This window comes from Terriglobia bacterium (genome assembly GCA_020072565.1).
Classification (GTDB): Bacteria; Acidobacteriota; UBA6911; order UBA6911; family UBA6911; genus JAFNAG01.
In genome coordinates this window covers 1-57671 of sequence record JAIQGI010000040.1, presented here as the reverse complement: position 1 = coordinate 57671, position 57671 = coordinate 1, and the positions used below count along the sequence as shown (strand labels likewise).

Here is a 57671-nt window from a genome sequence, read left to right as displayed (position 1 = left end):
CTCCGATTCGAGGCGGCCGAGCAGGCTGCCCAAAATCAGGCAAATCGGCACGCACTCCTTGCCGGAGGTGTAACGCCGGCCGAGTTTCAGCATGGCGGCATCCGGTGCAGGCAAGACTTCGGCATGCAGACCAAGCCCGCGAAATGCGGCCGCAGCGACCTCGGAGCCTCGGCCGAGCCCTGCCACCAGCAGGCATTCATCCGGACGAACCTCCATCAGGCCCATTGGCTCGAGTTGGAGCCGCGAAAAATCGTTGGCCGGCTTGTGCCCGTCCAACCGCTTGAGATCCTCGGCGACACAATACAGAAAGGCCTCGATCCTGGTTTTGGTGCCGGCGTCGCCGGAGTGGCCATCGGTTTCGATAATGGCGAAAGGCTTCCCTTCCATGATGTACGCACAGAAGTGCAGATTGAAACTGTCGGGTCCGCAGGAATAGTTGCTGCAGTAGACACCATAGACTTCTCGAGAGCGCCGGACCTGATGGGCAGCGCGCAGGATCCTTTGACCGTATCCCCAATACATGCCATCGAACGCAGGCACATCCCCGCTGACCGGATAGCAATCCAGGGGGATAGCCAGCACCCCCTGCTCGCGCAAAACCACCGGCACATTCGAGTTCAGGACCTTGTTATAGATTGTGTACGGTCGCCCCAGAACAATGATGGCGGGTAGTCTGCGCTCGGCGCAGAAAGACAACGCTCTCTGTCCGATCTCCAGGCAGCCTTCATCAAACCGTTGCTGGACGGCCAGCGCAACCTCATGCGCCGCACGCCACCGGTCGTTGTCCGCGCCCAGATCCCGGGCGAGGTGCTCGCAGCTCGTAAGGAACTCGCGGGAGCGAAGATTGCCGTGCCCCATGTTGATTACGGGCGTGACGATTTTGCCGGCATACTTATGTTTGAGATTCCACTGCAGAATGTCGCTGCTGCCTTGAACGATCGGGCACGTGTTCGCGTCTCTATCGCCGTTATTCCGCGGGAGGCCGCGAAGCATGGGCAGGAAAATAAAATCGCCGCCCTCGTCGGACATTTGGCCCGCAATGCCGTGATAGAGCTGCATCGGCGCGCAGAAGGAAACGTTGGCCTCCTGGATACCTCGCTTGAGCGCGGCTTGATCTGCGCCTGTGCTCAACACCGGATCGAATCCCAACTCATGCAGGAAAGCGACGAAGAAAGGCAGCAGCCCCCGGAGTATGAACTCATTGGTGATCGACACCGTTTTGAATCCGCGGCGTTCGATGAACGGCTGTATCAGGTCACGCACCAGGTCTTCACGCTCCCGGAATGGATCCGGCGACAGGTCGGGCAGCTTCTTCTTCCTTGTCCCTTTGTCGTAGAGCGAGCAAGCCCCTCCCCATGAAAAGCGCTGCTGTGTGCCGGCGACCACGGTGCGGATGGAATCGATCTTGCAGAGGTTCCCCGCGCCACCGCAGCCACGGGTCGATTTGCAGACGAAGGTCTCCTTCCCCTGAATCTGCGCTTCCAGGAAGCGGGTCGGATTCGACGGCGTGTTTTCGCGCCCGCGCAGGGCCCGCTGCGTCAGGAGGGCGATGCCAAGGGCTCCTACCGTACCGGGGTTGGGAGGCACGATCACTTCGCTGCCGGTTTGGCGCGCCACCGCTGCTGCCAGGGCGTCGGCTGAAAAGGGCATGCCCTGGCAGAATATGACTTTTCCCGTCGAACGGTTGCCCTTCACCCTGTGGAGGTAGTTCTGGATAATCGAATCGTACAGGCCGGCGATGATCGAGTTTTGATGCACGCCGGCCGCGACCGCTTCATCGATGATCTCGGCCATGAACACGGAGCAGTGTTGCCCCAGCGAGACCCCGTGGTCGGCGGCGACCGCTTCCCGGCCGAGTTGGGCGACGTCGCGGTAACCCGAGAACCTCTGTCCTTGTTCCTCGATGAATGAACCCGTGCCGGCGCTGCACGCTTCATTCATGGCGCTGTCGACGATCCGGCCCTCTTCCAGGCGGATGTATTTGGCGTCCTGGCCGCCGATTTCAAAGATCGTATCCACACGCGGATCGTAGTGCATGGCCCCCTCCGCATGGGCCGCAATCTCGTTCAGGATGAAAACGCAACCTTCTCCGTAGCAGGAGATCAGGAGCGAGCCCACGATCTCACGCCCGCTTCCGGTGACGCCAAAACCCACGATCCGGTCCTCGTCCCCATGCTGGTCGAGGAAGTGTCCCAGCAGCGCCTGCGCCGCTCCGACCGGATCGCCGCTCGTCTTCCGGTAGCCTTCCCAGGCAGTCTGGGAACTGGAGACATCCAAAGCGACAAGTTTGGAACCCGTCGAGCCGATATCGAAGCCGAGGATCAGATCCAGCGGATTACCGTTGCGCTGCACCATCGGGACAGACTTGCGCCTCCTGACAAGTCGCAAAGAGTCGGCCAACGTGGGAAGTTTTTCCAGTGTTTCCTCGGCCGGCTCGGCAATCAACTGAGATAGAGCAGAAACTCCCCGACCCGTCGTTGAGGCCGCTACAGCTGCACCGATGGCTTCGAGGAACAGCGCCTCGTCCGGAGGAAGCGATCGCAGCCTCATTCCATTCCCCTCAAGAAACTCCGCAAAGACTCTCTGCACGCGTCGTGACCGGCTCACCCCGCCGATCAGCGTGACATCGGGGGGAGTGGTCCCCGGTTTAATCAGTGTGAAGACGTTCTGGCAGACAGCGTCAAACAGACCCGCCAGGATCCTGGCCCTCTGTTCGCCTTTGTTGGCCAGGTGTGTCATGTCCGTCTTCAGGATAACGGGACAGCGGCCCGAGAGCGGTGCCGGGTCGTTTACGTCGGCACAGAGTTCGGAAGCCTCCTCGATGGAGAGAGCGAACCGTTCCACGAGCTGCCTGAGGAAATTGCCCGTACCCTGGGCGCAACGGCTGTTCTCCCTGAGCACTTCCAGCCCGCTGGCACGCAGTTCCAGGACGGCAAAGCCGTGGTTGCCAAGTGAGACAATTGTTCCCGGTTGGTCATCGACAAGGAAACGATAGCCATAGGTCATGGCTCGCTTGGTGGGCACGCGCGGGAGATTCACATGGCGGCTGAGCCGTCCGCTGACTGCCGCACCTTGAACCTTGTTCCAGTCCCATTCATCGAGAATACGCAGAAGAGCAGGCCCCGGATTCTTCGCATGTTCTATGAGCGTGCGCCGCATCAACCGCAACGATCCGTCATGGCGCACCAGTTCTACAGCCTTGAGCGTTTCCGCCCCGATGTCAATGCCGACAAACCGCTGAGGCGAGGTTTGGACGGCATCAGCGTTGGAGTTTTCAAGCGCTGCGCAACACTTCCCCTCGATTTTTTCCGGGGAGTCATCCATGACCGCAACCCGACCTGACAGATAATCCATTCATTATAGCCCAGGTGACTGCGAGAGTAACAGAAACCCGACACCTGGCGCTGCCTGCAGTCCGGCCAGAATTTGGATGCCTGCCCGTAACAACAGACAACACCCAGTTGTCTCGTTTCATGTCCGTCCCTGATCCGACGGCGATCCCATACCCGATATTGAACAAAGCGTCGTTTGCAGGTGAGATCTTACAGGAATTAAGGAAATCTTCAACGATCCAGTCGGCAGCACGATTGCCTCTGAACTCTCCGAGCCCCCGCTTCGCTGCGCGCGCCGGCGTTTATCCTTTGCTTTTCCTCAGAATCTTTGAGACAGCGGCTTATGCAAAAAGATATGCTCCTGCCCAGGGAATTGACTTATCATGCGGAAGCCGATGCTGTCAGGCCGCCCGGCCTTTGCGGTCTTGGTTCACCCTGCCTTGGTTGAAAAGGAGCGTGCCCATGAAATCCTGCCCAAGAGTCATCAAGGTAGTCCTGGCTCTCGTTTTTCTGACTTTCTTTTTCTCCCTCGGAGTCCCGCAGGAGCGCACTGCCGGGTCTTCTGCGGATCTGGTCATCAGGAATGCCAAGATTGTCACGATCGACAATGATCATCCCCGCGCGGAGGCGATTGCGGTTAAGGGGGACAAAATCGTCGCGGTGACCACGAATCAGGCGATCGGGAAATATATCCAAGCGGGGGCAACTCAGGTCATCGATGCGAAGGGGCGCCTCGTGATCCCGGGATTCAATGACGCCCACGCTCACTTCGGCCCGCTGGATCCCGACTATGTCGATCTGCGCTACGTCACCGATCCCAAAGTCATCACGGAACGCGTGGCTGAAAAGGTCCGGGGGGCGAAGCCGGGCGAAATGATCCGCGGCGGCCACTGGGAGCACGAGATGTTCTATAACCGGCAATGGCCCACCAAGGAATTGCTGGACAAGGTTGCTCCCGACAATCCGGTGGCTCTGGACAGGGCGGACGGCCACTCGGTTCTGGTCAACAGCTTTGTGATTAAGAACTCCGGCATTACCAAAGGGACGCCCGATCCGCCCGGCGGCGAAATCCAGCGCGATCCGGCCACGGGCGAGCCGACGGGTATCTTCAAGGAATCGGCCAGGGCGCTCTTGAAATACGGCGCCGTACGCGTCCAGAGGACTCCCGCTGAAGAGGAGGCGCGAACGATGAAGGGGTTGCAGGATGCCCTCGCCATGGCCGCGCGGCTCGGCGTGACCTCGATCCAACTGCCGCCCGGCGGCAACTTTGACAGGTACCAGAAATTCCTCGCAGACGGGAAGCTGACGGCTCGCGTCTATATCGGCGGATCGCTTACCGATAACGCCCAACAACTCGCGCGTTACGATGAGCTGAGGAAGAAATATCCTGCGGACGGGGATTGGATCCGTTTTGGATATCTCAAAGGATACATCGATGGGACTCTCGGATCGGGAACTGCCTTGTTGTTTCAGCCCTTTGCCGATGAGCCCGGCAAGACGGGCCTGCCGCAGATGTCCTACGAAGAGCTGGAACGCCGGATCGTCGCTGCCGACGCCAAAGGCTTCCAGATCGGCATCCATGCGATCGGGGACAAGGCCAACAACTGGATCCTCAATGCCTACCAGAAGGCGCAGCAGGTCAACGGCGAGAGAGACAGCCGCCACCGGAGCGAACACGCACAGATCCTGATTGCAGCGGACATCCCGCGGTTTGCCCAGCTGGGTGTCATTGCTTCAATGCAGCCCACCCACTGCATCACCGACAAGCGGTTCGCCGAGAAACGCCTCGGACCGGAGCGCTGCAAGACAGGCGCATACGTATGGCGCAAACTGCTCGATGCCGGGGCTCATGTCGCCTTCGGCACCGACTATTCGGTCGAGCCGCTCGACCCCCTGGAAGGGCTCTACGCCGCGGTGACGCGCAAAGACCGCAAGGGCGAGCCGGGCCCCGGCTGGTTTCCGGATCAGATCCTCACTATGGAGAAGGCGATCGAGCTCTACACCCTGCAATCGGCATACGCCGAGTTCATGGAAAACCGCAAAGGGATGCTCAAAGCGGGATATCTTGCCGACATGGTGATCTTCGAAAAGGACCTCATGACCATGCCGAAAGAACAGATCATGAAAAACCGGGTCGATTTTACCGTGGTCGGAGGTAAGTTGGTCTACAAGCGGGACGGTGCCCAGTATTAATCATGAATCCGAGGTGAACCACAAAATCGACGGTGCGGAATATCCGCGACCCAAAGCCTCAACGCAGAGGCCGCAGAGGATCTTCGCTTCTGCATGACTTTTTTCCGCGACCTCTGCGACCTCTGCGTTGCTCTCTCGCTTTTCTTGCCTGATTGTAGAACATCAATCCCTGAGGCCAATCTACGGAGCCGTCGTCGGTTCCGTGAAGGATCAGGAAGGGTGTCTTGATCCTGGGGGCGTCATAGATCGCCGCCTGGCTCTCTAAGAGCGCATGGTTCTCCCACGGATTAATGCCGATCCGGACCTGCCCCAGTTCGGTGATGCCCTGCTGCACCGTTCCCGTGCTCTTGTGGAGTTCATCATTCGAACGAAGCCGGCAGCGCGAAGCCGCAGTATTGCAGCGATCAGGGAAGAAAAAATGGAACCAATCGAGTGCTGTGCGTGAAATACTAACTGAAGCGAGCCCGGGGAATTTCGAGAAGCCGGCAAATGGCATTTGAAGACGCGAGCGACATCCAACTGTATCAACTGGCATCGGCCGGAGAAGAAGCTGCGTTTGTGGCTCTTTACCGGCGCTGGCAGGGAAGCATCTACCGTTTTTCCCTGCGCATCGGCAGTTCGGCATCGATGGCGGAGGATGTCACACAGGAGGTTTTTCTCGCGCTGATGAACGGCGCGTCGGGCTTCGATCCCGCGCTTGGTTCGTTTTCATCCTATGTGTACGGCATTGCACGCAATCACGTCCTGAGGCGGGTGACCCGGGAACCGGTCTTCGCGACGATCGATCAGGATGCCGAAGCGGATCAGAGGGATCTGCACAAAGCGCGGAGCATACCCTCGGATCCTCTCGGTGAGCTGACCCGTCGGGAGATGATCGAAGCGCTGAACCGTGCTGTAGCGACACTCCCGCTTCGCTATCGTGAAGTTGTCGTTCTGTGCGAGCTTCAGGAACTTAGCTATGCCGAAGCAGCGCGCGTGGTTGGTTGCCCCGAGGGGACAATTCGCTCGCGGCTGCACCGGGCACGCATCCTGTTGGTGGAAAAGCTTCGTGAGAAAACAAAAGAGGATTCCCGCGCATCCGGGATAGAACCCGCGAGGTGCTTGCTATGAACTGTCAGCGCTTTGAATATTTGATAACGGATCTGGCCCGCGAGTGTGTGCTGGAAGAGTCCATACGCTCGCAAGCGCTGGCGCATGCTGAGTCCTGTCCCGGTTGCTCAGCACGCCTGGTGCATGAGCGCGCATTGAGTGCAGCCCTCAAGCTTATGGCCGCGGATCCCGGCGAGGCGCCCGCGCATATCGAGGCGGCCCTGATTTCGGCATATCGGGCACGCACTGAGGCATCACTGCCCGCGGCCTCTTCGCGGCCAGGTCGGCGAGTTTTGTCGATCGGATACTGGGGCATTGCCGCCGCCCTGGTTGTGGCACTTTTGGGAGTTACGACTTTCCGGCTGCTGCGTATCAACCAGCCTGACGAAACCAGGAGCCCGAGATCAGCGCTGCCGATAATATCTCCGGCGCCTCCCCGGCAAACCGCGAGAGACGTGGCGCCCGAGCGCATAGAGCCCAAGGCTGTTCCGGCCCCCGAGGCTGCAAATGCGAACCTCTCAGTGAAGCAAGCCGCTCCCCGCTCCACGATTCCCAAGGAACCGCCGGCGCCGGTCGAGATCGCATCCGATTTTATTCAGCTTGCTTCGAACGCCGAGCTTTCCTCTATGGAAAGCGGGCAGCTGATTCGAGTGCAGTTACCCAGAAACGTGATGGCATCCTACGGGATTCCCGTGAATCAGGAACGCGCGGACGAACCGGTCACGGCCCAGGTTTTGATTGGCCAGGACGGGTGGGCGCGCGCCATCCGCTTCCTGAACAAAACACATGCAAGTATTGTCCAGGCCGGCAACGAGCCCAAGCGCTAGCGCCGGTCCGCCTTCATAAACGTATGTTTTGAAAAGGAGACAGAACATGAAGATTCAGAAGTATTGGCGATTGGCCCTCGGGTTGATGGCGACTCTTGCACTGACCATCTATGCCGGAGCACAGGCAAAGCCCGAAGGACAGCAGATAGCGAAGGCACAGGTGAGGGCTGCCGTGGAAAGCAACATGATGTTGCCGGGCCAGACTGCAACCTTCAAATTCGTTGAATCGGAGATGGGCTTCGAAACCAAGCTGGTCAAAGGAGTGCCCTTTTCGGCGGATACTGTCACAGAATTCACGCAGACTCTGAGCAACGGCCAGCATCTCTATCGGAAAACGACGGCTGCGCTCTATCGGGACTCCGAAGGGCGGACGCGCCGCGAGCAGTCGATCGAGGTCATGATGCCGTATGTTTCCTCGGGTGCCGCACTTCAGACCATCTTCATTAATGATCCGGTGGCAGGAGTGAGCTACACCCTCAATCCTGAGGATCACACCGCCACCAAAACGACGATTTCCATTTCGTCGGACCCGAACTCTCCGGCTGTTATTTCCTACTCTTCTGCGGGGGATGCCGGCGTATTCGTTAAGAGGGTCGAAGGAATTCAAGGTGGCGTCGTTGGCGGCGTTTCCGGGGGAGTCGCCGGTGGCATTGTCGGGGGAACTGCCGGCGGCGTTACTTTTGTCGCACCCCGTGCCGTCTCAGGGAAAATTGATCCCGTCTCCGAAAGCCGAACCGAAGCCCTGCCTGCGCGCATGATCGAGGGAGTCGAGGCGGTCGGCACACGGACCATTGATATCATTCCCACCGGGGCGATCGGCAACGATAGTCCGATTGAGATCGTCTCGGAACGATGGTATTCCGCCGAGCTGGGAATGGTGGTCAAGACTGTGCGTAACGACCCCAGATCGGGCGAGAGTGTTTACCAGCTCAAAAACATCAGAAGAAGCGAGCCTGCTCCAAGCCTGTTTCAGGTTCCTGCCGATTACACAATAAAAGAAGGGGGCGCCATAAGGATTCAGGCCATAAAGAAAGACGGCAACCGCTAAACCTAAACCAGGGGATACCCCTCTTTTACAGTCGATGTGCAGTCACCGGCCATTCTGAGTGGAACATGGGAATGTCCCTTCCCAGCTCCGCGGTTCTTCACGGCGCGACAAGTAGGCAGCTGGCGACAACTGCGATAAACTGCCTGCTGCAGGGACGGGCGATGAACACTCACTTGATCATCGATCAAGCGCGCTTTTTCGAGGGCATTTCCGGCGCAAGCAAGGAGGCGCTGGCTAGGCTCTGCCTGCCCTGGGAGCGGCGGAAAAAGGCGGTGCTCTTCCACGAGGGCGATGCCGGCGAGGCCATGTTTCTGCTGGCGCGCGGACGCATCGGATTGCACAAGTTGACCCCCGACGGGCGCGAAGTGGCCATCAAGGTCATCAAGCCCGGCGAGGTGTTCGCCGAAGTGACCCTCTTTGAGGAGAAAGTCTATCCAGTCACTGCCGTGGCGCTGACCGATGTCCTCGTGTTCAAGCTTCCGCGCCGCGACCTGCTCGGCCTTCTGCGGCAGGAGGATTTCCGCAACGACTTCATCGCCATGTTGCTGCGCAAACAGCGCTATCTGGCGGAGAAGATCCGGCAGTTGACCAGCCAGGACGTCGAGGAGCGCCTGCGCGCCTTCCTGCACGAACAGTACGGCGAAAGGGAACGGATCACGGCCGAGATCAACAAAAAGCAACTGGCGGCGGCGATCGGTGCCGCGCCGGAAACCCTGTCGCGCCTGCTTCAGCAGCTCAAGCGCCGCAAGTGCCTGGTCTGGAAGGAGGGGATTATCAGCACTACCCCTTCCTTCTGGCGCGGCAGGAACGAGGGGCACTAAGGCAGAGGTTAAAGTTGCAGTCCCTTCATGGGAAAATGCCCGGCAATGCACCCGGGCAGGCAAGCCGGAGAAAGAAACCGCCGGGACTCCAAGACGCAAGGGGCTTCGGCTTCTTGTGCGCCTTGGGGTCTGGGCGGTCAGGTTTCACTCTGAGGACGGACGTTCCAGTGGGTCTTAACTGCTGAACGGCTGATCAATGGCGAGAGCTTCCATGCCTCCGAGGAAGCGTGCTCCATCCTGTGTCACGACAAAGCAGTCTTCCGTGCGTATGCCGAACTCCCCGTAGATATAGATTCCCGGCTCATCGCTGAAGGTCATGCCCGGCTCGAGCTTCAACTGGTTCCCCTTCACGAGGTAAGGGTACTCATGACCCTCCATGCCGATGCCGTGACCCACGCGATGGGCGAAATACTTATACCCCGGACCGAATCCCGCATCCTCGACCACCTTGCGTGCCGCGGCATCCACCTGTTCACAGGGCACGCCGGGCCTGGCCGCCTTCAGCGCCGCCATCTGCGCTTTCTTGACAATGTCGAACACCTGCCGGTGGCGGTCGGTCGGCCTGCCGAAAACCACCGTGCGGGTGACGTCGGAGCTGAACCCTTCAATATTGCAGCCGCCGTCAACCATGACGGCGTCCCCTTCCTTGAGGGTGCGCACCACGCGGGAACCATGGGGAAACGCGGTGTTCAGCCCGAATTGCGGCCCGCCGCTTCCGCTCACTCCCATCTGTCGGTGCGCCGCACTGATGGCGCTCGACAGGTCTCCCGTGCTCATGCCTTCTTTCAGGCTCTTGAAGCCCTGCTGGTATGCGAGCTTGGTGATCTTGTTCGCCAGCTCCATGAAAGCGATCTCTTTTTCTGTCTTGATGCCGCGACAGCCTTCGGTGATAACTGCGCCATGGACGAGTTGAAGATTCGGGGCATCCTGTCGAAGTCCAAAGGAATGGAAGCTCCGCACCTGCGGCCCCAGGCCGAGCCGGCCGCTGCCCGCGCCGAGGTCCTTCATCACGCCGGCTATCAGCTTGTATGGGCTTTCGTGCTCCTGCCAGGCGCGAATCTCGTGGTTTGGCGGAATGGTTTCCTTCCACATTTCGAGTTCGAACGCCGGCACAACCCAGACCGGTTTTCCCTTTCTGTTTAAAATCGCTCCGGTGGTGCGCTCACTCACACCGGCGCTGACACTGGTGAAGTACCTCATATCCGGACTGCCGATGAGGAACAGACCGTCGATCTGGTGCTCTGTCATCAGCCGGCGAGCCTTTTCCTGCCGCGCCTCATAGTCCTCAGGCGTGAGCGGTGTCACGCCTGCGGTCATGTTTTGCAGACGTGATTGCTGCTCTTGTGCGGCGTGGGCAAAGAGGCGGCCGGCAAAGCCCGCTGAAGTGACCGAAAGACCGCCAAGCGTTAAGAAACTCCGGCGAGAAACCATGCTGCCTCCTTGCTGTCGGAAATTACCGAAGTGCAGTTACGCTTCACAGCACCAACTCCGGAACAAAATGCTCCCCGTCCGTGCTCGCTGCTATTTCTATCTTGAGAAGCCTGGGAGGACAAGGGAAATCGGGGCGCCCTCGAATTTCGCCCTCGCTCGGGACGGCTGGTCTCCGCCGAAGGCTGTTTACAACTGTCTTTCTCTCAGGCTGTGATGTAGCAAGGCGAACATTAATTTTGGCTTTTCCCGCCAGCGGGCATCATCTGCAATGAGTTGCCGAATTTCTGGAAAAGCGGGAAGAAGCAGGCCAGAAGCTGGAATACGAAATTTGCTTGCGCGACATACGGCACCTATTCACTCGACGCCCTGGGGTCTGCGGACTACAATATGCCGCGGAGGTCGCGTAGAACCTTGAAATTACATCCGATCAAGTTGCTGGTGTCGCTCGCGGGGCTGGCGGCAATCACATTTGCGGCACACGCGATTTCCGTCAACTCTACGACGGTGGGACTTGCCTATCTGCTGCTGGTGCTCGTCCTTGCCAGTACCTGGGGATTCCTCGAGGCTGCTGTGGCCTCGATAGGAGCCACTCTCACTCTTAACTTTTTCTTCTTGCCGCCGCTTGGGACCTTTACCATTGCAGACCCGCAGAATGTAGTGGCCTTGTTCGGCTTTCTAACCACCGCGCTGATCGCAAGCCGCCTATCGACGCAGGCGAAGCGGCGGGCACTGGACGCCATCGAACGGCAGGAGGATATCGAGCGGCTTTATACGTTCAGCCGTGCTATCCTCCTGATCGGAAGCCTCGATTCCTTCCCCGCGCAACTGGTGCGCAAGTTGCAGGATATCTTTCAGTTCAGCGGCGCCGTGCTGTACGAACGCCGCACGGGAGAGTATCATCGCGCCGGTCCGTCTGACCTCGAAGGTTTGAATGATCAGCTTCGAGATGCCGCATTGCTTGGTACGTCCTTTTCGGACGTGCCGCTGCATCGAACTGTTACGGCGATCCGCCTCGGTGCCGAGCCCATAGCAAGCCTCGCGATCCAGGGGGCGCGCATGCCGGATTCCGTGCTGCAAGGGATCGCCAATTTGGTAGCGATCGGTCTGGAACGGGCGCGTGCCCAGGATCTCGCGCATCAGATCGAAGCTGCGCGGCAAAGCGAACAGTTGCGCACTACACTCATCGATGCCATGGCGCACGAGTTCAAGACTCCCCTGACGTCGATCAAGGCTGCGACATCTTCGCTCCTGGACAATCCCGACCAACCGGTGGAAAGCCGCAAGGAGCTCCTCAAAATTGCCGACGAAGAAGCGGGACACCTGGAGAGCCTGATTGACAATACGGTGGAAATGGCCCGGCTGGACACGGCGCACATCAAGGTTCAGCCGGAGTTGTCCAGGATGAGCGATCTCGTTCGCGAGGTGGTTGGCTCCATGCAGACGGCACTCGACAACCGGCCGATCGAGGTTTCCTGCGGCGAGCAGCTTCGCACCAGCGCCCTGGACCGCCGCCTGATCAAGCTTGCCTTGAAGCAACTTTTGGATAATGCCTTGAAGTATTCCTATCCCGGCACACCGCTCACGATCCGTGTCTATGACACCGACGACGCCGTTGCCGTCGAAATCACCAATCGTGGACAGGGGATACCGGCCGATGAACAGGGCCGCATTTTTGAAAGGTTCTACCGAAGCCCCGCCGTGCGGCACAGCATACCGGGCTCCGGCCTCGGTCTGACCATATCGCAAAGCATTGTGCGCGCTCACCAGGGGGATCTGAGTGTGGTGAGCCGTCCCGGCGAAACCACTTTCCGGCTGATCTTGCCGGCGCAATTTAAGGAAAACGAACTTGAGCGCGGGTCGCATTCTCGTCATTGATGACGAACCTCAAATCCGGCGCATCATGCGGACCACGTTGGCGAGCGCCGGATTTGAAGTGGAGGATTCCAGGACAGCCGAGGAGGGTTTCGAAAAAATCCGCGCGTTCCGCCCGGACCTGGTTCTCCTGGACATCAACATGCCCGGCATGAACGGCATGGACGCTTGCCGCATGATCAGGGCTGACTCGAACCTCGCCATAATCATGCTGACCGTGCGGGATTCCGAGGTGGACAAGGTTGCGGCTCTCGATGCCGGTGCGGACGATTTCGTCACCAAACCTTTCAGCACGCCCGAGCTTCTAGCGCGCATCCGCGCCGCGCTCAGGCGCGTGCCGGCCGCGCATGCGTTGCCCGCCAGGATTCGGGTTGGGCAGCTCTTGATCGATTTCAATGCACGGACGGTTTCGACCGGCGCCGAACCTATCCACCTGACCCCAAAAGAGCTGGACCTGATCCGTTACCTTACTCTCCACCCCAATCAGGCACTGCCCCACCGAGAATTGCTGCAGGCGGTGTGGGGGCCCGATTATGGTTCCGAGGTCGACTACCTGCGCGTTTTCGTCAAAAACCTGCGCAAAAAAATCGAGCTGAATCCCGAGAATCCCCAGTTCATCACGACCGAGCCCTGGGTCGGTTACCGCTTCAACGGCCTGCCGGAAAATTTATAAACTCTTCCTGGATTTTCCACGGATTCTTCCTGTCTTTCACACGAGTTCTTCAGGGCTTCCGATATATGCTCTTGCCTTGATGGGAACGGAGTGAATTCAATGTTCGACCTGTTTTACCTCGCCGCAGGCTGCCTGTCCCTGGTCGCATGCTGGGCTTTCACTAAGGCGTGCGACAAGCTCTAGGAGGCGATCCATGGACTACCTCATCGCGGGTTTTGTCTGCATTTGTCTCTTGGCCTACCTGATTTATGCATTGCTCCGTCCGGAGCGATTCTGAGGCAAATGCCATGACCAGCGCTGCCGTTCTGCAGATCGGGATCTTTTTTGGGCTTGTGCTTGCCTGCACGAAACCGATGGGCGCCTATATGGCGTGTGTCTTTCAAGGGAAGCGCACGATCCTGCACCCCCTTTTGCGATGGCTCGAGGTGCTGACCTATCGGATGATCGGTGTGCGTGAAGAGGTCGAGCAGCGCTGGACGCAGTACACCGCTTCGCTCCTGAGTTTCAGCATCTTCGGCTTTTTGATCGTGTATTTCCTGCAACGCGCCCAGCGGTTCCTGCCGTTTAACCCGCAACACTTCAATGCCGGAAACGTGAGCCCGGATCTCGCCTTCAATACGGCAGTGAGCTTCGTCACCAACACAAACTGGCAGGCATACAGCGGAGAGTCCACTCTGAGCTATTTTGTGCAGATGGCGGCCCTGACGGTCCAGAACTTCGGTTCGGCTGCCGCAGGGATAGCCATCGCCATCGCGGTCGTGCGCGGTTTCGCGCGCCAGACCTGCAAGACCATCGGCAACTTCTGGGTGGACGTCACGCGCGCCACCGTGTACGTCCTCGTGCCGCTTTCCATCGTCGGCGCCCTCTTCCTGTGCTCGCAGGGGGTGATTCAGAATCTCAAGCCTTACACCGTTGTGACCACGCTCGAGGGTGCCAAACAGATCATTGCTCAGGGGCCGGTCGCGTCTCAAGAAGTGATCAAGGAGCTGGGCACGAACGGCGGCGGCTTTTTTAACGCCAACTCCGCTCACCCGTTTGAAAATCCCACACCGTTGACGAACATGTTCGAGATGTTCCTCATCTTTCTCATTCCGGCGGGTTTGACCTACACGTTCGGACGCATGGTTCGGGACACGCGCCAGGGTTGGGCGATTTTTGCCGCTTTCTCCATCATGTTCCTGATCGGCGTATTCGTGCTCTATGGGTTCGAGCAGGCCGGCAATCCGATTCTGGCCAGGCTCGGGCTTCAGACGGCCGCCACGGCAGGACAGCCGGGGGGGAACATGGAAGGAAAGGAAGTACGCTTTGGCATTGCCGGCTCGGCCACATTTGCGACCGTCACCACCGACGCGAGCTGCGGGGCAGTAAACACGATGCACGACAGCCTGACGCCCATCGCCGGGCTCGTGCCACTGTTCAACATTATGACGGGAGAGGTCATTTTCGGGGGTGTCGGAGCCGGGATGTATGGCATTTTGCTCTATTGCATTCTAGCCGTATTCATTGCCGGTCTCATGGTGGGGCGGACGCCCGAATACCTGGGGAAGAAAATCGAGCAGAAGGAAGTCAAGATGGCAATGCTCGCGGTGATCGCAACCGCTTTCAGCATCCTGGTTTTTAGCGCCCTCAGCTCCATGATGCCGTTCGCCAAAAACGGATACTGGAACCCTCCGGGCCCTGCGATTGCCAACATCGCCAACGGGGGTCCGCACGGGCTCAGCGAAATCCTGTACGCATACGTGAGTGGCACGGGCAACAACGGAAGCGCCTTTGCCGGTCTGAACGCCAATACGCCCTGGTACAACCTGACCATCGGATTTGCCATGCTCATCGGCCGCTTTCTGTTCCTGATCCCGCTGCTCGCGGCTGCCGGCAGTCTCGCGGCAAAAAAGAAGGTGGCGTTCACAAGCGGCACGTTCCCGACGCATGGGCCCCTTTTTGTCGGACTCCTGGTGGGCACAGTATTGATCGTCGGTGCACTCACCTTCTTTCCTGCGCTGTCACTAGGGCCAATCGTGGAGCACTACCTCATGCACAGCGGCAAGCTCTTTTCCATTTCCCTGGCGATGCTTCCGCTCTGAGGAGATTGTCATGTCTACGCTGACGACGCTACCCAGACCGGCCAGGCAGCTTCCGCAGGATGATTTCAAGTCCCTCCTGCCCAGGAAGCTGGTGCGCGCCCGCCCTTTGTTTGACCCCGAGATCATTCGCAGAGCGACCCTGGCTTCTTTTGCGAAGCTGAATCCGATCGCGCTCATGAAAAATCCGGTGATGTTCGTGGTCGAAACAGGCGCGGCGCTCACGACGGTTTTCGTCGTGCGTGATGTGGCTACCGGGGCGGCAGGAATCGGGTTCTCCGTGCAGATCGCACTTTGGCTCTGGTTCACCGTGCTGTTTGCCAACTTTGCCGAGGCAATGGCCGAGGCGCGCGGAAAGGCTCAGGCGGACAGCTTGCGAAAGACCAAGACGGACGCAGTCGCCAAACGGGTGCTTTCCAACGAGAGGGTCGAACAGGTCGCAGCCTCCGCGTTGCGTTCCGGCGATGTTGTGATCTGTGCAGCAGGCGAACTGATTCCCGGTGACGGGGAAGTGATTGACGGCATTGCGACTGTCGATGAATCGGTGATTACGGGAGAGAGCGCGCCTGTAATCCGTGAATCCGGCGGCGACCGCAGTGCGGTCACGGGAGGCACGAAGGTACTTTCAGACCAAATCAGGATTCGGATCACTTCGAACCCCGGCGAGACTTTCCTCGACCGCATGATCGCCCTGGTCGAGGGCGCGGAACGCCAGAAAACGCCGAATGAGATCGCACTCAACATCCTGATTGCCGGCCTGACGTTGATTTTTCTGCTCGCAGTCGTCACGCTCGGGCCGTATTCCATGTTCAGCGTCGCGCAGGCGGGGTCAGGGACGGTTCCGGGCGTGGCGGTCCTTGTTTCCTTGCTGGTCTGCCTCATCCCGACCACGATCGGCGGCCTGTTGTCGGCCATCGGGATCGCCGGCATGGATCGCGTCATGCAGCACAACGTCCTGGCAATGAGCGGCAAGGCGGTGGAGGCGGCCGGAGATGTGAACTCGCTGCTGCTCGACAAGACCGGCACCATCACGCTCGGCAGCCGACAAGCCGTCGAATTTCAGGCGGTCCAGGGTGTTACCGAGAAGGAACTGGCTGATGCGGCACAGTTGTCCAGCCTCGCGGATGAAACACCTGAGGGGCGCTCGATCGTGGTGCTGGCGAAGGAGAAATACGGCCTGAGGGGCCGGCACATTCCCGAGCACGATGCGAACTTCATCCCGTTCTCGGCGTATAGCCGGATGAGCGGGGTGGACTTCGCGGATCGCCATCTTCGCAAGGGTGCTACCGACGCGATCTGCAAATTCGTATCCGAGCGTGGCGGGGCCATCCCCGCGAATTTCCAGGAAATGAGCGACCGCATCGCCCGCAATGGCGGGACACCGCTCGCAGTCGCAGACGGCAAGCAGCTGCTCGGCATCATTCACCTCAAAGACGTCGTGAAGGGCGGGATGAAGGAGCGCATAGCCCGGCTGCGCCGGATGGGCATTCGCAGCGTGATGATCACCGGTGACAACCCCCTGACTGCGGCCGCGATTGCCGCGGAAGCAGGCGTGGATGATTTCCTGGCCCAGGCGACTCCGAAAGATAAGCTGGAGTATATCAAAAAGGAACAGGCTGCAGGACGCCTGGTCGCCATGACCGGAGACGGAACGAACGACGCCCCGGCACTCGCGCAAGCTGATGTCGGCGTAGCCATGAATACCGGCACGATGGCCGCCAAAGAGGCGGGCAACATGGTGGATCTCGACAGCAATCCCACCAAGCTGATCGAAATCGTCGCCATCGGGAAGCAGCTCCTGATCACCCGCGGCGCCCTGACGACTTTCTCCATCGCAAACGATGTCGCGAAGTACTTTGCGATCATCCCTGCGATGTTCATGGCGACCTACCCGGCATTGGGCAAGCTGAACATCATGGGATTGCACACGCCTCAGAGCGCCGTCCTCTCGGCCGTGATTTTCAACGCGCTGATCATTATCGCACTGGTTCCACTCGCACTGCGCGGCGTGAGGTACCGGCCGGTTGACGCGGCCAGCCTGCTGCGCTGGAATCTTCTGATATATGGCATCGGCGGCATCATCGCTCCGTTTCCAGGCATCTGGGTCATCGACCGCCTGCTGGCAGTGTTGCATCTCGCGTAGGAGGAATCGCAATGTGGAAAGAATTGTTGCCGGGACTCCGAATCAAGTTGCTGATGACGGTGTTGCTGGGCGTCGTGTATCCATTGTCAATAACCGGAATCTGCCACCTGGCATTTCCCCATCGGGCCAACGGCAGCCTCATCAGCGCCGGTGGCAAAATGATCGGCTCGGAACTGATCGGTCAGAGTTTTACCAGGCCGGAATATTTCCACCCCCGGCCCTCCGCCGCTGGCGACAGCGGCTATGACGCGACCGCCTCCGGCGGATCGAATTATGGGCCCACGAATCAGAAACTCATGGAACGGGTCGAAGCTTCGGTTTCGGCTTTTCGAAAAGAGAACCCCGAGTACCGCGGACCCATACCTGCCGACCTGGCGACTGCTTCGGCCAGCGGCCTCGATCCGCACATCAGTCCTGATTCCGCGCGGGCACAGGCGTCCCGTGTTGCGCGCGCCCGCGGTGTGTCTGTCGATCAGGTGGAGCGCTTGATCGTCCAGTTCACGGAGGCTCCGGATTTCCATTTGCTTGGTGAGCCGCGGGTTAACGTGCTCAAGCTGAATCTGGCCCTGAATCAACAAGTCCCGGGGCGCTAGGTGCCCCTGGCTGGAATGAGTCGTATTCCTGAGAGGATATTTTCATGTTTCTACACACGCGGAACCTTCGCCTTCAGTTTATCATCTGTTTCCTCGCCTCGTTATTTTGGCACTCACCCTGCTTTGGACAAGGAGACAGCTCAAGGGATCAGCAGGCGGGCGCCGCTGATCAACAGATTCCACCTGCGATTGCCAGACAGATCGAGGCCTTGGAGCGGCGCATTGAACAGCTCGAAGCGGAATTAGCGAAGAGAAAGGCGCAAGACAGAAACTCGTCAGGGAATTCCGCGCCGGAGACGGATGCTACGACGCAAGCTGCTTCACTCCCAACTCCGGCACCAGGGGTCAAACAGGATTCTGCCTCATCCATGCAAGCACAAAGTGAAACCACGCCTGCACGCTCCGCATCCGGTCAGGCCGAGAAAAAGAAGGCAGCGGAGCCGTTCGCCTTTGCGGATTTTACCTGGTTGAACGGCAACCCTCGCACCAAGGACGTGCCGATGGACACGAAATTCTTCACTCCGGAAATTCGGTTTGACGCGGCCTACATCTACGACTTCAACCACCCTGCAGACGACACGATCGGCGGATCGGCCGAAGTGTTTCGAGCCCAGGAATTCCAACTCACACAGCTTGGCGTCGGCGGCGACTTTCATTTCGACAACGTCCGCGGCAGGTTGATGACGCAGTTTGGCATGTATTCACAGACGCAACCTCGAAATGATGCCAGCCCCGCGCGGGGCCAATGGGGCCTCGACGGCGCCTACCGCTATCTTGCCGAGGCCTACGGCGGATATCACTTCGACAAGATGCATGGAATCAACGTGGACGCCGGAATTTTCCTGTCCTACATCGGCCTCTTCAGTTGGTATAACTTCGATAATTGGGCATATCAGCCGTCCTATGTTTCTTCCAACACGCCTTTCTTCTTCAATGGGATGCGGTTCCAGTTTTTTCCAACTGAGAAGTTTAAGATTGAGGCGTGGTTGATCAATGGTTGGCAGTCCTATGGACGGTTCAACGACCGGCCGGGACTGGGATTCCAAATTGCATATCGGCCCACTGGTTCCATTTCGTTCGTCGCCAATGGGTACGGAATCGGAACCGACACTCTGGGAGTGTCAGGACGTGTGCGCTATCACTCAGATAACAGCCTGGAGATCAAGTACTACGACAGTCCAGAGAAACTTCTCGACAAAATGGCGTTCTCGCTTACCGGCGATATCGGTTGCGAGCATGGCGGTAGCGTGAGCTGTTCTGGCAATACGGCGGCTGGACCCAAGCAGAGTTTTTTGGGCTTCATGATCTACGACCGCGTCTGGTTCCACGAGGATCGGTTCGGTCTGACGCTTGGGGGTGGAAAGATCAACAACCCGGGACGCTATCTGGTATTGCTGCCGCCCATCAATGGCGCGACGGCGTCCTCTGGGACGCCCTACTTTAGGCAAAATCCAGGGGACCCGTTCAAGGCCTGGGATGCTTCAGCCACCTTCGATTACATGCCCCGCCAGTACATTACTTTTCGCTGTGAGTTCGACCATCGAGCAGCCAATGTGCCGTATTTCTCCGGAGCAGGCGGCATTACCCCTCCGGGCGGCAATACCAGCGGCCCCGGCTCCTTGGTGCCTGGTTGGACGCCGGACCTCCGCAAGATCGAGAACCGGTTCAATCTGGCCATTCTCGTGAAATTCTAGCGCAGTTGCAGAGAAGGGCCTCGGTGTGTGCGAGAAGGGGCAGGATCAGACCTGCGTCCTTATGTTTTTTTCAGCCTCTGCCAGTTGGATGGCAAGGAGGATCGCGGCGTCGGAAAGTACGCGGCGTGTTTCTGCGTCCGCGGGCCTGCCGTCTCCCCAGAGGTCCAACCAGCCGAATTGGTGGCTTCCAACGACGAGAGCCAGCCGCGCCCCTTCCTTTGGAAACGGAAGGTCTCGGGGTGAGAGGTCACTCTCCCCCGTCTTCCGAGGAAGCAGCCATAGAGGCGAGAGGACCTTCACAGGCACGCGCGAGATTGCTTCCCCTTGCTGAAAAGCGGCCAGCACGGAGTTGCGCTCGTCGCGGATGGCTGCGGCTGCGAGAGGACAAGCGATACGGGCGGCGTCGAGGATCTGGCCGAGCCGCGACTGGAGCTGATCAGAACTTTCCAGCCCCGTGATGGCGGCGTGGAGCAGATCGAGCTGCCGCCGGGCGGAGCTTATCTGGGCCACCCTCTCTTCACGTTGCGAGCCCAGCGTCGCGGCGACAAGGCCGCACAGGGTGAGTCCAAAGAATGCGATGATATCGTGCTTGTCCGCAATCGTAAGCTGCAGATACGGCTGCGTCAGGAAAAAATCGAGGCTCGCGGCAGAGCACAAAGCCGTCGCCACCGCGGCCCGGAGCCCGCCGTATTCGGCAATCAGGATCGTCAGGACTATGAAAATGAAACTGAAATTAGAAGCCGAGGTGAAGCCCCGCAGGGGCACGAGTGCCATTCCCAGCAGAATTGCTGCGAGCGGCCCGGCGCCCAGAAAGAACATGGTCTCGGTTTTCTGCTGCATATTGCCGCCTGCTATTGCGAAAGCCGGCCTGCGTTCGCGCGCATGAGGCCCGAAACGCCGCCGGACTATGAGTTTTTTGGTACACGTCGACTCGCGCGTCGTCCACCTGAATCAGATTTGCGTCCGGTACGACATGACTCATGTGGGTGCCGATTTCCAAACCGGCGTGCCAGCGAGCGCTGAAATCAACGGACATAGCATAACATGCATTCGAGGTGAAGAACGAGCCTGTGCACTATAAGAACTGGGCCCCGAATACGCCAGGTGCCACTCCACACACTGTGTCGAATTGCGAGTTTCTAAAAGGAAAAGGGATATACTTGCCTCATGGGGTGAGCAGTTGCGTGCTGGAGAATGCCTATGGGCGAAAAGGGTCGTAAGACGCCCGATGAACTTCTGCGCGAGGTCCAGGACGAGGAAGAGTCTTCCGCAAGAGGGCACCTCAAGGTTTTTCTCGGATATGCCTCCGGGGTCGGGAAGTCATTTCGCATGCTGGACGAAGCTCGGCGTCGTCACGAGCGGGGACAGGATGTCGTCGTCGGTGCGGTCCAGCCACGAGTTCCTTCCGAGGTCGTGACGCTGATGAAAAAGCTCGAGGTGATACCTCTCAGGACCTTCGGTGATGGGGCCTCGATTGATGTCGACGCCATCATTCGCCGGCACCCTGCCGTCTGTTTCATTGACGGTCTGGCCTACGACAATCCCCCGGGCCTACGAAACCCGACACGCTGGCAGGATGTCCAGGACCTTACCAGGGCCGGAATCAAAGTGATCGGATCCATCAACATCCAATACATCGACGAGTTGCGGGAGCAGGTGGAGGCAATCACCGGCAAACATGTGAACCAGACGGTGCCGATCTCATTCATTAAGAGCGCCGAGGAAATCGAGATTGTCGATGCGCCGCCCGAACAGCCGCTCGAGCGCTCACCTGAGGAACAAGGCGACGCTGAAATCCGGGCGCAAAAGCTCTTGAAGCTCCGGGAAATGGCATTGGTACTTGCGGCAGACGTCGTCGATTATCAGTTGACTGAGTACCTGAAGCGCCATGGCATCAGACAGCAGTTCGCCACGCAGGAACGTATCCTTGTGTGCATGACACCACGTGCGAACATACGCGAGATGCTCGAAACCGCCGGCATCATCGCAGCCAGATTCCACGCTGAGACCGTCGTCGCATATGTGAAGCAGCCCAATCTCTTGCCTGCGGATCACGAGGCGCTCGAAGTGAAGCTGGCCATCGCCCGGGCGGCAGGCGCCGCGATCCAGATTCTGGAGGGAGAGGATCAGGTCGAAACGCTTCTCGAATTTGCCAGGCTGCGAGGCATCACGCAACTCTTCATCGGACATACCCAGCAATCGGGCCTTCGGGCGCGCATGTGGGGCGATCCGGTCGACAAACTCATCCGTCGTTCGCAGGGCATGGACGTGCGGATTTTCCCGCAATAGCAAATGGCCGAAACCGAACGTGGAAAACTGAAAGTATTCATAGGATACGCAGCCGGGGTCGGCAAGACCTACAAGATGCTCGAGGAAGCGCAGGCGCTGAAATCCCAGCATCTTGATGTGGTCATCGGTTACTTTGAACCCCATGGGCGCAAAGACACCATTGCCAAAACGGAGGGGCTGGAGATCGTTCCCCGGCAGGCCATCTCGTATCGCGGCTCCGTCTTCGAGGAGATGGACACCGATGCGATTCTGGCCAGGCGTCCTCAAATCTGTGCGGTCGATGAATATGCCCACACTAATGTGCCGGGATCGGAACGAGTGAAGCGTTGGGAGGACATCGAGGTATTGCTCAGCGCTGGAATTCACGTCCTGACGACGATGAACATCCAGCACCTCGAGAGTCTGAATGACCAGATCCGGCAGATCACCGGCATACGCGTGCGTGAAACCATCCCCGACTGGGTTGTAAATCGGGCCGACGAGATAGTGATTGTCGATCTCACGCCGCGAGCCTTGCTGCACCGCCTTGAGCGCGGCGTCATCTACGACCGCGAAAAGGCTGAACGCGCCCGGGAGAACTTTTTCCGGGAATCGAATCTTGTGGCCCTGCGCGAGCTGGCCCTGCGTGAGACCGCCCACGAGTTGGAACACCGTGTCGTGGCGGATGGCGGCATGGGTAGCGGGGAAGGTCAGGAGGGCCAACAAAAGCGTCACAAAGTCGTTCTTCTGGCGACGGCGGACCCGCAGACCGCCATGCTGATACGCCGTGCCAAACGCATGAGCGATTTCCTTGCGGCGGAGTGTTTTGCGGTAGCCATTCAGCCGTCAGGCGATTTGAGCAGCCTGCCGGATTCCGATCGCGACCGGATCGAGCGACACCTGAACTTTGCGCGCAACCTGCGCATTGAGACCCGAATCCTCGAGGGCAAAGACGTGGCGCCGGCCCTGGTCGATTTCGCGCGTCGCAATCAGATTACGCAGATCTTTCTCGCCCGCCCCTCGGAGCGCGTGCGGGTGCCCTGGTTGTCCCACCATCTGGTGCAAAGGATCGTCAGCCTCGCCCGGGACATGCAGATCGTGATCGTCTCGGAACGCGATCCGACACCGGTCTAGCCGACTTTTTGTCGGCCCATGGGGCCGGCGCAACTTCGTCGCGACGCAAACAGGAATTTTGGCGGGTTTCGTTAAATGATCGGCCGCGGGCCAGTCCGAAAAGTGGAGCCGCCTCGGCCGAGCAAAAGTGGATGGCGCACATCGATATCTGCGGCCCACCTTCGAATGAGGTGCAGAGCAAGCTGATGACACGGCTTTCCGTCTCCGCCTATTCCCTTTTTTTCCACCTGAAACGGAGCTATTCTTCTCGCGCCGATGAAAAACAATCCCTGCCATTCGTTAGCATTGCCGGCGCGATGGCGGTTTCTGTGTCCATAGAGGAAATACCGTAACCGAAGGCAGAACCATGGAAGATTATCAAAGTTCGTTTAACGCCATGAATCATGAGCAACGCATTGAGTTCGCTAAGAAGATATTTCCGCTTATTGGAAAGTACTGTAATGAAAACAGGCAGTATTACATCGATATATGGCCAATCGCTGAAGATTCGGGATTCAATGTAGTGGCATCGGATTATTACTCTCCCATACCATTCAAGAAGGATCTTGATACGGCTGTTCCAGGGGAATATGTGGTAGATCCCGGGCTGCTGGATTTCGATATTGAAGAACAAAAGGAGTATTTCTCAAAGTTGACGATCTACCAGAGAGAATTATTGGATGTTCCATTCAAACTCGAGAAGAGTGCCGAGTTTTTCTGGGTAAACGGGATGTTTCCCGTTTCTGATTCCTATTTGTATTACTCAATAATTCGAAAAGAGAGGCCTCTGCGGATCATCGAGGTCGGCTCAGGACAGTCGACGTTGATCGCCCTCAGGGCGCTGGGCAAGAACGGGACCGGCAGGATTTCCTGTATCGAGCCGAATCCCGATCAGAATTTCAACAATCATTTGAGAAAAATCTCGGCCGCGAATTACGCACTTATCATCGATGAGCTGCAGAATGTCCCGCTATCGTATTTCCAGGAACTGAATGAAAACGATATTTTGTTCATTGACAGCTCGCATGTGGTCAAGTCCCAATCGGATCTGATTTACCTTTTTTTCGACATAATTCCCGCGCTGAAACGCGGAGTCGTAATTCACTTTCATGACATTTTTCTTCCCTACGATTATCCGACGAGTTTCTTCCGTTATTACAAGAGGTTTTTTAATGAAGAATATTTTCTTGCGGCTTTTTTGATCAACAACAGCATGTTTCATACATTATTTTCCAATTACTATTTCCTGTGGAAGGAAACTGAGTTTTATCTGGCGGAAATGAGTGCCTTGCTTGAGTCCATAGAGAAATCCGCAGTGGAAACCGGTGAAAAGTTCTCTGCCAGAGCTCTGTCTTCCTCGGAGGAAATGCCGCTTTGTTCTTATGTGATGGGAGGGAGCTACTGGATGAAAAGAGAGTTGGTTCCTGCATCATAGTCCTCTTCCCAGTCAGGCTGAAAACCTGCCGGCTTTGGGAACGTGTCTGCCTTTAGCCCGGAGTATTCATGAATGTGCGACCCAAATGCAGCTTTGGACGCGGAAAAACGCGGATCGACGCCGACGGTTCGGTCTTGGTCCGCGTCGAATTCTGTCGTTTTTCACGGGCGTGCGGTTCTCCTTCATGACGAATTCAGGTTAGACGGTGCGACTCCTGCGAAATGCAGGGCAAATCCGTCTGAGCAGCAATTGAGATTGCCAACTTCTGAAACGAGAGGATATAATCTCTTTCACGTCAAGTATTTTCCCGTCAGTTCTTGCCGAAACTGATTGCGCGCCGAGCCCGGCGGGCCGCCTGGAGGCCTGAGGGCAAGGAGAAATCATGTGCACGCGGAGAGGGCCGGGCAAGAGCCGACAAGCGGTTCCTCCCGCCGCTTCAACGGGAGGGTTGATGGCTTTGAACCATTGAACCACCCAAGATTCGAGGGCATTGCTCTGGATCGATTTTCGATGGCGCAGGATGAGAACATAGTGACGGGTCCCCTTACCTGTAGAGGCGTGGATTTGGCTTCTCACCTTTTGAAGGCATAGGCATGGAGGAAGTGATGTCGAGAGCTGGAAACGACGTGAATGGGTATGTGGAGGACGTATTATCGCTCTGTTTGGTGGCATTTGGCCTCGGAGTCAAACTCACGCCAGTGGAGACAGACGCAGTCGCAGCCTTGAAAGACCGCTACCGGCCCCATTTTTTGAAGATCTTTGCCGCCGATCCCGATTTGCTCGAGGATTGCCAGAAACGCAAATACCTGATGTCCCACGCGCGTAAGGTCGGGGTAGCGGCACGGACTATCGTGGAGGCTGAGGGGCTGGAGTCCATTGATGCCGATGTGGCTCTGGCGGCGGCACAGGAAGTAGAGGGAGAGGCGCTCGAACGCATCAGGAGACTGGTCTCGACGCCGGACTTTGCTGCCAGGGCCCAATTCTGTCCGACTGAGAAATCGAAGATCGCACGGTCCGGGCGCGCGGGGTAGGCGTGGAAAGAAGCCGGGAGCCGACTCAAAGCGATCTGCGGCCGCCGAACCTGATCACGTCTCGTTGGACCTGGGCTTGCATAGGCATTGCCTCCGCGAAAGCCCTCGTGGGAATAGCCGGATTTGCCTGGGGCTATACCAGAGGGATATCCTCATCCACGAGTCCGTTTCCGCCGGGTGTTTTCTTTGCCCTTGTGCTTGCGTATGCAACGGCGGCCGGCCTGCTGATTTTCGCGGGGAGGCGCGACTCCAGGGCGGTCAACCTCGGTGTGGTGTTTCTTGCCACCGCGGCCACATTTGCCGACTTCCTGATCCACCGGCTTTTCACCCTCGCACCCGCAATTCCGGATGTGGCCATTGCTTCGGTCCTCGCACTGCAGCCTTCCGCCTTCATCGCCTATTTTCTTTGGCTGTTTGTGCGGGATTTTCCACGAGGGGAAATGCCGGTTCCGGCACGAGGCATTTTCCGGGTTGCGCTGAGATTGTCATTGGTTGCCGGCACGGTCCTGTTTCTGGCCAGCTTCTTGTGGGAGACCGGATTATTCACCGGCAGCTCAACCCGGTTTGCGTTCCTGGCGTCGCTCCTGGACCGTAGGTCCGAAAACAACTATTATTGGCTGGTTCTGTTCGCGCTGATACTGCCGGCGCTGCTTTTTGCCGTTTGGAAAGCCCGGCGAGGTCGCGTCGAGGAGCGCCGCAGGGTGGGGCTTTTCATCGCCGGCATCATCATCGGTTCCGCCCCCCTTCTGAGCATCACTCTGCTGGAAGTGTTGATCCCGGCTTTCAGGGAGCGCATGTACGTTCGCTCCACCATGCTCCTCAGCGGCATTCTGGTTTTCCCCTTTCTCCTGTCCATTCCGTTTACGACCACTTATTCCGTCCTGGTCCATCATGTTCTTGATATCAGAGTCATCGTCCGCAAGGCCATCCAATATGCGCTGGCGCGGTATACGATACTGGCTGTTGCCGGGCTCCCGATTATGGTGTTATTGGCGTATCTATACGGGCACCGGGACGAGACCATCACCAAGCTGCTGTCCGGCTGGCGGCCGCTCGAGCTTGTTGCCGGAACCGGGCTGGGGTTGATTGCCTACCGGTTTCGGCGAGTAGTCTTCGATGCGATTGACCGCCGATTCTTTCGTGAGCATTATGAGGCGCACCATATTCTCGCCGCGCTCGTCGACAGTTGCCGTGAGGCCAGGAGTTCCCAGGATCTGGCATCTCGACTCAGTGCTGAAATTGATTGCGCGCTTCACGTCGAGACTCTGGCGATTCTCCTTCTGGATGAGTCGAATCGCCAGTTCAAGCCTTCCTCTGGGAGAGTGCGACCGCTGAGTTTGACCACGCGCCTGCCGGGGCTGATCGAGACCGGGGCCCAGCCGCTGGATGTTGACCTGGAGGACGTGAATTCTCCGCTGCGGCGCCTCCCGTTGGAAGACCAGCAATGGCTGGCGGACGGCGCGTTCCGCCTGATTGTTCCTATCATCTCCTCCAACGGGACGGCAGTTGGCCTCCTCGCACTCGGTGAAAAGAAGAGCGAACTGCCCTTTTCCAGGGAGGACCGGCTTCTGTTGCGTGCGATCGGCGCTTCGGCCGCCCTGGTGCTGGAAAACCGGCTGGCGCGCACTTCCTCACAAGGTACGGCGATTTCGCCTCCTCCGGGACTGCGGACGTCAATGGCAGGCGAATCCGGATCTGCCGCGGAAGAGTGCGCAGCCAAATGTCGAATCTGCTTCAGCATCCAGCCGCTGCAGGGGGAGCGCTGCAGCTTGTGCGGCGGGCAGTTGGAGCCGATCTCGCTTCCGTATCTCCTGTTGGGCAAGTTCCGTCTCGAAAAGGAAGTGGGCGCCGGCGGCATGGGAGTTGTATATCGCGCGCTGGATCTTGCTCTTCAGCGCGCGGTCGCACTCAAGACCCTCCCGACCGTGTCGCCGGACCGATCCGTCAGCCTGCGCCGCGAAGCGCGGGCGATGGCGGCAGTCATGCATCCCAACCTGGCCCTGATCTTCGGGGCTGAAACCTGGCGGGGCATTCCGATACTGATCTTCGAATTCCTCGAGGGCGGCACGCTTGCCGACCGCCTGATGCGGGAGCGCATCGAGCTGGCTGAGGTCATCCGTCTCGGAATCACATTGGCCGGTGTGTTGGACAAGATCCATTCCAATGGGATTCTCCACCGCGACATCAAGCCCAGCAACATCGGGTACACGATCGACTACACTCCGAAACTGCTGGATTTCGGCCTCGCCCGGATTATGGGTGACGCGCCTGGGGAGCAGCGCCTCAGGCGGGCCGGCATCAAAGCATCCTCATCTTCCACCACAGTCACGGTTCCCATGCCGGGCCGGGATTCTCTGATTTCACGGGATGGCATCGCCGGGACGCTCAGATACCTCTCGCCGGAGGCGGTAAACCACAAACCGCCTCATGTCTCCTTCGATATCTGGAGCCTTTCAATCGTACTTTTCGAAGCCATCGCGGGAAGACACCCTTTGGCGGGCACCACGGCCTCGGAAGCTCTGCGGATGATCTCGCTCGCAAAGATCCCCGACATTCGCGAGTTCCTTCCCGCTTGTCAGGAGAGTCTGGCGCTATTTTTCCGTGCGGCACTCGCCAGAGATCCGGCGCGTCGCCCCGCGCACGCCGTGGATCTCCGGGCCAAACTTACAGAGTTGCTGCGCGGATGAGCGGAATAATCCCGTGAACGCCAAGACTCCAGGAAAAACTGCTTTATAATAAGTTCAATTTGCCTTTCACAACATCACATGCCGCAGCGGAGGCGCGCATGCCCGAGATCGGCCAGACCATTTCGCATTACCGGATCGTTGAGAAGGTGGGCGGTGGAGGGATGGGTGTGGTTTACAAGGCAGAGGACACAAAGCTCCGCCGATTCGTCGCCCTGAAATTCCTCGCGGAAGCAGTGTCCAAGGATCCACACACCATGGAAAGGTTCCGGCGTGAAGCCATCGCGGCTTCGGCGCTGAATCATCCCAACATCTGCACGATCCATGAAATCGATGAGTACAAGGGCCAGGACTTCATCGCCATGGAGTTGCTGGAAGGGAAGACGCTGAAGCAGCGCATCCTCGGCAAGCCGCTTCAGACAGATGAGATTCTCAATCTGGCGATTCAAATTGCCGATGGTTTGGATGCGGCCCACGCCCAGGGGATCGTGCACCGGGATATCAAGCCCGCGAATATCTTTGTCACCAAACGGGGCCATGCCAAGATCCTCGACTTTGGCCTGGCCAAGCTCGCGGCGGAATGGCGTGAAGCGGCGGAGGCGCCTTCGCAGATGGCGACTATGGAGGCAACCGAGGAACAATTCACCAGCCCCGGCACTGCCGTCGGCACGGTCGCCTACATGTCGCCCGAGCAAGCGCTGGCTGAGGAGCTGGATGCCCGGACCGATTTGTTTTCTTTCGGTGTGGTGCTTTACGAAATGGCAACGGGCGTGCTGCCGTTCCGCGGGACATCTTCGGCGGCGACTTTCGATGCCATCCTTCACAAAGCTCCCACAGCACCGGTCCGCATTAATCCGGACCTGCCCGACGAGCTGGAACGCATCATCAATAAAGCGCTGGAGAAGGACCGCAAGCTACGTTACCAGACCGTGGCAGACATGCGGGCCGATTTTGAGCGCCTGAAGCGGGATTCGGATTCCAGGCGCTCGGCTGCAATCGGCGCGCCTGTTCCCGGCACAGGAGCGTCGGCCGCCCCGGCAAGCGGGGATGCGGCTCCTGTCGGGGGCATACCTGCGGGCGGGACAGCCGTTTCAGCAATGGCCCCAGGCAGAGCGAGACGGTGGAATTGGTACATCCCTGCGGCCGCTGCAGTTATGATTCTGGCCATCGCGGGCCTCTGGTATTTCCGGCGCGCCCCCGCGCTCACCGAGCAGGACACCATCCTCCTGGCCGATTTCATGAACACCACGGGAGACTCAGTTTTCGATGGGACGCTCAAAGAGGCACTGGCGGCCAATTTGCTGGAGTCCCCGTTCCTGAATATCTACCCCGATGACAGGGTGCGGGAAACGCTGCGACTCATGGACCGGCCCGCGGACACGCGCATCAGCAACGAAATCGGGCGGGAGATCTGCCTGCGTCAGGGCTTGAAGGCAATGATCAGCGGCTCGATCGCGGCCTTGGGAAGCACGTACGCCATTCAATTAAAGGCTGTCGAACCCCAATCGGGAAGTGTCCTGGTCATGGAGCAGATCGAGGCTGCAAGCAAAGAAGCGGTTTTGCCCCAACTCCGCAGAGCTGCAGCGAATCTGCGGAGGAAGCTCGGCGAGCCGCTGAGCACGATGAAAAGATTCAATGCTCCGCTGGAACAGGCGACGACGTCATCGCTGGAAGCCCTGAGAGCCCTCGTAATGGGAAACGAAATCCGTGATAAGGGAAAGTATGCGGATGCCATCGTTTTCTACAAGCGCGCTACGGAGCTGGATGCCAACTTCGCCACTGCGTACGCGACCCTAGCCACCACGTACGGCAACATGTTCCAGAGCAACCTGAGCCGGCAGGCAATCCAGAGGGCGTTCGAGCTGCGGGAGCGTGTAAGCGAAAGAGAGAGACTGCGGATCGAATGCTATTATCACTTCATTTTCAACGGAGATCTTCATCGGGCCATAGAGGCAGCGAAGCTCTGGAAGCAGACTTACCCGAAGGACGCGGTAGCTCATAATACTCTTGCCGTCCGCTACTTCCGGTTGGGCCAGATTGAAATGGCTCTGGCAGAAGCCGGCGAAGCTCATCGCCTCCAGCCATCCCTTGTGCTCGCAGGCAATCTGGCCAGATACTTTCTGCGGCTCAATCGGTTCCAGGAAGCCGAGGAGATATGCAACCGGATCTTTTCCCAGGAAATGGGCGGCGAAACTCGGCCGCATGAGGTGAAATATCAAATCGCCGCCATTCGCGGGGATCCCGGGGGAATGTCTCAGGAGATCCAATGGCTTTCAGGAAGGAATGATGAGTACCTCGGATATGTTTGGGAGGGAGATGCGGCCGCCTTCTCCGGTCAGTTGAAAAAGGCCCGGTCCCTGCTTTTGCAGGCAGCCGATCTGGCAGAGCGGCGCGGCGCTCGAGACAACGCAGGGTCCTATGCTGCTGAGATAGCTATGGTAGAGGCCGCCTTCGGCCATTGCGGGGGAGTGACGGAGGAGACCGTAAGAGCGCTGGCTCTATCCAAGGAGGGCGCCCGGGCGAATTCCCTCTATGCTCTGTCCCTTTGCGGCAAGGTGGACGATGCCAAGTCGCTGGCCGACGAATGGAAAAAACAGATCCGACCGCTCGACACAGTGGAAAATGAGATCAACTATCCTATTGCCCAGGCTTTGATGGAACTGCAGCGCCGCAACTACGGGACCGTCATCCGGGTTCTGCAGCCTGTGCTGCGATATGAGCGCGCCGCCGGATTCCAGGCGATGTTTTTGCGCGGTCAGGCCTACCTGGCCTTGGGTGACGGCAAAGCAGCCTCAGTCGAATTCCGCAAGATTCTGGATAACCGAGGCCTCGACCCGGTCTCGTTTCGATACCCCCTGGCACACCTCTACCTTGCGCGCTCAGCCAGGCTAGCGGGTGACATAATGGGAAGTCGGCAATCATACCAGGATTTCCTCAAACTCTGGATGGACGCAGATCCCGACATCCCGATCCTGAAGGAAGCCAAAGCCGAATACGCCAGGCTGCAATGATTGGAATTGCCTGATGAGGCAGTCATGAACGGTCCATCCTCTTCCCTCTCCTTAACTCACACGAATTGAATCCCGGAGGGCGGCCCGGACCAGATTCCTGATCCAGACGCTCATCTTGAGTTTGCGCGCCACATCGGGCCAGAACTCCTTGAGCACGTCGAACGCGGCATCCGACGCCAGGTTGATTCCCATGCTGGCGAAATTCCCGCCAACCCCCACATCGGCACCGGCGGCGGCGTAATAGGCGCTCGAGAGTGATGTGGCAAGGACCGTGCCCACGATCTTGGATCTGTTGAACTCGGACCTGCCCGAATCGGACCGGGTGATAACGACCCGGCTCAACGCGTAGCCAAGCCGCGCGCCGCGGGTGCCATGGTCGAGCGGAATATAACGGGGGTCCTGGTGGAAAATGGCCGGGAACAGGTAGGCATTGAAAAAGGTGAAATTGACCTCGTCGGCGATATTGAGGCCATCCCTCCGGGCCAGGCCGGCGGCGCCCCCACCCAGATACGAGCGGTCTCCAATGGCAAGGGAGAAGCCGGCGTCCAGGATCAGGGAGAGGTGGGTTTCCCAATTATACAGGTCGCGCACGAACAGGCTGCGCTTCTCCTGAGGGGTAAGCGGCCGCCAGTTCGCGGCGCTCAACTCGATCAAATGCGGCCTCTGGGGCCTGGGCCGGGCAGGTCGGGTGGATGCGGATTGCGCCCCCGGGCGCGGCCAAACGCCTGCCGTGCCGCATGCATCCCAAAACAACACCTGCCTGGCCGCACCCGAACCGATTCCCGACGAGTCCCACCCACCGTTGCAGCCCTGCAACCTGAACGCAGGGCATCCGGGTGCGTGCCTGCATGACTCGGGCTCGATTGGGTCGGTGGCAAACTGCCGGCAATGGGCCGTCAACGGAACGAAGACGAAAAAAAGTACCCCGACCACTCTGTTCACCGTCTCAACCCCTTCGTACGCGACGGGCGAGTCCGAATTTTATGTCAGTAGTGGAGACAGCAGGTCAAAATCCACTGCAGATCCGGATCCGGAGCCGCTCACTTCCTCAAAAGCTTGAACGCGTGGTTCCAGCGGTCCTCGCGCAGGCCCGGTATGCACCAGAGCATGCACAGGGGCTCTATGGCTCGCGCCGCTTCGATTTCCCCCATGTCTTCGACGTCCCATCCAAAGCGATCGAGGATCTCCCCGGCTTCCTCCTTGGCACCGGCGTCATGGCCGCAGATAAACATGGTCGGGCGAACACCGGCGAAATCGGGATTCACCATAAAGGCGTTCCCGACGCAGGAAAAGGCCTTGACGAAGCGGGCCGTGGGGATTCTGTGCTGGAGCCTCTCCATCAGCGATTCGTTCGTGCCCGTGAAAAACGAGAGTACGCCGTTCACGGGCGGTTTGTCGGCGATGGGATTGGTGGCGTCAATCACGGTTTTGCCCGCCAGGGCGGCGGCGTCGCACTGGTCGAGGACCGACTCCGCGGCTGATCCCTTCACGGCCAGCATGATGAGTTCGCCGAAGCGCGCAGTCTCGGCGAAGGTTCCCGTGCGCGCGCGGGAGCCGGCGCGCTTTTTCCAGTCCGCGAGTTTGCCCGGGTCGCGGGAGCCGCGCATTACCTCGTAGCCATGTTTGAGCAGTCCATCGGCAAGAACCTCGCCGACGGTTCCGGAGCCAAGGACACCAATCTTTTTCATTTCTCCCTCCTCAGGCAGCAAGGAGGCCGGCATCCGGCCGCCGTCCTGCACAGCCCATTCATCAAGTATGCACCGCCGCCGCGACTACGACAAAGCCGGCGAGCAATGGCCGCCAGGGAATTCCGCAACCGGTGGGAGTTTTTTCACTTATAATGAAACTAATCTATTTGCAGTCAGAACCCTCGCGACGGGAATGTGGGGCGCTGCAAAATGTGGAATGATGCCAGCTTCTTTATTGTGCGGGGAGAGTGATGAAACTCGGTTCACGGATTGCTCCTTGGGTGTTTATCCTGTGCACGGCTTGTTCCCAGACGCCAGGCGGATCGGGAGGTTACAAAATCGCGTTCACGCCGAGCCGCACCGGGCAATTCGGCATTTTTACCATGAACTCCGATACCACCGGGTCCAAGCTTCTCGCGCCCGATCAGATGGCACAACTCCGGTTTGCCTCATGGTCGCGCGACGGGAAGAAGATCGCCTTCTTCACCGCGCGCACCCAGGACGCGGAGATCCTGAAAAGGTACCGCCTCCCCTATCAGTATCTTCTGTACACAATGGATGCAACGGGCGGCAACCAGAAGCGGCTCCTTGATTTTCCCGTGCTTGATTTCGCCTGGGCGCCGGATTCCCGGCAGCTGTTTTTCATCTCGGCGTATGAAAGCCCCGACCGCGACGATCCGGAGGTTCTAGCCGCGACCAAGGCTCCCCTGAACTCGGTCTACGTACTCGACCTGCAGACCGGCGCACAGATGCGGTTGCCGGGGTCCGGACGCAACCCATCCGCTTGTTGGGCGCCAGATGCCAGGCGCCTGGCAGTCAGCTACGGGGATCCGGACAACGGGGGTATCTACGTGATAACCTCCGATGGAAGGCACAGCAGCCGCCTGACGGATTCCCCGACCATCGATGTTCGGCCCAAGTGGTCGCCTGACGGAAAATACATCGCCTACGTGGCCGTTGCAAAGACGGAGGCGGATGCCAAGGATGCCGGTGTCTGGGTGATCGGGGCAGACGGCACCGGCAGAAAAAAGGTGACCGACGAGGTGGTCTTCTTTCCCACCTGGTCTCTCGACAGCCGCATGCTCCTGCTGCAGTCGGACAACGGGGTGCGCCTGGTCGATCCCGACGGGAAGAGGCAGGATGTCCTCCTTTCGGCGAGATTGCGCCGCGTAGTGAATGCCATCTTCACCCCCGACAGCAAAGGAGTGATGTTCTGCTCCGACGACGAAGGCGCCTGGAACATATACTCCATCGGCCTGGATGGGCAAAACCGCAAGAAGATCACCGGCAAGACGAACTCATCCAATTTCTGCCTGTCGCCGATGCTGTCAGGCCGCTGACGGCACGCACCTGCCAAAACGGGGAAGGATTCCGCTTTCACCATAGCGATGGGCGGAAACAGATCGCGAAGGAAACCGAGAATTGGCATCGGGTTCAGGCGATGATGGCACGTTTCCTGGAAACGGGCTGAGACGCCATCCCATTGGAATTATCGCGAGGCTGAATCATTAATTTCCGTTGGAGGGAGGGATGGTGTCATTCCGCGCAGTCGTCGCAAGATTTCGTGGCTGGTTTGTGAGAACCCGTCTGGGACAGCGGCTGGATGAGGAACTGCGGACGCACTTTGACATGCTGGTCGAAGACGAGGTGCGCCGCGGCAAATCCCGTGACGAGGCGAAGCGCCTGGCCCGTTTGCGTCTTGGCGGCCTGGAACAGACCAGAGAATCGGTGCAGGACGTCCGCGCCTTCTGCCTGGAGGGAGTGTGGCATGACCTCCTGCACAGCACGCGCATGTTGCGGCGGAATCCGGGATTCGCGGCGATGGCGATCATTACTTTGGCAGTTGCCGTCGGCGCCAATGCCTCCATTCTGGCCATCGCGGACGGCGTGCTTTTCCGGCCGCTTCCCTTCGAAGACCCCGACCGGGTGTTTCTGCTGCAGATGATGAATCGACAGACCGGTAAGCGCTATACCCTCGTCCCATACGATTACATCGAGGCGATCAACCGTCGGCATCCGGGGCTGAGCGACGCCGGGATGTTTGACGGGGGTCCAGCAGAGCTGGTCGGCACACCTGACGGGGTCGAGTCGGTGTCGACGATCCAGACCACGTCGAGCTATTTCCCCATCCTTGGCGTGCGCCCGGCGCGCGGCCGGCTCTTTACCGCGCAGGATGTGCCGGGTCGGACGGCGATGTTGACCTGGACTTCCTGGAAGACACGCTTCGGTGGCGACGCCGAAATCATCGGCCGGACAATCTCGCTCGGGAAGTCGAGTTTCGAGGTGATCGGTGTCCTGCCGCCGAACTTTCTGTTTCCGACTGTATCCTTCTTCAGCGGCAAACCTGAGGTGGTAACGCTCATGGCGCCCATCGCTCCCGGGACAGATGGCGGCACCTTTCATCCGGTCGTTCGCCTGGCTCCGGGTGTTTCGCGTTTACAGGCTCAGGCGCGGCTCGAAGCGCTGGCGGCGTCCGTCAACGCGGGCGATGCGCGCCGCGCTGATGACACGCCGTTCCTCGTAGACATCCGGTCGACTATCTACCCGATAGGGCAGCCGATTATGAAACTACTGCTGGCAGCGGCGGCCCTGGTCCTGCTCATCGGCTGTTCCAATCTGGCAAACATGCTGCTCGTGCGCGGGCGTCGCCGGGAGAAAGAAACGGCCGTGCGCGCGGCGCTTGGCGCAAGCCGGCTGCGGCTGATCCGGCCCGTGTTGTTTGAGGCGCTGTTGATTGCCGCGGCCGGATCTGCGCTCGCGCTCTGCGTCATACGGCTTTCCTTCGACACGATCGCGCGCCAGGTGCCGAACATCGCGGTGGAAAACGTACCCATTGGCGTCGACACGCGCGTCGTGCTGATGAGTCTTGGCCTCGGCCTGCTCGGCGGATTGATCTTCGCGATCGTCCCGGCATGGCGCTCGGCAAGGCTTAACGTCCTGGGCTCGATTCAAGGACAACATGGCAACGGCCTGCGGACCGGCCGACTCGGCCGGCCGATGATCGCGGTGCAGGTCGGTCTTGCGATCGTGTTGGTGTTCGGCGCAGTCGTGACCACACGCGCTTTTCTGGCAGTGCTTCGAACTCCGCTTGGTTTCGATCCCGACAACGTGATCTCGGTCAGCCTGGGGCCGCCGCGAGGAACAACCGACGTCGTGGGTTTTTATCGCCGGATCGTCGAAACGCTTCGTGCACGCAAAGATGTCGTTGCCGCCGGAGCAACAGGATTAGCACCGCTCGCCGGCAATGCGCCCTGGGGGCCCGCGTACAGCCCTGGTTCGAAGCAGCCGGCCGCAGGTGTCGTGCATGTGGTTCCCGGCTACTTCGAGACCCTCAGCATTCGGCTCATCCGGGGACGCCTGCTGACCTGGGAAGATACCGGTGGGGAGGCCGCTGTCGTCTCCGAATCCGCCGCTCGTGCCCTGTTTGGGGGAGCCGATCCGCTGGGCCAAATCCTCAACGATGGCCGGGGACAAGTCTGGCGCGTCGTAGGTCTGATCGGCGAAGTGCGGTGGAGTCTGGACCGTGAGGGGCGACCACCGGTGTATGTCATCCCCCGCGGCCCTACTACACCTTTGCAGGTCTTCGCGCGCGTGCGCGGGCATCAGGGATCGCTGCCTGTCGAGATCAGGCGCCAGCTCAGCGCGGCCGTTCCAGGTATTCCGATTCGCGCCGACTGGTGGACCGATTCGATCGGCGCTCTCACGGCGTACAAGAATCCGCGTTTTCAGACGTTAGTGCTGACGAGCTTCGCGGCAATGGCTCTTGGCCTCACGGTGCTCGGCGTCTTCGGGGTGGTCGCATCCCTTGTAGCCACCCGGACGCGTGAGATGGGGATCCGCGTGGCGATCGGCGCAAGCCCTCAATCGCTTGTCCGCCTGTTTCTGAGGCAGACTCTTTTGCCGGTCGCGGCAGGCCTCGTGCTCGGCCTTCTGGCGACGCACTGGGCGGCCCGGTTGGCCGAGGCCCAGCTCTTCAAGGTCGATACGCACGATCCGACAACACTGGCTTTGGCCGGGGTCGCCGTCGTCGGAACCGCACTCATCGCGGCCTACCTGCCTGCACGGCGTGCGGCGCGCGTCGATCCGATCGTCGTGCTCCGCGCCGAGTAGCTCCAGCCCCGTAATGTCAAAATTTCGGGCTGAGCCGCAAATGATGGTAACGTGTCATTTCCATTTCCATAGATAATCTTCTACGGATTTTACGCCTGTCCGACCTGAGCAGCATGAACCTATGACACAACATCGATGGATCATTTTCCCTTTCAGGTAGATGACCTATTGGAGTATCATGAGCCGCATATGCCAAAACGAGGAACAGCACCGCTTCAGGAAGAGATGCTGCAGGGAACGTTGGACCTGCTGATTTTACAAACCCTGGCGCGGGGGCCGGCGCACGGGCACACGATCGCACATGCAATAGAGAAGCGATCCGAAAATGTCCTTCAAGTGGAACATGGATCTCTTTACCCGGCGCTGCACCGGATCGAGGATCGCGGTTGGATATCTTCTTTCTGGGGTACCTCGGAAAATAATCGCAAGGCAAGGTATTACCGGCTGACGCCTGCAGGTCGCAAGCAACTGGCCGCGCAAATCGGCCGCTGGGATCAACTGGTGCAGGCGATCAACCGGATCCTTCGGCCGGCCACGGAGTAGAATCATGGGATGGAGTCGATATGTCCGTCGCAGCCGCTGGGATGACGAACGGGCCCGTGAAATTCAGTCCTATATCGAAATAGAAACCGACGAGAACATCGCCAGGGGCATGTCTCCTGAAGACGCACGCCGTGCCGCTCACCGGAAGTTCGGCAACGTCACCTGTGTCCGCGAGGAGATCTATCGCATGAACACGATCGGATTCATCGAAACGCTATGGCATGACTTGCGCTATGCCTTCCGATCCCTGCTCCGCAGCCCGGGCTTCTCGGCTGCAGCCGTGATCATGCTGACCCTCGGCATCGGCGCCAACACGACGATCTTCAGTGTCGCCGACGCCGCCGTCTTCCGGCCCTGGCCGTATCGGGATCCGGACCGGCTTGTCGAAATCTACCAGATGATCGTGCGCAGCCCTGCGAAGCCCGTGTTCATGCAGGGGATGAGACACAGCCAGTGGCTGGACTGGAGGACCCAAAAGCAGATTTTCTCCGGCGTGGAGGCGATGTCAAGAGCGCGAAGAATGGCGTTGGGCAGCACGGGGGAAAAAGATGCCATCTCGGTAAAATGCATCTCTCCCGGGATGATCGATCTGTTGGGCATCCCCCTGCGGCTCGGCCGCGGGTTCAGGCCCGAGGAAGGGCAACCAGGCAAGGATTTCGTCCTGCTGCTCAGCGAAGCTCTATGGGCGCGCTCTTTCGGGGCGGATCCAGATGTCGTCGGCAAAACAGTCTCTCTCGGCGATCGCTTTTATACCATCGTAGGGGTAGTCCCGCGCGACCGGCAGTACCTGCTGGATACAAATGTTGAGGCGTGGATTCCTCTGGTCGATCGCCCCGGCGGCGATAAATACAGCAATTCGACTTTCATCGACGTGATCGCGCGGATTCGTCCCGGCCTTACCTTGAAGCGGGCGCAGCGCGAAGCTGAGGCGGCATTTAAAGGATTTAAGGGTTGGCCCGCACAAGATACGGCGATGCTGCATCAGATTAACTCCCCACTCGGCGGCGAAACCTGGACAGCCTTGTTCGCCCTGATGGCCGCGGTCTGCTTCCTTCTGCTGATAGCATGCGCGAATATCGCCAATCTCCTCCTCAGTCGCGCGACCACACGTCAGCGGGAAACCGCCATTCGTGCGGCCATCGGCGCGAGTCGTTTCCGATTGATGCGGCAGTTCCTTGGGGAGAGTCTGGTGCTTTCTTTAATCGGCACCCTGATGGCTCTGCTTCTCTCATGGTGGGGAATTCGATTGATTCCCCGAAATCTGCTCACAAACCTTGGCTTCATTACCGTATACGACACGGAATTGAATGGAAGAGTGCTGCTATTTACGGCTGCTGCAACGATCCTGACGGCCCTGCTGTGTGGCATCATGCCTGCTCTTCGAGCCACAAACGGAGGCCTGATCAACGGGCTCAAAGGGATCGATCGGCTTGCAGGGGGCACGGCAGCCGGCAAGAAACTGCAGTACCTGCTTCAAGTTCCACAGGTGGCTCTGACGATTGTCCTGTTGTGCGGCACCGGCCTGTTGGCCAACAGCTTTGCCCGCCTCATCTGGAGCGATCCCGGGTTCAACACAAAAGGTCTGATCAAAATCGATTTCTCATTGCCGCGCCCGGCAGGCTGGAAACAGATCATTGTGGATTTTGATCACCCGCCTTCCAAAATTCCCATAGATCGTGCCGGCCTGAATCAGCAGGAAGCTCTACTCAATCAGCTAAAGGCTCGTGTTTTAAGCCTGCCCGGAGTCCAAACGGCGACGATCGGGTTGGGTGTTCCGCCGACAACCTCGTCCGGGAGCATGTTCGTCCCGGAGGAAAGTGCCGCCGGCGCGGATCGATTTGTCCGATCGGGCGATCTGCATATGGTCCGCGTGGATCCCGACTTCTTCCCGACTATGGGGCTTAAGATTGTGGCCGGGCGTAATTTCAACTCCCAGGACCAGGCAGATTCACCACCTGTAGCCATAATAGATCGTCGCACGGCTGAACTGGGATGGCCCGGGCAAAGCGCCATCGGCAAACGCTTCCAAGGGTTTCAAAAGTGGCTGACTGTCATTGGTGTTGCTGAACCGGTAAAGACGCAAGGATCTGTACATTCCGAGGTAGTTTGCCTGGCTTACGTGCCGCTCTTACAGGATTCGCCGATAATGGATGCCAACTTGGTCATCCGATCGGTCGGGGACCGGCGCCATGACCTCCCCGCCATTCAAGCACTGATCTCGGCAGCTGCGCCAAAATCGAAAATAAAGAAGGTGGCGACCTTCGATGAGTTGTATGCCGAGATCGCGGCGACGCAGAAGCGCACTCCGGCAATTTATCTCCTGCTGATGTCGATTTTTGCCGCAACCGCTCTTCTGACTGCGGCGGTCGGCATATTTGGCGTTCTTTCCTATTCCGTGAGCCGACGTACTTCCGAGATCGGCATTCGAGTTGCGATGGGCGCCGAATCCCGTGACATTCGCCGGCTTGTTATGCGAGCCATGCTGCCTCCGGTGCTTGGCGGCATCACGGCAGGCCTGATAGGCGCATTCTGGCTGACGCAATTTCTGCGCGCGCTGCTCTACCAGGTGAAGCCCTATGACCCTCTGACAGTCATTCTGGCAGCCGCTCTCATGCTGCTGGTGGCACTTGCCGCAGCGCTCCTGCCGGCGCGCCGAGCGAGTCGAATCGATCCGATTGCCGCACTGAGGATGGAATGAAGTCCTCCGCCGCGAATCTGATCTTCTGTTGCGGTCCATCCGCAGGTACTCGATCGCATCCTGCTGTCGGCGATCAACCCAGCTCGCGAGGATCACAAGAAACAATTGCCATGGCTGCAATAGGGACTTCACATTTTCCTCCGGGTGCGCGGTGAGAATCTGCAGCATCCGGCGTCCAGGGCTGCCTGTCAAACATCGCACTCGTCGTCCCAGGAAGCCGTAGCAAGTTACTCCATTACAATCATTTCCAACTCGGCCGAATATTTTGACCATACGCCATCCAGCGCTGCAACCTTTGAGGTGTCCATTTCTTGCCCAGAGAGCCCGGGTCAAAACAGGCGTTTTCATCGAGCTGATAGTTTTCAACCGATGTTGAAAAATAGCAAATTACTGAAAATGTCTTGCGTCATTTTCAGTAAAATAGTATCTTTCAGCATTAGTTGAAAAAGGTGATAACAATGAAAGATATCGCGCTGGAAGATCAGGCCAGGAAAGCGCTTTTGGAGTGCCTCCAGGAAGTGCCGTTCTTGCGAGTCGAAACCCTAAGGGAGTTAAAGGGAATGGACGGCAGGACGGATTTTCGCGTCCAGGTCAAAAGGCCTGGGGGTAGGATTACGCTGATTGTCGAGGCGCGGAAGATAGGCCAGCCTCGCACGATCCGGGAAGCCACGAATCAGCTTCTGCGACTCAAGAATAGCCTCCCCGATTCTTACGGTGTAGTTATGGCCCCCTACATCTCGCCCAAGGCTGCCGCGATATGTCTTAAGGAAGGCTTCGGCTTCGTGGACCTGGCCGGGAACTGCCTGCTCAGCTTCGACCAGGTGTTCATCTCAAAAGAGGGCAGGGTAAACCCATTTGTCAGAAAACGCGATCTAAGGTCGCTTTACTCGCCAAGGGCTGAGCGGGTGCTCCGAGTGCTGCTGTCCGCGCCCGGACAGTGGTGGAAGGTGCAAACGTTGGCCGACACGGCAGAAGTCAGCCTTGGCCAGACCTTCAATGTCAAAAAGCTTCTCGTCGATCGGGAGTGGATGGCAACCGGCAATGAAGGGTTCCGATTGACGGCCCCCGCCGAATTGTTGGCGGAGTGGGAGGCGAATTACGACTATCGCCGAAGCTCTGTCCGTGAGTTCTACACTCTCCGGCCCACCGCCGACTTTGAACGTATGCTGGCGAAGGATTGCAAAAAAACCAAAACAGCCTATGCGCTCGCCGGTTTCTCCAGCGCGGCTCGGTATGCCCCGATGGTGCGCTATCAACGAGCGATGGCTTACGTGCGGGGCGACCTCAATGGCGTGACCCAGCGTCTTGAATTGAAGCCCGTCACGAGTGGCGCCAATGTGAACCTGATTTCACCTTACGATGAGGGCGTGTTTTACGGCGTACAACTTAAAGATGAAGCCAAGGTCACTTCACCGGTGCAGACTTACCTCGACCTCCGCCAAATCAAAGGTCGCGGTGAGGAGGCAGCGGATTTCCTGATGCAACAGGTCATTCAACCCACATGGTCAATAAACGAATAGACTACACTGCCGCCGCCGTGGACGCGGCCAAATCCGTGCTCATCGAGTTGACTCACATCCTTGGTGAGTATCGAGAAGACATCGTCCTGGTGGGTGGTTGGATTCCCGAGTTGCTGATCCCGCAGAGCCCGGAGCGGCATGTCGGCAGCATCGATGTGGATCTGGCGTTGAACCATGAGGAATTGACCGAGGCCGGTTACCGGATGATTGGCGAGATCCTGCTCGAGCACGGATATGTCGAAGATAGGCGGCAGCCGTTCATCTTTCGCAAAAACGTTCGCGGGCAGGTGGTGCAGGTGGATTTTCTTGCCGGCGAATATGGCGGCACAGGCAAAAGTCGCCGGACACAAAAGGCTCTCGACATACGGCCACGCAAGGCGCGTGGCTGCGACCTTGCCTTCCAAGTCGCACCTGAAACAGTTACGTTGAGAGGTCACTTGCCGGATGGTGCGGCGGATGAAGTGCGAGTGCGAATCGCCTCGGTGGTCCCGTTCCTGGTGATGAAGGGCATTGCCCTTGAGGATCGCCGGAAAGCCAAAGATGCTTACGACATTTACTTCATCCTCCAGAACTATCCTGGCGGGGTCGATGCGGTCGTGCAGGCGTTCAAGCCTCACCTCAAGCTGGGGCTGGTCAAAGAGGGCCTCCAGAAAATCGCGGGAAAATTCGCGACGCCGGATCATGTCGGATCCAGGGATGCTGCAGAGTTCGACGACACGCTCGACGAAGAGGAACGTGCCATCCGCCGGCGAGATGCTTTCGAAAAAGTGAACTACTTGCTGCACCAGCTGGGCATTGTCAGATGAACCAGCGCCGGCTTTGGATACAGTTGCTTCTGATTTCCATCGGTTCCCCGTGCGATGTTTGCGCCTGTAGGCGGTTGGACCAATACACAACCATTATATTCGCTCTGCCCGAGTCGGCCTCGCCGTCGGCAACATCCCCTGAGGGCTCCTCCGGCTGCGGCCCCGGCGAGGGCCTGTGCGATGCTGTCTTTCCGCCTTCCCGCCCATCGGCGATTTCGAACCAGTCGTACTCCTCCGCAGGAAGGCTGAGCATTGCTTCACGAAAGGCTCGGTGGATCGAGCGCAGGATCTCCCGGCTGGCCCGGTCCTCTTCCGCGCGACGCTGTTCTTCGATTGCGCTGGAAACCGCGGCTGCGACGGACCCGAGCCCTTCGCAAAGGGCAGCAAAACGATCATCGAACAACAAACCGGTGCGTGTGCCGGGCGTCAACGTGAGAAATGGCGCATCCGTCCGTCCGCGGCACCCCGGCCCCGTCGTCGGCAATCCGGAGATAATGCTGACTGTGCTCTTTGCCTCGGGTAATGGCGATGTTGGCGGCGCCCGCATCAATTGAATTTTCAACCAGCTCGGCGACGGCCTTAAGTGGATTTTGCTGCAACAGCGCAATGATCGTAATAGCGTTCCAGTCATCGCCGATTCTCAGTTTTCCGCTTTGCCGCGCGGAACGATTCTTGATGGTCATGATCCCGTCATCCTGGAGTTTTGTACTACGAAGGGATACCTCCAAGCAGGTTCTGGATCGCCTCTGTAACCGGGCCCGACGGCGAGGAAGCATCTGCCGAATATTCCGTCAGTATCGCGGCAGCAGGACCCCAGAAAATCGACCCGGGCGCGCGCAAGGATTCGCCGAGTTCCGCCGGTTCCTGGAGGTGGTTCTCCACCGCCAGCGCCCTGGCAAGCCACGATGCCGAGTGTAGCAGAGCCTCGCGTTCCTCTTCCGGAAGTCCGCCGGCCGCCAGAAGTCGCGCCATCTTGAGTTTCCGGCCGGCCTGCTGTCGATGGGCCTGCGCTTTGAGACGGTCCGCCTCTGAGAGCTGGCCGGGTGGCTGCTCCGCGCCCGCAAAAAGCTCGCGAATGGCGCGGGTCGCAGGCGCAATCAACCCGGCGGCCATGAGTCGCTGAACTGCATCAAATGCTGCGCGGTCGATCACCTCCAGCTTTACGGGCGCCAGAGGATCCGATCTTCCATTCCCAAACAGCTCCGCGTGCACCGGCGCGAGCTTTTCCTGCCACGCGCAGGCGTCCCCCTCGACCACCGCGAGCACAACGGAGTGGCTTCCCTCGATCGGGAAGCGTTCTTCGCAACGCACCAGCGCCGCGCCCAGCTTCTGTTTTGCCGCCTCGCTGAATGCGAGGGCGCGGTCCACCGGTAGAGGCTTGGGCCGGACAGGTTCGGCTGCGGGCAAACACTGCGCCATGATCTGCTGCAATCGGGCTACGAATGCCTGTCGCCCCGATGCCAGCTTTATGTCCTTGAGATCACCACGCAGATCCAGTACGCCGTCGGCCAGTTGCTGTTTAGCCGACAGCGTGGCCAGCATCCGATGCTCGATGGTTCGCTCGGAAACCAGATTGATCACGGTGACGGGGCGGGTCTGGTGTTTTCGCCATGCCCGCGCGATGCGCTGCTCCAGCTTCGCCGGGTTCCAGGGCATATCGCAGTTGATGACGATGCTGGCATTCTGCAGGTTTAATCCCGTGCCGCCGGACTCGGTGCTGAGAAATACGCGGCATTCCGGATCGGACTTGAAAAGTAGGATCTCAGCCCGTCGACGCCGCTGCGGCACCGAGCCGGTGTGCAGGGCGTATCCCATACCCAGGCGGTCGCACAGCTCGCGCACCAGTTCCAGCATGCGCACCCATTCTGAAAAGATCAGCACCTTCACATCCCGGTTCTCCCGGCATTCTTCCAGGATCTTCCCGAGCTCGCCCAGCTTCGGGCAGGCCCGCTCCTTGGGGTCGAGGATGTAGTTCGTATCGCACGTCATGCGCATCATGTTCAGTTCGCGCAGAAGCTTTTCCGATTCCTGCTGCGTCAGCGGACGTCTCTTGGCGATGCTGGCAAGGCGCGCGACATTGGCCTCATGTTCCGCATATCGATTGGATTGCTCCGGGCTTAGGGGGACGAGATAGGTCCTGTCTGTCCGGTCCGGGAGTTCCGTCTCGACGTCCGCCTTGCGCCGGCGCAATAGAAATGGCGCGATGTGGGAGTGCAGCCGGTCCAGATTTTGGTAACCGGAAGGCCTGCCGCGATCGTCCAGTTGATAGAACTCACGATTGAAGCGGAAGAGCGGACCCAGTGCGGATGGATCAAGAAAAGACATCAGGGAGTGAATCTCGTCGATCCGGTTTTCAATCGGTGTGCCGGTCAGAACAAAGGCATAGCGGCTGCGCAGCCGCTTGACCGCCTGCGCAGTCTTTGTGCCCCAGTTCTTGATCCTCTGAGCTTCGTCCAGGATGACGACATCAGGCTGGAGCCGGGCATTGACATCGAGGGCATCCGCCAGCATCTGTTCGTAATTTACAACGGTAAAGAAGGGCGGGTCCGAGTATTGTTTCAGTCGCTTGCGGCGAGGGCCGAAGACCAGCTGATACGGCAATTGCGTGAAACGCTGAATTTGTTCCTCCCACTCCGTCTTGAGCGAAGCCGGAGTAACCACGACCACGCGGGCAGCCTTTCCAAGACGGTGAAGAAGCGAACACGCCGCTATCGCCTGGATGGTCTTGCCGAGCCCCATTTCATCAGCCAGCAGCGCGCGCTCCTTGAAAGCCAGGTGCAGCATCCCTTCACGCTGGTATGGGTACAGGGGCAGCAACGTCTCGTGCGGCGGCCATTCCCCCGCGTGGACCTTCCGTTCGTATTCCCTGAGTGAAATCACGCGCTCCTCGCGCTGATGCCGCGCTTCCAGCCATGGCCCCACGTCCTGCGAAATCCGCAGGCCGGGCACGCTTGCTCTGCGCAGGCATTCCAGAGTCTGCTCAGGATCGTCGGATACAAGTCTCTGTTCCTCTTTTATGATCCTACGAACTCTGCGAGGCAGCATTCCCACCGCCCCTTCGATATGCAAGCCTCCGGACAGGAGATCAGGCACAACATCGATCCTCCCGCCGCCGTTCTTCTGCGCCTCGTGAAAAAGCCTCCGATGCCTGGCTTCAAGGTAGAGGAGCGTGGCCTCGACATGCTTGCAGGTTCCAAGAGCATTGATGCGGAAGTCGACGCAGTTGCAGGAGAATCGCTTCTGGGAAACGCTGCGGATCTCGACCGTATAGGACAGGCCGCTCGTCGATTTCACTTCGAAGTTCGAATAAACGGGATGCCGGGGGTCGAGGTTCCGTATTCGCATTTGCTCGGTTTGGGCACGATAACGCCTGCGCTCAATCTCATCCTCGTCGGTGGTTCTCCAGTCGTGGGGGGAAGGTGGTTTCACGGGCGGCACTTTTGCGGCCTTCATGGCGTTGGCTCCTTCTGAAAGATTTGGGCCGCGGTTCCCGGAAGCGGGGTTCCGCGCCAGAGGAGCATCCTAACAAATACAGGGAGGAATGACCATTCGGGAAAGGAACGCGCGCTCATTCTCCGGCAATTCGAGACCCGATTTGTCATACACCCACTGCGTGATTTCCGAAAACAGCTGGCGCAGGACTTTTGCCAAAGGAGTTATGATGCCTCACGAAGCCGTGAATTCAGTTGCCATTTTCGACATTGGGGTTGTGCCGCCAAAGTGGTTGAAAACCGGTGCCAATTCAGCTTCACAACCAAGGCGCAACAACACCACGACCATGCTTCCTGAAAAAAACGTACGGACAGATGAAGACTTCGCCGGAGGGCATCTTGACCTTACGTTCATGCGCTCGGCGCTTGATGATCTCCCAGAGCTCTCCCTGAAGCGGGATCTTTCTTGGCTGCTCTCCTGCTTGCAAGTCGAACTCAGACTGGTCGGGCTGTTCCCGAAAATATGAGTTCACATGGTTCCAATGAATGTCTATGAGAGGAGACGGCGAGGAAAGCTTGACAGCTGCCAATTTCAGCCTGATACTAGCCATAGACCATCTATGGAAGGATGCCAGGAATGTCGAAAATGGAGCTTCTGCCCGGCACGTTGGACATGCTTATTCTCAAGAGTCTTACCCGGGGAGTGATGCACGGTTACGGGATTGCGCAACACATCCAGCAGTTGTCCTCGGACGTGCTCCAGGTGGAAGAGGGATCCCTGTATCCCGCGCTGCAGCGGCTGCAGATTCAAGGATGGATCGCGTCCGAATGGGGCCACTCGGTCAACAACCGACGTGCCCGTTATTATCGGCTGACCGCCGCCGGACGGAAGCAGCTGGAAAAGAAAGTGTCGGAATTCGACAAACTGCTAAAGGCGATTGCCAGCGTGATGCGTCCGGCGACGGATACTTGAGCTTACTTGTTCGGAGAAAGATCATGAATCCCTTCCTGAGGCGATTGTCCTTTATGTTCCGCGAAGGTCGCTTCGACCGCGACATGGATGACGAGATGCGCTTTCATCTCGACATGAAGCAGGGGGAATATGAAAAATCAGGAATGACACCCGAAGAGGCGCACCGTGCCGCGATGCTTCGGTTCGGAAACCCGCTGCTCTTGCGTGAATCGAGCCGTCAGATGTGGGCGTTTGCGTGGCTGGAGACCCTCGTGCAGGATATCCGTTACGCTCTTCGCGTCCTGCGGCGCGCGCCCGGATTTACGATCACCGTCGTTGCCACAATGGCGCTGGGGATTGGAGCAACAACCGCCATTTTCAGCGTGGTAAATGCCGTCTTGCTAAAACCACTCCCCTTTTCCGAGCCGGATCGGATCCTGGCGCTCACGACCGAAGAGCAGGGCTCGGTCAGTGGCCAGATATTCTGGCACACGCGCGAGCGAGCGCGCAGTTTTGAAGGGATTGCCGCGCAAGGTTCAGGCACCGGCTGGAACCTCATGGCCGGCAGTGAAGCGGAATACGTCGACGGCCTGAGCGTATCCGAAGGTTACTTTGCCGTGCTTGGATTTCGGCCGCTTCTCGGGCACGAATTCACGCGCGAACAGGATCGGCCTGGTGGGACGCGCGGCGTCATCCTGAGCGAGCAGCTCTGGCGGAGGCGCTTCGGCGCGCGTGGTGACATCCTCGGCCAGACGGTTTATCTCGGAAATGCGCCGTATCCGGTTGTGGGCGTGATGCCGGCCGGAGTGCGGACGATTCCCCAAGCCGATCTCTGGACGCCCCTCCGCGTCTCGCCACAGGACAACACCTGGAATTATCGTGTCCTGGGTCGTCTGCGGCCGGGCGTTGAAGCTACAGGCGCCCAGAGCGAGTTCGGAACTTTGTGGCCTATGTTGGCATCAGATCTGCGCCTGGGCAACGACGGATCGCGCCGGGTGATCAACTGGATGCCTTACCACATGGTTGTCGCCGGCGACAAGCGCGAGCCGCTTCTCATTCTGCTGGGAGCGGTCGGCTTCGTACTCCTGATCGCCTGCGCAAATGTCGCCGGCCTCCAATTAGCGCGTTCCACATCACGGCGGCGTGAATTGACCGCACGCGCGGCGCTCGGCGGCAGCGTGCGGCGTCTCGTGCAGCAAGTCCTCATCGAATCCATACTTTTGGGAGTTGCAGGCGGAGCAATCGGCCTGCTGCTTTCAACCTGGGGGATGCGCAGCGTGCTGGCGCTCGCACCCACCGGGCTCGCCTTCGGCCAGACTGTGGGTATTGAGTGGACGGTACTGGCCGTCGCCTTGGCGCTGTCGGTGCTGACGGGTGTGTTCTTCGGCCTGGTGCCGGCGCTCGACGCCGCGCGAATCGACCCGCGTGCTGTGCTGTGTGACATGGGCGGACGCCACACGGCGGGCAGACGCACGATCTGGCTGCGGCGCATATTTACCGTAATCGAGGTGACCCTCGCCGTCGTCCTTCTGATTGGCGCCGGCCTTCTAATGCGCACCTTTGTCAACCTGCGCAGTGTCGAGCTCGGCTTCGATTCGCACAATGTTCTTACCGGCCAGATGTCGCTTCGCGGATGGACACCTGGGAGGAATGACGGATTCGTGGCGTTTGTGGAAGGGGCCCTCTATCGCATCCGCAGGCTGCCGGGCGTTGAAGCCGCGGCGGTGGGGAACAACGTGCCGGTCGAGCGCGGCTTGAATCTCCCGCTCGCGCCGCCGCCGGGGAGTCTCGTGCAGGGTGTCAGGGCCATCGACTGGCGCTACGTTACGCCGGAATATTTCAGCGTATTCCGCATACCGCTGCGTGCGGGACGACCGTTCGACGAGCGTGATGTTGCGCGAGGTGCGCCTGTGGCGTTGGTGAACGAGGCCTTCGTCCGCGCATATTTTGGGAATGCCTCGCCGATTGGCAAATCCATCAGTCTTGTGGCCGGAGTCGGGAATGATCCGGTGCGCGAGATCGTCGGCGTCGTAGCGGATGTGAGGACCGCGCCGGGCGCCGGCTGGTCCAGCGGAAGGAACGCACTCGCGGCGTCCGCAGCCCCCATCATTTATGTCCCGGTAGCTCAGGTGCCCGATGCCCTCCTGGCTATGGTGCACAGCGTCTATCGTGTGAGTTGGGCCGTGCGCGTCCGGACCATGAACCCCAACCTCATTCCAGCCATACAGTCGATTGTGCGGGAAGCCCAGCCGGGCCTACCCTTCGTGCGTTTCCTGACAATGGAGGACGTTGTCGGTCAGTCCATTCAGACAGAAAGGTTCCATCTGACGCTCATTGCCATTTTTGCAGCGGTTGCGATGACGCTGGCAGCAATCGGTATCTACGGGCTAGTTGCCTACAATGTGAGCCAGAGAACGAAGGAGATTGGAGTCCGCATGGCGCTCGGAGCCGAGCCCCGCGGGATTTTTGGCCAATTCGTGCGCGAGTCGCTTGTTCTGGCATTTGTCGGCATGGTCCTCGGCCTTTCCGGCGCGGCTGCCCTTTCGCAGACGCTCCAATCCTTTGTCTGGGGCGTAAAGCCGCTCGACCCGATGACATTCATAGTCGTGTCGACCGTGCTTATGGCTATGGCGGTGGGGGCGAGCCTGCTGCCGGCTCTCCGAGCCACGCGAGTCAATCCCACCGAAGCCCTGCGCTACGAATAAGGCGCTGCCCGGCATGCGTGTCAACCCGGAAACCGCCGCCGTTCGCGGAGCGTCGTTGTCGCATTGATTCTCCGTCTATTCGTGCCTCAGCGCTACGATCGGATCAACGCGCACGGCTTTACGAGCAGGCGCGTAGATTGCAGCTGCGGCAATGGCCGTGACCACAAGTGTGCTTCCACCAAAGGCGATTGGGTCTGAACTGCTTATGCCAAACAGCAGCCCCGCCACAATCCGGCCGACAAGAAATGCGAGGGCAAGTCCAATCAGGACGCCCGAAAGCGTCAGCCTGAGGCCCTGGCCCATGATCATTTGGAGCACATCGAACGATTCCGCGCCAAGCGCCATGCGTACACCGATCTCGTGCGTGCGCCGGTTCACCAGGTAAAACATAAGCCCGCACAAACCGACGCTGGCCATGAACATTCCGAGCAAGCCTAGCGTTCCGACCAAATTGGCTGACATCTCGTCCGCCAAGCGAGGTAAGCGCATGTGCTCTCTCAGTGTAGTCATCGTCACGATTTGAACAGGAGAATTTTGCTGGGATAGCGTGCGTCTGACCTGAGCGGCGAGTAGATTTGCGTCGCCACCTGTCTCTATCAACAATACAGCCTCTCCAACTCGGCGCGGGTCATAAGGCAAATAAAGGAACGGCTGAGGAGGTTCGCGCAGACCTCCATACTTACCATCTTCGACTACGCCGACCACGAGGTGATCTTCATTTTCTATCCTGATCCACCGGCCGACCGGGTCTTCGTCGTGCATCACCGATTTCAGCCTTCGGGACAACTCTTCATTAATGAGAACGGCCTTTGCATCAGGGCGAGCATCACCCGTTTCCAGACCACGCCCGCGCAAGACATGAGTGCCCATGGTTTCAAAATAGCCCGGCCCGACCCTGCTGAACCGGGCTGCCATGTCCTCCAGTGCCGGCATGCCGGCAAGTGAGAATTTGAGTTTGGCCTCGCCCATACCGCTCATAGGCAAACTGGAGCAATAGCTCACCCGCCGAACCCTCGGCAGTGCGTGGATCCGTTCGACAACCTGTGAATAATCACCCGGAGCAGCCTCATCCGGGATGGTGGTCACGAGTAGCATCTGCTTTTGAGAATCAAAGCCAGGGCGAACGGCCGTGATGTTGAGATAACTCCTGAGCAGGAGGCCCCCGCCTGCAAGCAACAATTGCGAAACGGCAATCTGCCCGATTACCAGGACGTTACGCAAAGGCATCCGGCGGTAGCCATGACTCATCACAACTGCATCGTCGCTTTTGAGTTCGGGCACAAGGTTGGGCTTGGAGGCTCTTAAGGCGGGACTCAGCCCGAAGAGAATGGTGGTGACGAACGCGAGGAACAGAGTGTATCCGAGGACGTGACTGTTGAGTCGAATGTCGAAGTCCAGCGGAATGGTGACCGGCAGCTTCAGCTTCGAAAGGAACTGAATGAGGTTGTAGCCAAGCAGCAATCCAAGGCCAGTGCCCATGATCGACAACAGTGCACTTTCCGTGAGCCATTGCCGCATCAGCCGAAGCCTGGTAGCACCCAAAGCCAGGCGTATAGCCGTCTCTCTGCGGCGCATCTCGCTTTGGGCTAACTGCAGATTTGCCACATTGGCGCACGCTATCAGCAGGACAAGACCTACCAGTGCGAGCACAATGGACCCAAGCACGATGCCCCTGCGGGCTTGGTCAGGTGCCACCAGCCAAAGCACAGCCTGACGCTCATGTAATGTCTTTGCCTGGGGCTCGCCAACGCGGTTCAAAATCCGGGTCAAGTCCAGGCGCGCCTGTTCGGGATTGATTCCGGGGCGCAGGCGCCCCCAAACGGCGCCGAAAGCCTCGTCCCGGCGCAATAGCAGAATCTTGTAGGAAGGATCCATGGCGCTAAGCGCGCTTACCGGAAGCCAGATATCCGTGGGGATGAGCGAGTCCAGGCCCTTGAAACCCCGTTCCGCTACTCCGACGATGCGAAACGGTTTACCGGTGAGAATGATCGTCTTCCCGACAATTTCGGGATCGGTTGCGAAGCTCCGCTGCCAGAGGCTATAGCTGATGACGATGGGGGGAGCCCCTTCATAGATCTCGTCCAACTTGGGAAGGAGCGTTCTCCCTGCCGCGGCTTTGGCTCCAGAAAGGGAAAAGTAGTTCTCGGAAACTACAGCTAGTGGGACAAGCTCGCGGGTTCCACTTGCATCCAACAATGCGCCCATGTTTTGCCAGGTGAGTACGCCCGCAAGAGTGGAGGTCTGATCCCGCAGATCCAGATACTCTGGATAGCTGATTCCCTTGTGCTGCCCTGCGACACGAGTGGAGATCCCGACGATCTGGTCGGGTTGTTGAATCGGCGGTGGACTCAACAGAACCGCGTCCACTGCGCTGAATAATGCGGAGTTCGGACCTATGGCCAGAGAAAGGGAAAACACAGCAATCAGGGTCAGGCCGGGATTTTTAGCGAACATTCGTACGGCAAAGCGCAGGTCCTGCAGGAGCGAATCCATAGACGCCTCCTCGGCAAACATGAGATGCGGCTTTTATTCTACTGTTAAACGCAAGGCCGGGCGGAAAAGTTCGACGCGGATTTCAGCGTGGCCACGGACGCGCGATACTGAACTTGTTTGTCTGGGGATTCCGCTTGACTCAGAATCAGTGGCTGTTTAACATGTTGCTATGCAACCTATCAACAGTACGATATTTGACCGCGAATTGAAAAAAGGCAGCGCCGAGCTGTTGATCCTCTCATTGATCGAGGGCCGGCCGCGGCACGGCTATGAGATCTGCAAACTCATCGAGGAGCGCTCAGGAGGAACCGTGCGCTTCTACGTCGCATCGCTCTACCCTTTGCTCTATCGCCTGGAGAAGCGGGGCTGGATCAAAGGTCGCTGGGTCGAGAAAGCGGGACAGCGTCGGCGGCGTTTCTATCGTCTGACGGTCGAGGGCCGCGTCGTTCTGGCGGCACAGCGGCGGGGTTGGAGGGCTTTCGTGGAAGCGATCAATCGCATCACGGAGGAAGAGCATGCCTGACTGGAAAAAGGAGGTTGCCGCGCGACTCTCCGGCCTGCGGCTCGATCCTGCGCGCGAGACTGAGATCTGCGAGGAGCTGGCGCAACACCTCGAGGACCGGTATCAGGAACTGCTGCGCGGCGGCGCGACAGAGAAAGAGGCGTATCAGGCAATCCAGGCGGAGTGGGGCCAAGGCGGAAAGCTCATGGACGAGATCAGAAAGGTCGAGCGCATTGCCCGGCATGAGCCGATAGCTTGGGGCGCACAGGTTGGGCGCAACCTGATCGGCGCTCTCGCTTTTGATTTTCGGTCGGCAATTCGATCACTGACGCGATCGCGCTGGTTTGCCGTGGGCGCGGCGCTGACGTTCGCGCTCGGCATCGGGGTCAATGTGGCTGTGTTCTCGGCCGTTGACCGCGTGCTTTTTCGGGCTTTGCCCTATGACCATTGGGATCAAATCTATGAAATGGGTGAATATGAGGCGGGCACTGACAGAAGCTACGGCACGATGCCCGCCGCCTGGGTCGTCGAGTCCCGACGCCTTTCGAGCGTCGCCGACATATGCGTTACCGGATTCACCAGTAGCAGCTATTCGATGTCGAGCGATCCTGCCGATGAAAGCGCGATCCGTCTGACGGACGCATCGTTCAATACCCTGGACGTTTTGGGCGTTCGCCCTTTCATGGGCAGGGATTTCACCCGTGAGGATGCACAGCAGAAGCGGGCATGCGCGCTCATCAGTTACAGCCTGTGGCGAGGAAGGTTTAACGGCGCTCCCGACATCGTGGGTCGGAGATTATGGCGGTCGGGGTCGGAGCCGGTGGCGATTATCGGTGTTCTCCCCGCATCGTTCATTTCCGCCTCCTACTTTTTCGATCCTGCATCCGATGGGCTTGCGCTTACGTCTGACAACTTCGATGCCGCCAAATCCGGTGAGCGGTTCTATCGATCCTATGTGCGGCTCAAGCCTGGCATGTCGCACGCGGCAGCCGAGGCGCAGATCAACACTCTCGTGGAGCGACTGGGTCCGGAGGAACCCGGAGCACCGAAAATGGTCGTCCGGCTGGTTCCCCTGAAGACCGCTTTGTTCGGCAGGTACGCGTCCTACTTGTGGCTTGTCGTGGCCGCGGCCGGACTCGTACTCCTGGTGGCCTGTGCGAACCTGGCGAGCCTGCTCCTCGTACGCGGCCGGTCGCGCGAGCATCAGGCGGCAGTGCGGTTGGCTCTGGGCGCCTCGACGTTTCGCCTCATGCAGACAGCGTGGATCGAAAGCCTGATCCTGTCGTTTATCGGCACGTTGATTGGCCTCATGGTTCTTGCCTGGACGGGCCAAGGAATGCAAGCGCTGCTGCCCCCAGTCTTCAGCCGATTCGCCGTCCCGGCATACGACGCGCGAGTGATTGTTCTCTCGATTTGTGCCGCATCTTTTTCGGCACTGTTCGCGGGCGTTGTGCCATGCCTGCGTTTGTCGAGGATCGACATACTGGCCTCGCTGCAGCAGTTTGCCGGCCGTGGCAGGATGGGACGGTTGCGCGGCGGCCGGGGCCTGCTGGTCGTGGAAGCGGCGGTCAGCCTCGCACTTGTGGCGGGAGCAACCATGGGCGCGCGCAGCCTGATGGGCCTGATGAGTAATGATTTGGGATTCAAGCCTGACGGTCTTTACAACATCGGGATCCGATTTCCCCCGACCAAAGATCCTCATGTTTATTACCAGCGAAACATTGCGGTACTCGACGAGTTGCGACGCCTCCACGGCGTTCAATCAGCGGGAGCTGCGTTTGTATCGCCAATCAGCGCCGGTGCGCCGGGGGGCAGACTTGGAGCCGGCCCTACAAAGGCCTCCCGTTGGCAAATAACCGATGGTTTTATTGAAGCGATGGGAATGCGTCTCGTGGCCGGACGGAGCTTTACATCCGCCGACTTGGACTATCCCGAGAGTGTCGGAATCCTGAGCGAGATGGGACTCCAGCTGGTGTGGCCCGGCCTCCGGCCGGCCGAAGCGATCGGCCGGTTGTTGGAAACCGCGGGCGAGGCGCCTCGCCGTATTATCGGCATCGTATCAGATGTGCGTTCGGCACATGCGAGCCTGCCGCTGCCATCGTTTTACGTACCTGTAACCCCTCGGCTTCCCGGCAGGGACTTCGCAGTGAGATTGCAGAGCGGCGCTACGTGGTCCGCGGCTGAAATCCGCGACAGAATTCAAGCGCGGGTTGCGCCGCCGTTGTCGGTCAGAATCACCTGCGAAGCCGACTTGCTGAGCAGGGGCCTACTCAACCAGAAGTTCATCACCATGTTGTTTTCCGCCTTCGGCATTGTGGCATTGATTCTTGCCGCAGTCGGCCTCTATGCCGTGGCGTCATTCGAGGTCGCGCTTCGGCGTTCAGAGATCGGCCTGCGTATGTCGCTCGGCGCAACCCCCGGTAATGTTCAGCGCTTCGTGATCCGGGAAGCTCTGGGCCCGGTCGTAATCGGCCTCGGGGTGGGTATTATCGGTACCTATTGGGCATCGAAGTTCGCACAATCATGGTGGTACAAAATCGATTCGCGGGATCCGATGACCTACCTGCTCGCAGCTACGGTTCTGATCGCGGCAACCACCTTTGCCGCCTGGCTCCCGGCCCGCCGTGCTTCAAGGATCGATCCCATGGCAGCGCTGCGCTGCGAGTGAATCCGCATCTGACAATGGCGCGGCAGGATGGGCCAAGGAGGAAGTCATGTTCGGTCAGCTGGTCGTGCTCGTAATGAGTTGGATCGTTGCCTCGGGAAGTCCAATTCAAGCGCCGGCCCCGCCGACGTTCTTTGTCGGCACATGGAACAACGTTGAGACGCCCCCCAGAGGGCCGGCATCCTTTAAGGTTCTTTACAGGGACGGCAAGACCTTTATCAAAATACGCCCGCAGTTTGAATCGGAGCTCGAACTCCCCGAGATGGAGGCAACTGCTTATCGCCCGGGCCCGAGCGGCTCCGGTATCCCCCAGGAACAAGATGCCGGCGCCCTTGTGGTGAACACAGACCAAACACTGTACGTCATCAAACGGACCGGCACCAGCCAAGTCGTCTTGGAGAGATACACAAAGTCCGCCGCACGTGGCCGGGGACCTGAGGGGATTGGCTACTACTTTTACTATTCTGGGACCTATGCCAAAGGCAAGTAGCCGACTCTAAGTATTTTTGAGCGTGATTGCGGCAACGTGTGCGCCGAGCGCGGCGGTCCTGGATGCGCGAAGGGATCTTGGTGTTCCGGGAACAGCCCGCCCGGCGGCAAGGTCGTTTTTGTCGACCTCAATGAGCACGAGCCCTTCCAGGATGGCCATCTGTTGGCATTGGAAGCTCCCTTACCGCAATACGTTCGCCATCCCCAGGCTGATCGAACGCATCCCGAGCTGATCAATCCGGTGATCCATGCTGTGCTGGATTAGACAATTACCCGCTCGATCGCACAGGGAACTATGGGACAGCATCCAATCAAATGCATGGCTCGACATCGGTAATTACGAAAGCGACCCTGCGACTCGCTTGCTTGTTCCGGTGATTTGGCGGCTTCGCGGCTGCGGCAAGTGATTTTCCCCTTGACGATTGACAAGAGAAGCGCGATATTGCGCTTGTCAATAATTGAGGGGAAAGCAGATGGGCAAGCCGGCAGATCTTGTACAGGGCACGCTGGACCTTCTGATTCTTAAAACGATCGCGCTCGAACCCATGCACGGCTGGGGGATCGCGCAACGCATCCGGCTGGTCTCGAAGGATGTCCTGCAGGTGAACCAGGGAGCGCTTTATCCTGCCTTGCACCGCCTCGAGCAGCAGGGATGGATCGCGGCAAAGTGGGGAGCGTCGGAAAACAATCGCCGCGCCAAATATTACTCGGTGACGCCGGCAGGCCGCAAATATCTGAATCAGGAGCGCGCGAATTGGGACCGGCTGTCCACGGCTATCGACCTGGTTCTGGAAACACCTTGAGGAGCAGCAAAAATGCCGCGCTGGACATACAAGTTGTTTCTCCGTCTCCGCTCGTTATTCCGAAGCAGCAAGGTCGAAAGGGAATTGCAGGAGGAGATCCGATTCCACCTCGAAAACCAAATTGAGGAGCAGATCGCGCAAGGAATGACGCCGGAGGAAGCCCGATTTGAAGCTCTGCGAGTGCTGGGCGGCCTCGAGCAACATAGAGAAGAATGCCGCGACGCCCGCGGAGTTCGACTAATTCGCGACTTCCTTCAGGACGTGTGCTATGCGTTCCGGGGATTTCGGCGCTCACCATGGTTCTCTGCCGGCGTCGTCCTCACGCTCGCGCTGGGAATCGGCGCCAACGGCGCCGTTTTCAGCATCCTGCAAGCCGTACTGCTCCAGCCGCTGCCCTACCGCGACCCGGATCGCCTCGTGATGGTGTGGCGATCCCCGAAGCAGGCGCCCGCCGGTGAGCAGGACCAGATGCTTTGGGGATCGGGCTGGCAGCGGGGAATTCTCACGCGCGAGATGGTGTTCGACTGGCGAGAGGAATCCGCCGGCGTGTTCGATGGCTTCGCGGGCAACTCGGAAGCCCAGTTCGATCTCACGCTCGGCGACCGGGCAGAGCGGCTGCGCGGGGCGCTCGTCACGCCCAACTTTTTTGATGTGCTGGGCGTCAAGGCCGTGGCAGGACGGTTGTTTGCCGCGACCGACGAGACGAGCGCCGAGCCCCTGCTCGTGCTGAGCGACCGCCTGTGGCGCCGCGCCTTCGGCGCCGACCCAGGAATTGTCGGCCGGCGCATCATGCTCGTGGGAGACACTCGACCCCGCCGGCCGCGGACGTTCGCGGTGATTGGCGTTCTGCCACCGGCATTTCGATTCACCTATCCCGACGAAACCGAGGCGTGGGTTCTGGAGCCGTGGCGTGATCTGGCGCGCCAACCG

41 protein-coding genes (1 of these 41 running past the window's edge) are annotated in these 57671 nt (G+C 59.0%); 33 read left to right on the top strand and 8 right to left on the bottom strand.

The features are described 5' to 3' along the window. Window positions 1–3324, bottom strand: the 5' portion of a protein-coding gene (locus LAP85_21300) for an acyl-CoA dehydratase activase-related protein (GenBank protein ID MBZ5498943.1). It extends 1023 nt beyond the left edge of the window; only the first 3324 of its 4347 coding nucleotides appear in the window; it begins with the start codon at window positions 3322–3324; the stop codon falls past the left edge of the window. 470 nt (window positions 3325–3794) lie between these two features. On the opposite strand from LAP85_21300, the gene LAP85_21295 reads away from it, so the two are divergent. The 5 genes from LAP85_21295 to LAP85_21275 all read left to right on the top strand — a co-directional run bounded on the left by LAP85_21295 (window position 3795) and on the right by LAP85_21275 (window position 9310). Next, the gene (locus tag LAP85_21295; GenBank protein ID MBZ5498942.1) at window positions 3795–5525 is read left to right on the top strand and encodes an amidohydrolase family protein; all 1731 of its coding nucleotides are present in this window, start codon (window positions 3795–3797) and stop codon (window positions 5523–5525) included. 489 nt (window positions 5526–6014) lie between these two features. Continuing rightward, window positions 6015–6635 (top strand): sigma-70 family RNA polymerase sigma factor, encoded by a 621-nt coding sequence (locus LAP85_21290; protein ID MBZ5498941.1) that lies wholly within the window; start codon window positions 6015–6017, stop codon window positions 6633–6635. Beyond that, entirely contained in the window at window positions 6632–7441 is an 810-nt protein-coding gene (locus tag LAP85_21285) for a hypothetical protein (GenBank protein MBZ5498940.1), read from the top strand. Before LAP85_21290 ends, LAP85_21285 begins: the two co-directional genes overlap by 4 nt. A gap of 46 nt (window positions 7442–7487) precedes the next feature. Beyond that, window positions 7488–8489: a hypothetical protein gene (locus LAP85_21280; GenBank protein ID MBZ5498939.1), complete on the top strand. Its 1002-nt coding sequence runs from the start codon at window positions 7488–7490 to the stop codon at window positions 8487–8489. A gap of 161 nt (window positions 8490–8650) precedes the next feature. Next, on the top strand, window positions 8651–9310 hold the full coding sequence (locus tag LAP85_21275) for a Crp/Fnr family transcriptional regulator (protein MBZ5498938.1): 660 nt from the start codon (window positions 8651–8653) through the stop codon (window positions 9308–9310). A gap of 174 nt (window positions 9311–9484) precedes the next feature. Here LAP85_21275 and LAP85_21270 read toward each other — a convergent pair whose 3' ends face one another. Further along, window positions 9485–10741 (bottom strand): Xaa-Pro peptidase family protein, encoded by a 1257-nt coding sequence (locus LAP85_21270; protein MBZ5498937.1) that lies wholly within the window; start codon window positions 10739–10741, stop codon window positions 9485–9487. A 411-nt stretch (window positions 10742–11152) separates the two neighbouring features. Here LAP85_21270 and LAP85_21265 point away from each other — a divergent pair, with 411 nt between their 5' ends. From LAP85_21265 to LAP85_21235, 7 genes are all read left to right on the top strand, one after another. Further along, window positions 11153–12616 (top strand): DUF4118 domain-containing protein, encoded by a 1464-nt coding sequence (locus tag LAP85_21265; GenBank protein ID MBZ5498936.1) that lies wholly within the window; start codon window positions 11153–11155, stop codon window positions 12614–12616. Continuing rightward, window positions 12588–13286 (top strand): response regulator transcription factor, encoded by a 699-nt coding sequence (locus LAP85_21260; GenBank protein MBZ5498935.1) that lies wholly within the window; start codon window positions 12588–12590, stop codon window positions 13284–13286. The genes LAP85_21265 and LAP85_21260 overlap by 29 nt, the downstream gene beginning before the upstream one ends. 193 nt (window positions 13287–13479) lie before the next feature. Continuing rightward, window positions 13480–13563, top strand: a complete 84-nt coding sequence (gene kdpF / locus LAP85_21255) for a K(+)-transporting ATPase subunit F (protein MBZ5498934.1) — start codon at window positions 13480–13482, stop codon at window positions 13561–13563. Between the two features lie 10 nt (window positions 13564–13573). After that, entirely contained in the window at window positions 13574–15367 is a 1794-nt protein-coding gene (gene kdpA, locus LAP85_21250) for a potassium-transporting ATPase subunit KdpA (GenBank protein ID MBZ5498933.1), read from the top strand. A gap of 10 nt (window positions 15368–15377) precedes the next feature. Further along, the gene (gene kdpB, locus LAP85_21245) at window positions 15378–17507 is read left to right on the top strand and encodes a potassium-transporting ATPase subunit KdpB (GenBank protein ID MBZ5498932.1); all 2130 of its coding nucleotides are present in this window, start codon (window positions 15378–15380) and stop codon (window positions 17505–17507) included. Between the two features lie 11 nt (window positions 17508–17518). Beyond that, the gene (gene kdpC, locus LAP85_21240; GenBank protein ID MBZ5498931.1) at window positions 17519–18100 is read left to right on the top strand and encodes a potassium-transporting ATPase subunit KdpC; all 582 of its coding nucleotides are present in this window, start codon (window positions 17519–17521) and stop codon (window positions 18098–18100) included. Between the two features lie 44 nt (window positions 18101–18144). Further along, a complete protein-coding gene (locus tag LAP85_21235; protein ID MBZ5498930.1) occupies window positions 18145–19794 on the top strand; it encodes an outer membrane beta-barrel protein in 1650 nt (549 codons plus the stop codon). 45 nt (window positions 19795–19839) lie between these two features. Here the strand turns inward: LAP85_21235 and LAP85_21230 are convergent, their stop codons facing one another. Further along, window positions 19840–20634, bottom strand: coding sequence for a DUF4118 domain-containing protein (locus LAP85_21230; protein MBZ5498929.1), 795 nt, complete (start codon window positions 20632–20634; stop codon window positions 19840–19842). A 360-nt stretch (window positions 20635–20994) separates the two neighbouring features. Between LAP85_21230 and LAP85_21225 the strand changes: the two genes are divergently transcribed. The 7 genes from LAP85_21225 to LAP85_21195 all read left to right on the top strand — a co-directional run bounded on the left by LAP85_21225 (window position 20995) and on the right by LAP85_21195 (window position 31336). Further along, window positions 20995–22083 (top strand): hypothetical protein, encoded by a 1089-nt coding sequence (locus LAP85_21225; GenBank protein MBZ5498928.1) that lies wholly within the window; start codon window positions 20995–20997, stop codon window positions 22081–22083. Between the two features lie 3 nt (window positions 22084–22086). Beyond that, complete coding sequence (locus LAP85_21220; protein MBZ5498927.1) at window positions 22087–23196, top strand: histidine kinase; 1110 nt, start codon at window positions 22087–22089, stop codon at window positions 23194–23196. Window positions 23197–23327: 131 nt separating this feature from the next. Continuing rightward, on the top strand, window positions 23328–23528 hold the full coding sequence (locus LAP85_21215; GenBank protein ID MBZ5498926.1) for a hypothetical protein: 201 nt from the start codon (window positions 23328–23330) through the stop codon (window positions 23526–23528). A 14-nt stretch (window positions 23529–23542) separates the two neighbouring features. Beyond that, window positions 23543–24610 carry a class I SAM-dependent methyltransferase gene (locus LAP85_21210; GenBank protein ID MBZ5498925.1) on the top strand — a complete coding sequence of 356 codons (1068 nt, stop codon included), beginning with the start codon at window positions 23543–23545 and terminating at the stop codon, window positions 24608–24610. 605 nt (window positions 24611–25215) lie between these two features. After that, window positions 25216–25641 carry a hypothetical protein gene (locus tag LAP85_21205; GenBank protein ID MBZ5498924.1) on the top strand — a complete coding sequence of 142 codons (426 nt, stop codon included), beginning with the start codon at window positions 25216–25218 and terminating at the stop codon, window positions 25639–25641. A gap of 2 nt (window positions 25642–25643) precedes the next feature. Next, window positions 25644–28328 (top strand): protein kinase, encoded by a 2685-nt coding sequence (locus LAP85_21200; GenBank protein ID MBZ5498923.1) that lies wholly within the window; start codon window positions 25644–25646, stop codon window positions 28326–28328. Window positions 28329–28426: 98 nt separating this feature from the next. Next, window positions 28427–31336, top strand: a complete 2910-nt coding sequence (locus LAP85_21195) for a protein kinase (protein ID MBZ5498922.1) — start codon at window positions 28427–28429, stop codon at window positions 31334–31336. Window positions 31337–31387: 51 nt separating this feature from the next. On the opposite strand, the gene LAP85_21190 is transcribed toward LAP85_21195, so the two are convergent. Both LAP85_21190 and LAP85_21185 read right to left on the bottom strand, forming a co-directional pair. Further along, on the bottom strand, window positions 31388–31990 hold the full coding sequence (locus LAP85_21190; GenBank protein ID MBZ5498921.1) for a hypothetical protein: 603 nt from the start codon (window positions 31988–31990) through the stop codon (window positions 31388–31390). Between the two features lie 386 nt (window positions 31991–32376). Further along, window positions 32377–33057: an NAD(P)-binding domain-containing protein gene (locus LAP85_21185; GenBank protein MBZ5498920.1), complete on the bottom strand. Its 681-nt coding sequence runs from the start codon at window positions 33055–33057 to the stop codon at window positions 32377–32379. Between the two features lie 218 nt (window positions 33058–33275). Here LAP85_21185 and LAP85_21180 point away from each other — a divergent pair, with 218 nt between their 5' ends. The 6 genes from LAP85_21180 (at window position 33276) to LAP85_21155 (ending at window position 42701) form a co-directional block, all read left to right on the top strand. Further along, complete coding sequence (locus tag LAP85_21180; GenBank protein MBZ5498919.1) at window positions 33276–34364, top strand: hypothetical protein; 1089 nt, start codon at window positions 33276–33278, stop codon at window positions 34362–34364. A 190-nt stretch (window positions 34365–34554) separates the two neighbouring features. Continuing rightward, complete coding sequence (locus LAP85_21175) at window positions 34555–37134, top strand: ABC transporter permease (protein ID MBZ5498918.1); 2580 nt, start codon at window positions 34555–34557, stop codon at window positions 37132–37134. 189 nt (window positions 37135–37323) lie between these two features. Next, a complete protein-coding gene (locus LAP85_21170) occupies window positions 37324–37677 on the top strand; it encodes a PadR family transcriptional regulator (protein MBZ5498917.1) in 354 nt (117 codons plus the stop codon). Between the two features lie 4 nt (window positions 37678–37681). Further along, a complete protein-coding gene (locus LAP85_21165) occupies window positions 37682–40375 on the top strand; it encodes an ABC transporter permease (GenBank protein MBZ5498916.1) in 2694 nt (897 codons plus the stop codon). 458 nt (window positions 40376–40833) lie between these two features. Beyond that, entirely contained in the window at window positions 40834–41895 is a 1062-nt protein-coding gene (locus LAP85_21160) for a hypothetical protein (protein ID MBZ5498915.1), read from the top strand. Continuing rightward, entirely contained in the window at window positions 41877–42701 is an 825-nt protein-coding gene (locus LAP85_21155) for a nucleotidyl transferase AbiEii/AbiGii toxin family protein (protein ID MBZ5498914.1), read from the top strand. Before LAP85_21160 ends, LAP85_21155 begins: the two co-directional genes overlap by 19 nt. Window positions 42702–43093: 392 nt before the next feature. Here LAP85_21155 and LAP85_21150 read toward each other — a convergent pair whose 3' ends face one another. Together LAP85_21150 and LAP85_21145 are read right to left on the bottom strand one after the other, a co-directional pair. Further along, window positions 43094–43384, bottom strand: a complete 291-nt coding sequence (locus tag LAP85_21150) for an ATP-binding protein (GenBank protein MBZ5498913.1) — start codon at window positions 43382–43384, stop codon at window positions 43094–43096. A 25-nt stretch (window positions 43385–43409) separates the two neighbouring features. Further along, the gene (locus LAP85_21145; GenBank protein MBZ5498912.1) at window positions 43410–46154 is read right to left on the bottom strand and encodes a DEAD/DEAH box helicase; all 2745 of its coding nucleotides are present in this window, start codon (window positions 46152–46154) and stop codon (window positions 43410–43412) included. Window positions 46155–46242: 88 nt separating this feature from the next. Between LAP85_21145 and LAP85_21140 the strand changes: the two genes are divergently transcribed. From LAP85_21140 to LAP85_21130, 3 genes are all read left to right on the top strand, one after another. Continuing rightward, window positions 46243–46659 carry a hypothetical protein gene (locus tag LAP85_21140; GenBank protein ID MBZ5498911.1) on the top strand — a complete coding sequence of 139 codons (417 nt, stop codon included), beginning with the start codon at window positions 46243–46245 and terminating at the stop codon, window positions 46657–46659. Between the two features lie 101 nt (window positions 46660–46760). Then, complete coding sequence (locus LAP85_21135; protein ID MBZ5498910.1) at window positions 46761–47105, top strand: PadR family transcriptional regulator; 345 nt, start codon at window positions 46761–46763, stop codon at window positions 47103–47105. A 23-nt stretch (window positions 47106–47128) separates the two neighbouring features. Beyond that, entirely contained in the window at window positions 47129–49789 is a 2661-nt protein-coding gene (locus LAP85_21130) for an ABC transporter permease (protein MBZ5498909.1), read from the top strand. A 75-nt stretch (window positions 49790–49864) separates the two neighbouring features. Here LAP85_21130 and LAP85_21125 read toward each other — a convergent pair whose 3' ends face one another. After that, the gene (locus LAP85_21125; protein ID MBZ5498908.1) at window positions 49865–52282 is read right to left on the bottom strand and encodes an ABC transporter permease; all 2418 of its coding nucleotides are present in this window, start codon (window positions 52280–52282) and stop codon (window positions 49865–49867) included. 169 nt (window positions 52283–52451) lie between these two features. Between LAP85_21125 and LAP85_21120 the strand changes: the two genes are divergently transcribed. The 5 genes from LAP85_21120 to LAP85_21100 all read left to right on the top strand — a co-directional run. Then, the gene (locus LAP85_21120; protein MBZ5498907.1) at window positions 52452–52805 is read left to right on the top strand and encodes a PadR family transcriptional regulator; all 354 of its coding nucleotides are present in this window, start codon (window positions 52452–52454) and stop codon (window positions 52803–52805) included. Continuing rightward, window positions 52798–55452 carry an ABC transporter permease gene (locus tag LAP85_21115; protein ID MBZ5498906.1) on the top strand — a complete coding sequence of 885 codons (2655 nt, stop codon included), beginning with the start codon at window positions 52798–52800 and terminating at the stop codon, window positions 55450–55452. Before LAP85_21120 ends, LAP85_21115 begins: the two co-directional genes overlap by 8 nt. A gap of 46 nt (window positions 55453–55498) precedes the next feature. Beyond that, on the top strand, window positions 55499–55939 hold the full coding sequence (locus LAP85_21110) for a hypothetical protein (GenBank protein MBZ5498905.1): 441 nt from the start codon (window positions 55499–55501) through the stop codon (window positions 55937–55939). A gap of 472 nt (window positions 55940–56411) precedes the next feature. Then, window positions 56412–56741 carry a PadR family transcriptional regulator gene (locus LAP85_21105; GenBank protein MBZ5498904.1) on the top strand — a complete coding sequence of 110 codons (330 nt, stop codon included), beginning with the start codon at window positions 56412–56414 and terminating at the stop codon, window positions 56739–56741. Window positions 56742–56753: 12 nt separating this feature from the next. Continuing rightward, the coding region (locus LAP85_21100) for an ABC transporter permease (GenBank protein MBZ5498903.1) at window positions 56754–57671 on the top strand (918 nt) is incomplete at its 3' end.

Coding starts and splice junctions, on each gene's coding strand:
- LAP85_21295 (MBZ5498942.1), top strand. CDS start 3,795: ATGAAATCCTGCCCAAGAGTCATCAAGGTAGTCCTGGCTCTCGTTTTT.
- LAP85_21290 (MBZ5498941.1), top strand. CDS start 6,015: ATGGCATTTGAAGACGCGAGCGACATCCAACTGTATCAACTGGCATCG.
- LAP85_21285 (MBZ5498940.1), top strand. CDS start 6,632: ATGAACTGTCAGCGCTTTGAATATTTGATAACGGATCTGGCCCGCGAG.
- LAP85_21280 (MBZ5498939.1), top strand. CDS start 7,488: ATGAAGATTCAGAAGTATTGGCGATTGGCCCTCGGGTTGATGGCGACT.
- LAP85_21275 (MBZ5498938.1), top strand. CDS start 8,651: ATGAACACTCACTTGATCATCGATCAAGCGCGCTTTTTCGAGGGCATT.
- LAP85_21270 (MBZ5498937.1), bottom strand. CDS start 10,741: ATGGTTTCTCGCCGGAGTTTCTTAACGCTTGGCGGTCTTTCGGTCACT.
- kdpF (MBZ5498934.1), top strand. CDS start 13,480: ATGGACTACCTCATCGCGGGTTTTGTCTGCATTTGTCTCTTGGCCTAC.
- kdpA (MBZ5498933.1), top strand. CDS start 13,574: ATGACCAGCGCTGCCGTTCTGCAGATCGGGATCTTTTTTGGGCTTGTG.
- kdpB (MBZ5498932.1), top strand. CDS start 15,378: ATGTCTACGCTGACGACGCTACCCAGACCGGCCAGGCAGCTTCCGCAG.
- kdpC (MBZ5498931.1), top strand. CDS start 17,519: ATGTGGAAAGAATTGTTGCCGGGACTCCGAATCAAGTTGCTGATGACG.
- LAP85_21235 (MBZ5498930.1), top strand. CDS start 18,145: ATGTTTCTACACACGCGGAACCTTCGCCTTCAGTTTATCATCTGTTTC.
- LAP85_21230 (MBZ5498929.1), bottom strand. CDS start 20,634: ATGCAGCAGAAAACCGAGACCATGTTCTTTCTGGGCGCCGGGCCGCTC.
- LAP85_21225 (MBZ5498928.1), top strand. CDS start 20,995: ATGGGCGAAAAGGGTCGTAAGACGCCCGATGAACTTCTGCGCGAGGTC.
- LAP85_21220 (MBZ5498927.1), top strand. CDS start 22,087: ATGGCCGAAACCGAACGTGGAAAACTGAAAGTATTCATAGGATACGCA.
- LAP85_21215 (MBZ5498926.1), top strand. CDS start 23,328: ATGGCGCACATCGATATCTGCGGCCCACCTTCGAATGAGGTGCAGAGC.
- LAP85_21210 (MBZ5498925.1), top strand. CDS start 23,543: ATGGAAGATTATCAAAGTTCGTTTAACGCCATGAATCATGAGCAACGC.
- LAP85_21205 (MBZ5498924.1), top strand. CDS start 25,216: ATGTCGAGAGCTGGAAACGACGTGAATGGGTATGTGGAGGACGTATTA.
- LAP85_21195 (MBZ5498922.1), top strand. CDS start 28,427: ATGCCCGAGATCGGCCAGACCATTTCGCATTACCGGATCGTTGAGAAG.
- LAP85_21185 (MBZ5498920.1), bottom strand. CDS start 33,057: ATGCCGGCCTCCTTGCTGCCTGAGGAGGGAGAAATGAAAAAGATTGGT.
- LAP85_21180 (MBZ5498919.1), top strand. CDS start 33,276: ATGAAACTCGGTTCACGGATTGCTCCTTGGGTGTTTATCCTGTGCACG.
- LAP85_21175 (MBZ5498918.1), top strand. CDS start 34,555: ATGGTGTCATTCCGCGCAGTCGTCGCAAGATTTCGTGGCTGGTTTGTG.
- LAP85_21170 (MBZ5498917.1), top strand. CDS start 37,324: ATGCCAAAACGAGGAACAGCACCGCTTCAGGAAGAGATGCTGCAGGGA.
- LAP85_21165 (MBZ5498916.1), top strand. CDS start 37,682: ATGGGATGGAGTCGATATGTCCGTCGCAGCCGCTGGGATGACGAACGG.
- LAP85_21160 (MBZ5498915.1), top strand. CDS start 40,834: ATGAAAGATATCGCGCTGGAAGATCAGGCCAGGAAAGCGCTTTTGGAG.
- LAP85_21155 (MBZ5498914.1), top strand. CDS start 41,877: ATGGTCAATAAACGAATAGACTACACTGCCGCCGCCGTGGACGCGGCC.
- LAP85_21150 (MBZ5498913.1), bottom strand. CDS start 43,384: ATGACCATCAAGAATCGTTCCGCGCGGCAAAGCGGAAAACTGAGAATC.
- LAP85_21145 (MBZ5498912.1), bottom strand. CDS start 46,154: ATGAAGGCCGCAAAAGTGCCGCCCGTGAAACCACCTTCCCCCCACGAC.
- LAP85_21140 (MBZ5498911.1), top strand. CDS start 46,243: ATGACCATTCGGGAAAGGAACGCGCGCTCATTCTCCGGCAATTCGAGA.
- LAP85_21135 (MBZ5498910.1), top strand. CDS start 46,761: ATGCCAGGAATGTCGAAAATGGAGCTTCTGCCCGGCACGTTGGACATG.
- LAP85_21130 (MBZ5498909.1), top strand. CDS start 47,129: ATGAATCCCTTCCTGAGGCGATTGTCCTTTATGTTCCGCGAAGGTCGC.
- LAP85_21125 (MBZ5498908.1), bottom strand. CDS start 52,282: ATGGATTCGCTCCTGCAGGACCTGCGCTTTGCCGTACGAATGTTCGCT.
- LAP85_21120 (MBZ5498907.1), top strand. CDS start 52,452: ATGCAACCTATCAACAGTACGATATTTGACCGCGAATTGAAAAAAGGC.
- LAP85_21115 (MBZ5498906.1), top strand. CDS start 52,798: ATGCCTGACTGGAAAAAGGAGGTTGCCGCGCGACTCTCCGGCCTGCGG.
- LAP85_21110 (MBZ5498905.1), top strand. CDS start 55,499: ATGTTCGGTCAGCTGGTCGTGCTCGTAATGAGTTGGATCGTTGCCTCG.
- LAP85_21105 (MBZ5498904.1), top strand. CDS start 56,412: ATGGGCAAGCCGGCAGATCTTGTACAGGGCACGCTGGACCTTCTGATT.